General features: G+C 68.9%; 45 protein-coding genes and 4 pseudogenes. 21 read left to right on the top strand and 28 right to left on the bottom strand.

Annotated features, from left to right (window positions below; translation table 11 throughout):
• Positions 1–15: 15 nt before the first annotated feature.
• Positions 16–519: an O-acetyl-ADP-ribose deacetylase gene (locus ABZS54_RS14970; protein ID WP_355534860.1), complete on the top strand. Its 504-nt coding sequence runs from the start codon at positions 16–18 to the stop codon at positions 517–519.
• Here the strand turns inward: ABZS54_RS14970 and ABZS54_RS14965 are convergent.
• From ABZS54_RS14965 to ABZS54_RS14955, 3 genes and pseudogenes are all read right to left on the bottom strand, one after another.
• Positions 516–893: a hypothetical protein gene (locus tag ABZS54_RS14965; RefSeq protein ID WP_355534858.1), complete on the bottom strand. Its 378-nt coding sequence runs from the start codon at positions 891–893 to the stop codon at positions 516–518. The two genes, ABZS54_RS14970 and ABZS54_RS14965, sit on opposite strands and share 4 nt — an antisense overlap.
• 754 nt (positions 894–1,647) lie before the next feature.
• Positions 1,648–3,573: an RHS repeat-associated core domain-containing protein gene (locus ABZS54_RS14960; protein WP_355534856.1), complete on the bottom strand. Its 1,926-nt coding sequence runs from the start codon at positions 3,571–3,573 to the stop codon at positions 1,648–1,650.
• Between the two features lie 525 nt (positions 3,574–4,098).
• A pseudogene (locus tag ABZS54_RS14955) lies at positions 4,099–4,164 on the bottom strand (hypothetical protein); the annotation flags it as partial.
• A 265-nt stretch (positions 4,165–4,429) separates the two neighbouring features.
• Between ABZS54_RS14955 and ABZS54_RS14950 the strand changes: the two are divergent.
• Together ABZS54_RS14950 and ABZS54_RS14945 are read left to right on the top strand one after the other, a co-directional pair.
• Positions 4,430–4,900: a MerR family transcriptional regulator gene (locus ABZS54_RS14950; protein WP_355534854.1), complete on the top strand. Its 471-nt coding sequence runs from the start codon at positions 4,430–4,432 to the stop codon at positions 4,898–4,900.
• A gap of 67 nt (positions 4,901–4,967) precedes the next feature.
• Entirely contained in the window at positions 4,968–5,354 is a 387-nt protein-coding gene (locus ABZS54_RS14945) for a hypothetical protein (RefSeq protein ID WP_355534871.1), read from the top strand.
• 14 nt (positions 5,355–5,368) lie between these two features.
• On the opposite strand, the gene ABZS54_RS14940 is transcribed toward ABZS54_RS14945, so the two are convergent.
• Together ABZS54_RS14940 and ABZS54_RS14935 are read right to left on the bottom strand one after the other, a co-directional pair.
• Entirely contained in the window at positions 5,369–6,532 is a 1,164-nt protein-coding gene (locus ABZS54_RS14940) for a tetratricopeptide repeat protein (protein ID WP_355534852.1), read from the bottom strand.
• Between the two features lie 29 nt (positions 6,533–6,561).
• Positions 6,562–9,930, bottom strand: coding sequence for a CHAT domain-containing protein (locus tag ABZS54_RS14935; RefSeq protein ID WP_355534850.1), 3,369 nt, complete (start codon positions 9,928–9,930; stop codon positions 6,562–6,564).
• Positions 9,931–10,101: 171 nt separating this feature from the next.
• Here ABZS54_RS14935 and ABZS54_RS14930 point away from each other — a divergent pair, with 171 nt between their 5' ends.
• The 4 genes from ABZS54_RS14930 to ABZS54_RS14915 all read left to right on the top strand — a co-directional run bounded on the left by ABZS54_RS14930 (position 10,102) and on the right by ABZS54_RS14915 (position 12,707).
• Complete coding sequence (locus ABZS54_RS14930; RefSeq protein ID WP_355534849.1) at positions 10,102–10,509, top strand: hypothetical protein; 408 nt, start codon at positions 10,102–10,104, stop codon at positions 10,507–10,509.
• A complete protein-coding gene (locus ABZS54_RS14925) occupies positions 10,506–11,414 on the top strand; it encodes a hypothetical protein (RefSeq protein WP_355534847.1) in 909 nt (302 codons plus the stop codon). The genes ABZS54_RS14930 and ABZS54_RS14925 overlap by 4 nt, the downstream gene beginning before the upstream one ends.
• 640 nt (positions 11,415–12,054) lie before the next feature.
• Complete coding sequence (locus tag ABZS54_RS14920; RefSeq protein ID WP_355534845.1) at positions 12,055–12,354, top strand: hypothetical protein; 300 nt, start codon at positions 12,055–12,057, stop codon at positions 12,352–12,354.
• 11 nt (positions 12,355–12,365) lie between these two features.
• Positions 12,366–12,707, top strand: a complete 342-nt coding sequence (locus tag ABZS54_RS14915) for a hypothetical protein (protein ID WP_355534843.1) — start codon at positions 12,366–12,368, stop codon at positions 12,705–12,707.
• Positions 12,708–13,203: 496 nt separating this feature from the next.
• Here the strand turns inward: ABZS54_RS14915 and ABZS54_RS14910 are convergent, their stop codons facing one another.
• On the bottom strand, positions 13,204–14,022 hold the full coding sequence (locus ABZS54_RS14910; RefSeq protein WP_355534841.1) for a polysaccharide deacetylase family protein: 819 nt from the start codon (positions 14,020–14,022) through the stop codon (positions 13,204–13,206).
• A gap of 335 nt (positions 14,023–14,357) precedes the next feature.
• Between ABZS54_RS14910 and ABZS54_RS14905 the strand changes: the two are divergent.
• Positions 14,358–15,064: pseudogene (locus tag ABZS54_RS14905) on the top strand (response regulator transcription factor).
• Positions 15,065–15,117: 53 nt separating this feature from the next.
• Positions 15,118–17,355: a HAMP domain-containing sensor histidine kinase gene (locus tag ABZS54_RS14900; RefSeq protein ID WP_355534839.1), complete on the top strand. Its 2,238-nt coding sequence runs from the start codon at positions 15,118–15,120 to the stop codon at positions 17,353–17,355.
• Positions 17,356–17,428: 73 nt separating this feature from the next.
• Here the strand turns inward: ABZS54_RS14900 and thpR are convergent, their stop codons facing one another.
• From thpR to ABZS54_RS14885, 3 genes are all read right to left on the bottom strand, one after another.
• Positions 17,429–18,076, bottom strand: a complete 648-nt coding sequence (gene thpR / locus ABZS54_RS14895; RefSeq protein ID WP_355534837.1) for an RNA 2',3'-cyclic phosphodiesterase — start codon at positions 18,074–18,076, stop codon at positions 17,429–17,431.
• Positions 18,077–18,144: 68 nt separating this feature from the next.
• On the bottom strand, positions 18,145–18,270 hold the full coding sequence (locus ABZS54_RS14890) for a hypothetical protein (protein WP_355534835.1): 126 nt from the start codon (positions 18,268–18,270) through the stop codon (positions 18,145–18,147).
• Between the two features lie 164 nt (positions 18,271–18,434).
• Entirely contained in the window at positions 18,435–18,725 is a 291-nt protein-coding gene (locus tag ABZS54_RS14885) for a hypothetical protein (RefSeq protein WP_355534833.1), read from the bottom strand.
• Positions 18,726–19,751: 1,026 nt separating this feature from the next.
• Between ABZS54_RS14885 and ABZS54_RS14880 the strand changes: the two genes are divergently transcribed.
• From ABZS54_RS14880 to ABZS54_RS14870, 3 genes are all read left to right on the top strand, one after another.
• Complete coding sequence (locus ABZS54_RS14880) at positions 19,752–20,237, top strand: SHOCT domain-containing protein (RefSeq protein ID WP_355534831.1); 486 nt, start codon at positions 19,752–19,754, stop codon at positions 20,235–20,237.
• A 578-nt stretch (positions 20,238–20,815) separates the two neighbouring features.
• The gene (locus ABZS54_RS14875; protein WP_355534829.1) at positions 20,816–22,750 is read left to right on the top strand and encodes a serine/threonine-protein kinase; all 1,935 of its coding nucleotides are present in this window, start codon (positions 20,816–20,818) and stop codon (positions 22,748–22,750) included.
• A gap of 40 nt (positions 22,751–22,790) precedes the next feature.
• On the top strand, positions 22,791–23,669 hold the full coding sequence (locus tag ABZS54_RS14870; protein WP_355534827.1) for a hypothetical protein: 879 nt from the start codon (positions 22,791–22,793) through the stop codon (positions 23,667–23,669).
• Here ABZS54_RS14870 and ABZS54_RS14865 read toward each other — a convergent pair.
• Positions 23,650–27,060: a BTAD domain-containing putative transcriptional regulator gene (locus ABZS54_RS14865; RefSeq protein WP_355534825.1), complete on the bottom strand. Its 3,411-nt coding sequence runs from the start codon at positions 27,058–27,060 to the stop codon at positions 23,650–23,652. The two genes, ABZS54_RS14870 and ABZS54_RS14865, sit on opposite strands and share 20 nt — an antisense overlap.
• 456 nt (positions 27,061–27,516) lie before the next feature.
• Positions 27,517–28,242 (bottom strand): calcium-binding protein, encoded by a 726-nt coding sequence (locus tag ABZS54_RS14860; RefSeq protein ID WP_355534823.1) that lies wholly within the window; start codon positions 28,240–28,242, stop codon positions 27,517–27,519.
• Positions 28,243–29,658: 1,416 nt separating this feature from the next.
• Between ABZS54_RS14860 and ABZS54_RS14855 the strand changes: the two genes are divergently transcribed.
• A complete protein-coding gene (locus ABZS54_RS14855) occupies positions 29,659–30,030 on the top strand; it encodes a hypothetical protein (protein WP_355534822.1) in 372 nt (123 codons plus the stop codon).
• A 566-nt stretch (positions 30,031–30,596) separates the two neighbouring features.
• Here the strand turns inward: ABZS54_RS14855 and ABZS54_RS14850 are convergent.
• The 8 genes and pseudogenes from ABZS54_RS14850 to ABZS54_RS14815 all read right to left on the bottom strand — a co-directional run.
• Positions 30,597–30,779: pseudogene (locus ABZS54_RS14850) on the bottom strand (sigma-70 family RNA polymerase sigma factor); the annotation flags it as partial.
• 288 nt (positions 30,780–31,067) lie between these two features.
• Complete coding sequence (locus tag ABZS54_RS14845) at positions 31,068–31,886, bottom strand: N,N-dimethylformamidase beta subunit family domain-containing protein (RefSeq protein ID WP_355534870.1); 819 nt, start codon at positions 31,884–31,886, stop codon at positions 31,068–31,070.
• 626 nt (positions 31,887–32,512) lie between these two features.
• The gene (locus ABZS54_RS14840) at positions 32,513–34,030 is read right to left on the bottom strand and encodes a S1 RNA-binding domain-containing protein (protein ID WP_355534820.1); all 1,518 of its coding nucleotides are present in this window, start codon (positions 34,028–34,030) and stop codon (positions 32,513–32,515) included.
• Position 34,031: 1 nt separating this feature from the next.
• Positions 34,032–34,634 carry a recombinase family protein gene (locus ABZS54_RS14835; RefSeq protein ID WP_355534818.1) on the bottom strand — a complete coding sequence of 201 codons (603 nt, stop codon included), beginning with the start codon at positions 34,632–34,634 and terminating at the stop codon, positions 34,032–34,034.
• 125 nt (positions 34,635–34,759) lie between these two features.
• Positions 34,760–35,008 carry a hypothetical protein gene (locus tag ABZS54_RS14830; protein WP_355534816.1) on the bottom strand — a complete coding sequence of 83 codons (249 nt, stop codon included), beginning with the start codon at positions 35,006–35,008 and terminating at the stop codon, positions 34,760–34,762.
• A gap of 37 nt (positions 35,009–35,045) precedes the next feature.
• Positions 35,046–36,011 (bottom strand): TniQ family protein, encoded by a 966-nt coding sequence (locus tag ABZS54_RS14825; protein WP_355534814.1) that lies wholly within the window; start codon positions 36,009–36,011, stop codon positions 35,046–35,048.
• Positions 36,008–36,916, bottom strand: coding sequence for a TniB family NTP-binding protein (locus tag ABZS54_RS14820; protein WP_355534812.1), 909 nt, complete (start codon positions 36,914–36,916; stop codon positions 36,008–36,010). Before ABZS54_RS14820 ends, ABZS54_RS14825 begins: the two co-directional genes overlap by 4 nt.
• Positions 36,913–38,580 carry a DDE-type integrase/transposase/recombinase gene (locus ABZS54_RS14815; RefSeq protein ID WP_355534810.1) on the bottom strand — a complete coding sequence of 556 codons (1,668 nt, stop codon included), beginning with the start codon at positions 38,578–38,580 and terminating at the stop codon, positions 36,913–36,915. Before ABZS54_RS14815 ends, ABZS54_RS14820 begins: the two co-directional genes overlap by 4 nt.
• A 224-nt stretch (positions 38,581–38,804) precedes the next feature.
• On the opposite strand from ABZS54_RS14815, the gene ABZS54_RS14810 reads away from it, so the two are divergent.
• Entirely contained in the window at positions 38,805–39,572 is a 768-nt protein-coding gene (locus ABZS54_RS14810) for a recombinase family protein (RefSeq protein ID WP_355534808.1), read from the top strand.
• Positions 39,573–39,655: 83 nt separating this feature from the next.
• On the opposite strand, the gene ABZS54_RS14805 is transcribed toward ABZS54_RS14810, so the two are convergent.
• The 7 genes from ABZS54_RS14805 to ABZS54_RS14775 all read right to left on the bottom strand — a co-directional run bounded on the left by ABZS54_RS14805 (position 39,656) and on the right by ABZS54_RS14775 (position 47,704).
• Entirely contained in the window at positions 39,656–40,279 is a 624-nt protein-coding gene (locus ABZS54_RS14805; RefSeq protein ID WP_355534806.1) for an SMI1/KNR4 family protein, read from the bottom strand.
• 337 nt (positions 40,280–40,616) lie between these two features.
• Positions 40,617–41,309 carry a Tn3 family transposase gene (locus ABZS54_RS14800; RefSeq protein ID WP_355534804.1) on the bottom strand — a complete coding sequence of 231 codons (693 nt, stop codon included), beginning with the start codon at positions 41,307–41,309 and terminating at the stop codon, positions 40,617–40,619.
• A 1,195-nt stretch (positions 41,310–42,504) separates the two neighbouring features.
• The gene (locus tag ABZS54_RS14795) at positions 42,505–44,343 is read right to left on the bottom strand and encodes an ABC transporter ATP-binding protein (protein ID WP_355534802.1); all 1,839 of its coding nucleotides are present in this window, start codon (positions 44,341–44,343) and stop codon (positions 42,505–42,507) included.
• Entirely contained in the window at positions 44,327–46,069 is a 1,743-nt protein-coding gene (locus tag ABZS54_RS14790) for an ABC transporter ATP-binding protein (protein WP_355534800.1), read from the bottom strand. Before ABZS54_RS14790 ends, ABZS54_RS14795 begins: the two co-directional genes overlap by 17 nt.
• Positions 46,070–46,430: 361 nt before the next feature.
• Positions 46,431–46,913, bottom strand: a complete 483-nt coding sequence (locus ABZS54_RS14785) for a hypothetical protein (RefSeq protein WP_355534799.1) — start codon at positions 46,911–46,913, stop codon at positions 46,431–46,433.
• A 195-nt stretch (positions 46,914–47,108) separates the two neighbouring features.
• Entirely contained in the window at positions 47,109–47,525 is a 417-nt protein-coding gene (locus tag ABZS54_RS14780; protein WP_355534797.1) for a hypothetical protein, read from the bottom strand.
• Positions 47,525–47,704, bottom strand: coding sequence for a hypothetical protein (locus ABZS54_RS14775; RefSeq protein WP_355534795.1), 180 nt, complete (start codon positions 47,702–47,704; stop codon positions 47,525–47,527). Before ABZS54_RS14775 ends, ABZS54_RS14780 begins: the two co-directional genes overlap by 1 nt.
• Positions 47,705–47,809: 105 nt before the next feature.
• Here ABZS54_RS14775 and ABZS54_RS14770 point away from each other — a divergent pair, with 105 nt between their 5' ends.
• The 3 genes and pseudogenes from ABZS54_RS14770 to ABZS54_RS14760 all read left to right on the top strand — a co-directional run.
• Complete coding sequence (locus ABZS54_RS14770; RefSeq protein ID WP_355534793.1) at positions 47,810–49,717, top strand: cellulase family glycosylhydrolase; 1,908 nt, start codon at positions 47,810–47,812, stop codon at positions 49,715–49,717.
• A 461-nt stretch (positions 49,718–50,178) separates the two neighbouring features.
• The gene (locus ABZS54_RS14765; protein WP_355534791.1) at positions 50,179–50,301 is read left to right on the top strand and encodes a hypothetical protein; all 123 of its coding nucleotides are present in this window, start codon (positions 50,179–50,181) and stop codon (positions 50,299–50,301) included.
• 232 nt (positions 50,302–50,533) lie between these two features.
• Positions 50,534–50,950: pseudogene (locus tag ABZS54_RS14760) on the top strand (hypothetical protein); the annotation flags it as partial.
• 364 nt (positions 50,951–51,314) lie between these two features.
• Here the strand turns inward: ABZS54_RS14760 and ABZS54_RS14755 are convergent.
• Positions 51,315–52,943, bottom strand: coding sequence for a glycosyltransferase 87 family protein (locus ABZS54_RS14755; RefSeq protein WP_355534789.1), 1,629 nt, complete (start codon positions 52,941–52,943; stop codon positions 51,315–51,317).
• An 804-nt stretch (positions 52,944–53,747) separates the two neighbouring features.
• Between ABZS54_RS14755 and ABZS54_RS14750 the strand changes: the two genes are divergently transcribed.
• From ABZS54_RS14750 to ABZS54_RS14740, 3 genes are all read left to right on the top strand, one after another.
• Positions 53,748–54,158 carry a hypothetical protein gene (locus ABZS54_RS14750; protein WP_355534787.1) on the top strand — a complete coding sequence of 137 codons (411 nt, stop codon included), beginning with the start codon at positions 53,748–53,750 and terminating at the stop codon, positions 54,156–54,158.
• A gap of 23 nt (positions 54,159–54,181) precedes the next feature.
• Entirely contained in the window at positions 54,182–54,805 is a 624-nt protein-coding gene (locus tag ABZS54_RS14745) for a hypothetical protein (RefSeq protein WP_355534785.1), read from the top strand.
• Positions 54,806–55,494: 689 nt separating this feature from the next.
• Positions 55,495–55,686 (top strand): hypothetical protein, encoded by a 192-nt coding sequence (locus ABZS54_RS14740; RefSeq protein WP_355534783.1) that lies wholly within the window; start codon positions 55,495–55,497, stop codon positions 55,684–55,686.
• 48 nt (positions 55,687–55,734) lie between these two features.
• Here ABZS54_RS14740 and ABZS54_RS14735 read toward each other — a convergent pair whose 3' ends face one another.
• Positions 55,735–56,577, bottom strand: coding sequence for a bifunctional serine/threonine protein kinase/MFS transporter (locus tag ABZS54_RS14735; RefSeq protein ID WP_355534781.1), 843 nt, complete (start codon positions 56,575–56,577; stop codon positions 55,735–55,737).
• Positions 56,578–57,058: 481 nt separating this feature from the next.
• Between ABZS54_RS14735 and ABZS54_RS14730 the strand changes: the two genes are divergently transcribed.
• Positions 57,059–57,460 (top strand): tyrosine-type recombinase/integrase, encoded by a 402-nt coding sequence (locus ABZS54_RS14730; protein WP_355534779.1) that lies wholly within the window; start codon positions 57,059–57,061, stop codon positions 57,458–57,460.
• Positions 57,461–57,671 lie beyond the last annotated feature (211 nt).

The raw sequence follows: 57,671 nt of genomic DNA, 5'->3' as shown, positions 1-57,671 counted from the left end.
TGGCATCATCGGTGCATGACTGTGATCGAGGTCGTTCAGGGTGACATAACGCTCCAGGAGACGGACGCGATCGTCACTGCGGCGAACGAGTCGCTCATGGGCGGTGGCGGTGTGGACGGCGCGATTCACCGTGCGGCGGGTCGACGTCTGGCGGAGGCGGGTACCGCGATCGGTCCCTGTGAGCCGGGCGACGCGATGGCGACGCCGGCCTTCGACCTCAACCCGCCGGTGAAGCATGTGATCCATACCGTCGGTCCGGTATGGGAGGGCGGCGACTACGGCGAGGCCGAGGTGCTGGCCTCCTGTTACCGCCGTTGCCTTGAGGTCGCGGATGACCTAGGTGCAAAGAGTGTCGCGTTTCCCGCGATCGCCACCGGCGTCTACGGGTTCCCCGCAGAGGAGGCCGCGCAGATCGCTGTCGCCACCCTCAGGTCCTCGTCGACCGGCGTCGGACAGATCAGGCTCGTGGCCTTCGACCAGCAGGCGCATGACCTGCTGGTCGCTGCGCTCGCTTCCTAGTACCAACACCGTTCAATTAGGGCGAGGTTGGGTGTGTATGGGTCGGTTGTGAGTATGTTGATGCTGACCGTGGCCTTGTAGGTGGTCCGGTCGATGGCGGGTCCGCGTGCGTTGTTCTTGGAGATGGCCCGTATGACGAAGCGGTCTTTGCTACGGGCCCGTCCCTCGGGCAGGAGTTGGGCCAGGACTCGGTGCCCGCCCGCGGCCAGGACGATTTGGTCGCGGACGGCAGACAACGCGACGGTGAAGCCAGCTCTCTGGGGGTCGGTGCCCGGGAGGCTGTCGGTGGTATCCGTCATCCCGGTCTGCAGGGCCTGGTGGGTGACCAGCAGCACCCAGACCTCCTGCTCGATCCCGGCCCGGGGTACGGGCACGCGGGACCCGGCCGCCCGGGATCGTGGATTTTCGGCTCCGCGTTCTCGATCTCCCGGCGTTCGTGGTGGAGCCGGACGAATTCGGCGGCCGGCTCCAACGGATCGGTGAGGGTGGTCAACAATCGGTAGTGGCCGATGCCGGCCTCTCGGGACTTGGCCTGATCTCGGCATCGACAACCCACACGGTCAACGCGCCGATCCGCGCGAGGAACGAGCCATCGCCGCAGCGGGCCACCGGCGCTGGCACGCGTCCGGACTTGCATCGCACGCCCAGAACTGGTGCCGCCCAGATCCGTCTCCGACGAACCAGATCAACCGAGAAATCCGGTGTCCTGACATCTCAGCCATCTGGCCTCCGCAGGTTACAGCCATGCCCGCAGACCAGATCATTTGAACCGGGACAACCACTCAGTCACGGATTTTCAAATGAAGCTACGACTGCCGGATCGGAACTCAAGCGAAGTTGCGCAGGCCAAACCCCTCCAGGGGTCGTGTAGCCCAAAACCGCGACTCGAATCCGCACGCCATTTGGATACCAGCCGTCCCGGTCTCGAAAAGTACTCTCCATACGCTCCGGTTCAAGCAAGCCAACTTCCCCGTTTGGCATCTCAACCATCACACCAAATGGGCGATGGCGAACAACAATGCCTTCCATCACAGCACCCCTTGCGTATGAATTTGACACCGATTCTCTCCAACCCTCAATGGCCGCACGGCAGCTTCGGCGAACCCGTTGCTTCATCCCGGCGTGATTCTACTCCTGCGTCTTCGGATCCCAAGGAGTTCTCTTAAACTTGTTCAGTTCCTCGAACTTGCTTTTATGGATCACGTATTCCGTCTCACCATCCATGAAGTCAGGCTCTATGTCAGCGTTGTTTGCAAGCCAAGCCTTCTTCACCCTGACGCGAAAGGTCACTCCCTTACCGTGACTATCTCGATTCCCGTATCCCTCCATGAAAGATCGAACGCGATCGGGATTGCCGAAGTATGCACTTCCGTCCAAGTAGTCATCCCCAGCCGCAGTCATACCCTCTGGGAAATCTACGGGGTCGAACCCGTGATCCAACTCCTTGCTACCGATGTCATCCCTGGAAACTCTGTATATGAATACATAATCTTCATCTTCGCCTTCGTCGTCATCCTCATTCTCCTTTCCTGCGGCAGCCGCTTCCACCACCAAGGCAGCGAGTTTCCCGAGAGTTACCAACCTTCCAGCGGCTGGAACAGACTCCAGTGCCGCACCCCCACATTTGATGTTGAGCTTTTCGCATCCGAGAATCGGGATTACTGCAACAATGGCATTTCCTAATGCCGGTCTGTCGTCAAGGTCCTCTGTCCAGTTGGTACCCACATTCGGCTCGGGATCGACGTAGGAGGGGGTTTGGAAGCCGTTGCGCTCGTAGAAATTCGGCTCATGACACCCGGAGGCATTTCTACATCTGTACAGATTCCTCGCCTGGCAACCCGCATCGCATCCCGCCCCGTTACCACTGGACGTCGTCGAACCGGTCCCGACAGGGTTGCTACTCTTTTTTCTCGTGGTTTCTTGGGCTCGGTGCTGAGCCTTCGTCTGCCTCTTTCCCTCATTGCCAGCTGCTGCACCGATGGCTTCGCCTATGCCGAACAGTCCTGACGGATCGCTGACTGTCGCAGGGTTGTTTCCGGCGTAGGTGTAGCCGTGTATCTGCTGGTTGTCCGTGGGGTCCATCACGGGGTCGACGCTGATGAAGCGGCCGAGGGTGGGGTCGTATTCGCGGGCGCCGACGTGGGTGAGGCCGGTGGCGTCCATGGGCTTGCCGAGGAAGCCCTTGTCGTCGGGCCATTGGCCGCCTGCTTGGGTGGGTTGTGTGCCGCGGGGTTCGCCGAAGGGTTTGGATTGGCGGCGGGTGGCGGTGAGGGCGCCGGCGTCGAGGGTGCTGACCGGGGTGCCGTGGTGGTCGGATGCGGTGTAGGTGAGTGCCGCGTCGCCGTTGCGGACGACCGTGGCGCCGCCGGCTGTGGGGTAGTAGCGGGTGCCGACGACCGGGCCGGATCCGTTGGTGTTGGTGGTGAGTTCGTCGGTGCCGAGGTAGAGGGTGCTCTTGCCGGCTTCGCGGCGGATGATCCGGTTGCCGTCGGCGTCGTAGACGTACTCGCTCGTGCCGTTGGTGGTAGCGACCGACGCGAGCTTGTCCTCTTCGTTCCAGGTAAGGGTCTGCGGGTTGGCGTCCGCGCCCGGGCGGCCCTTGATGTTGCCCGCCTGGTCGTACGTCAGGCTCGTGGTGACCGGGGTTTGGGCGCCGGTCCTGACGGTGATCGAGTCCAGGCGGTGGGTGCGGTCCGTGGGCTGGGTGCCCGCGCGGTAGCCGTACTCCGTGGTGATGTTCTTGGTGGGGTCGTCGGTGGGGTCGTGTTCGACGAGTTTGGTGCGGTTGCCGACGGCGTCGTAGGTGAAGGTCTGCCAGTACGGGTCCGGGCCACCGTTCGTGTTCTTGGTGGGGGTCTGGGTGGTGCAGCCGCCGATGCCGGGGACGTTGGGGGCGGGCAGGGTGGTGGTGCCGGCGGTGTCGGTCCAGGCTTCCTTGAGGCGGCGGTGGTTGTCGTAGGCGAAGCACTGGGTGTCGGTCGAAGTGCCGTCGCGGACGGTTTTGATGGAGGTGACGTCGCCGGACGGTTTGTAGGTGTAGGAGGTGGCGTCCACGCTCGCGGTGGCGCCGGTCTCCTTGTCCCAGGCGGTGGACAGCAGGCGGCCCGTGGCGGGGTCGTAGTCGCTGGTGAAAGCGGCCTGGCGGGGGCTGTCGCCCAGAGTGGCGCGGATGTTGTGGCCGTAGACGTCGTAGTCGGCCCAGTTGAGGTAGTCGGCGGCTCCGCCGAGGGTGGTCGGCAGGCCGTGGGTGCTGTAGGCGGTGCGCAGTGTCTCGGCGGGGAGGCCGCCGTGGGCGGGGAGGGTGGTGGTCAGGGGCAGGCCCAGGACGGGTTCGTACCCGGTGCTCGTCTCGTAGGTTCCGGCGAGTTTGCCCTCGGCGGCGGGGATGGTGGTCCGGGTGCCGGTGGGGCGGTAGGTGCCGGGTTCGAAGCCGGTGATCTCGCTGGTGTACTTGGCGCCGGACTTGCCGCCGACGTAGCGGGGGGAGCCGTCCGCCTGGCCCTTGGCGTAGCGGTCGTAGGTCCACTCCGACAGGAGGTTGGTGTCGGTGACCGTGTCCTTGTAGGAGGCGGTTTTGCGGCCGAGCGTGTCGTAGGTGTAGGCGAGCTTCTGTCCGCGGGCGTCGGTGGTGCCGGTGACGCGGCCGACGAGGTCGTAGCGGGTGTCGGAGGGGCCCTTGTCGGGGTCTTCGACGTGGGTCTTGCGGCCGAGGAAGTCGTAGGTGTCGCGCGGGGCAGGCCGAGCGGGAGACGGGGTGCTGCTCGTTCTTCACCTTCGCCTTCGACCGGACGGACGTCAGGAGCGGCGCGGCGTCCGGCACGGTGTGGATGGACGTGGCCGTTCCTGCCGCGCAGGTGACGGTGCCGGATGCGTTGGTCGTCCGCGCCGAAGCGGCCCGGGCCGGTGCGGTGTGACCGCCGAGACCACGGCGAGCGGCTTGCGATCGGGGCAGCCGGCGGACGCGGCCGGAGTGAACCCGAAGACGCTGCGCTATTACGAGCGCCGCGGCCTGCTGCCCGAACCGGACCGCACGCTGGGCGGGCACCGGGTGTACCCTCCGGACACCGTGGCCCTGCTGCGGGTGATCAAGGCGGCCCAGCGGCTGGGGTTCTCGCTGAAGGAGGTCGCCGAACTGCTGGAGTCCGGCAGCCACCACCACGGCGCGCGAGGCCGCGAGCGCGACGGACTTCAGGCCAAGGCGACGGCGAAGCTCGCGGAGATCGACACGAGGATCGCCGACCTGAACGTCATCCGCACCGCCCTGGTCGAGGCCGTCGACGCCGGATGCGATGACTTGGCCGTGTGCGCGGCCAGCGACTGCTGCCCCCTGCCCTTCACGGAACTCGCCATCGAGGAGCGCCACGCCGGTCCCTGCTGCTGACCTCGACCCCTCCGCGTCTTCGGGCCAGGCAGCGGGCCGCCTGGCGTGGCTGGCCGGCGCGGCGTGCGTGGCGTGCTGCGCGCTGCCGGCGCTGATCGCCGCCGGACTGCTCGGCGGCGCCGCGGCCGGGGTCGCGGCGTGGATGCCGACCGCCGCGATCATCCTGGCCGTCGCGTCGGTCGCCGTGTTCGTCGCCGGTCACCTACGCGCCCGCCGGCGCAATCCGGGGCACGGCTGTGCGTTCGGGGCATGTGGTTGCGCGGATGGACGTGAGGCGGATGTTGGCGGGTTGATTTCCGGGACGGTCGTCCGGCTCCAGGTCGCTCACCTGCCCAGTGGCGGCGAGGCCAAGCCGGTCTGGCTGTGGTGGTCCAAGACCGACGCGACTGTCTCAGTGTTGCAGGTCAGGAGCATTTCCCGCTTTTCTGACCGCATGTCAGACGCCGCCTCATGAAAGCACGAGGTCGATCAGCAGGCCGGATTCTCCCGCAGCCAGTCGAGGCGTTCGACGGCTTTCCGGGTCAGGGGATGGTGCGAACCGAAGATACGGGTGTAGTCGTCACGGCAGCGGATGAGGAGTTGTGCGGCTTCGGCGCGCTCGCCGTTGTCGATCAGCACGTTGGCCAGGTTGTCGCGGGAGTGCACGGTTTCCGGGTGACCGTCCCCGTGCTTCCTGGACACGGCCGCGAGGACTTCGCGCAGCATCACTGCCGCCTCTGCGTACCGCTGCCGGGCATGCAGTAGGGCCGCGAGGTTGTTGTGGAAGGTGAGCACCTCCGGGTGGTCGGCGCCCTTGTCCCGGCGCTGGACGACGAGCACGTCGCGCATCACCACCTCGGCCTCGTCGAGATGGCCCAGCCGGCACAGCGCGGCGCCGAGGTTGGCCCGAGCGGAGATACCGAGGGAGCCGTCCTGCTCGTTGCGGTGCTCCAGGCGGGCGATGAGTTCGCGCAGAGCCGGTTCGGCCTCGTCCCAGCGGTGGCCTCTGGCCAGTGCCGCGGCATGGCGCCCAACGTCGGCCAGCACCACCGGATCGTCCGGCCCGAGCAGCAGGATTCTGCGGTCCAGCACGTCCCGGTGGAGCGCGATGGCCTCCGCCTCGCGGCGCAAGTCCTCCAGTACGGTCGCCAGACCACTCGCGGCGTCCAGGGTCTGCGGGTGGTTGGGGCCGAGTAGTTCGCCCCGACTGGTCCACACGCTGCGCCAGATCTCCTCCGCCTTCACGAAGTCGCCCATGTCCCGGACGAGGTCGGCCAGGTCTGCGGCGGTCGTCAGGGTGTCTTCATGGACGTAGCCGAGCGCCTGGGCCTGAAGGCGTACCAGATCCATGAACCGGTCACGGGCCTCTTCGCGGCGGCCCTCCATCTCCGCCAGCACCCGCGTGTACTGCCGGAAGGCCAGCAGAGTCTCGGGGTGGTCGGGCCCCAGGCGTTCATAGGCGGCGTTGGCCGCCATCCCGAAGAACTCGTGCGGCGGGATGCCGACCCGGACGATCTCCTCCTCCCGTCCGTCCTCTCCTTGCAACGTCACGACCAGGTCTGCCGCCGAGGGCAGCTTCTGCTCGGCCGGGGTCAGGGACAGCTCGTCCCGCCCCGCGTCGTCGTCCCGCTTCCTGCGCCATTTGAAGACCATGTCGCGGTCGGTTCCTTCCCGTAGCCTCGTCAGGCTCCCGAATGCACGTGCGCGGTCCACAGACTGGGGCTGCCCCGGAAATCGGTCCGGCACTGTCGGACCGCCCGGTGCAGCGCGAGGGCCGCTTGGTCGGCGTCGAGCCCCCGGGACCCGGCGGTTCTGTCACCGCGCAGGTGGCGGTAGAGGCTCCTGGCCACCCCTCCCGCCACCACGTCGTGCACCGGCCACAGGGTGCCGATCACGTGCGGGTAGCCGGCGATCTGGAAGGCCGAGGTGATGTGGATGGACTCGTCCGCGAGACGCTCGGAGCCCCGCGCCGTCTCGCAGGCGGACAGCACGGCGAGCCGGGCGTCCGGCAGTTCCAGACGGGAGATGTGCTGGACCGTCAGGGGATGTTCCTGGTGGTCGTGCACCAGGAGACGAGCGTGGGAGGGGTCGTCCGGGTCGCTCACCCCGTGGCAGGCGAAATGCACGTACGGATGCGCGGGCAGCGCGCGCAGCACGTTGGCGAACGTCGCCCGCGGGCCGGATATGACTTCGGTGGGCAGCAGCGCGCTCAGGTCCCTCGCCTCCCGGCGGACGCCGCCGAGTGCCCGCGTTCCGGGGGCATCGGATACAGCCACGGCGAGCAGAGCGCCGTCGGGCCGACGGTCCGACGCGCGCTGTCGCGCGTAGGCCAGTGCGCGGAGGGTCGGCGTGTACGAGGAGACCACCAGATCGAGGACTGTCCGGGGCCGGGGACCCGGTGACTCACCGTGGTGCCCAGCCGCGTGCAGCGGCAGCGCAGCCAGCGCACCGACCGGTGACCACCAAATTCGGGGCCAGTCGCCGTCGGCCGGCGCGTCGAGCAGCGCGAGCCGGCCGAGGACCGGTTCGGCGACGCGGTCCCAGATCCAAGCGAGCACCTCCTCGATGGCCTTCTGGGCGCTTCGCTCCCCGGTCGGCGAGGTCGCGGCGGTGAGCGCCTCGTCGAGCCGCGCCACCTTTTCCGCCACCGCCTCGGGGCTCACCCGTGGCAGCGGCACCAATTGCACATCTTCGGGCCGCAGGACCAGTGCGTCGCTGCGGTAGACACTGGAGTACGCCAAGACCACGGGACCGCGCTCGGCGCACGCCAGGACCTCGTCGTACGTCGGGGCGCCGAGGAACCCCTCGAAACCCGGCAGCGCTCGGATCTCGCCGACCAACCGCTCCCACCGGGCCGCGAGGGTGTGCCGCACATCGGAGTCGTGACCGGCACCCTCCCGCTCGGGAATCGCCGATTCCAACGCATCGATCGCATCGATACGGTCGCGCACCTGGACGAAGTGCTCGGCGGCTTTCGGGTGCGCGACGCGCAACCGATCCAGTTCGGTACGCGCGGCGATCGTCTGGCCGAGCAGGACACCGCGTCCCTGCTCCAGAAGCTGCACTGCGTGGTCCAGGCGCCCGAGTTGGACGGCGCACGCTGCGGCGTCGGCGGCCAGCCCCTGAACACCGGTGAGCCGGTACTCCTTGTCGTCGCGCCGCAGACGCCTGGTGATGCTGAACGGCAGCAGCGTAAGGGCCAGTTCGAACCCGGCGAGAGCCTCCTCCCAACGGCCCGCGTCACCGGCGGCGGCGCCCCAGTCGCAGGCGGCGCGGATGCGGGCCGCCGCCGGAAGGGCCTCGATCACAGCGACCTGCCGGTACGCGTCCTCGGCCACGCGGAGGACAGCAGGGTCTCCGTTCGCCTCGTGCAGCGTGCGGAGCGCGCAGGCGTACGACTGGAGGTAGCCGGCGGTGTGGGCGGTGCCGGTGGGCGATGCGTACACCGCACGGCCGAGCGTGGTCACCGCGCGGTTCAGCATTGCCTCGTCCTCGGTTGCCTTCGCCCGGGTGAGCTGCGAGAGCCCCAGGTTGTGCAGGTAACTTGCGTGCTCCGGTTCGCCGTAGGCCGTCTCCGCCACGGCGCGGGTGAGGACGGCGATGGACTCGTCCAGGTGGGCCGGGCCGCCCTCGGCCCGGTAGCGCTCGTGCAGTGCGTTGCCGAGGTGGTTGAGCCGCATGGCGAGGTCGGCGCTGTCCTGAGGGGTCCGGTTGAGGACCTGCCGGGCCGCTTCCACGGCCTCGGAAGCGGCGGCGGCGTCCCCCGTCCGGTCGTACCAGGTCTGGAGGATGATGCCGAGGTTGGCAAGCTTGGTATCGGAGTCCAAGGGCGACCGGGGGAAGCGCACAGCCGGCCGGGCCAGTTCGGCGGCCTCGCGCAGGGAGGTGAGATCGCCGGTCTGGTGGTAGCGCTCGCGAAGGGCGAGGGCCAGGTTCGCGACGCGGCCGAAGTGGTCCGGCTCGTCGGGAGACGGCTCCGTGACGGCTTCGCGCAGGTGGCGCACGGCCTCGTCCAGCAGCGTCGCGTCGCCGGTACGCTCGCCGAGTCGGTGCAGGGCGTTGCCGAGGCTGTTCAACCGGGGCAGGCGTGACCGATCGGCCCGGCTCGTGGTCCGCACGCACTCGCGCAGCAGCTCGACCGACTCGTGCAGCAGGCCGGTCCCTTCGGTGCCCTCGGCTGCCAGCCGCAGTGCGACTCCCAGCACGGCCAGGCCACGCGCGTGCTCGGGATGCCCTGCCGGTGCCGCGGCGTGGGCTACCCGGGCCGCGGCGACCATCGCCTCGATGTCGGCCGCCGCCGAGGTCAGCTCGGCCTTCCTACGCAGCGCCTCGGCGAGATTCAGCAGTGCCGGTGCCCGCCGGGGCGAGCTGGGAGGCGTCGCCGCCAGGACCGCACGCAGGAGCTCGACGGCTTCGTACGGGGCGGACGTTGTTCCGAGGATCTCGAAGGCACGGCCGAGGGCCGCCGCCAGATTGTTCCGGACGGCGGCGATGTCCGCCGCGTTGTGCGGTTCCTCATCGAGCAGCAGGCTCAGGCCGTGGCGCAGCAACCGCACCGCCTCCGCCATTTCGGCCGCGCTGCCCGTCTCCTCGGCGCGCTCCGACAGCAACATGCCGAGCCTGTCGACGATCAGAGGCTGTTGCTCCGTACCGTCCGGAGGCATCTCGAACGCCTGCCGCAGTGCCGCGATCGCCGTGTCCCTGTCCGCGCGGTTCCGGTCGAGGTCGAAGCGGTCCGCGAACATACATCCCAGGAGACGAAGGTCCTGATCGCAAGGAGCCCTCCCGGCCGCCGGCAGATGCCACAGGCCGATCGACTCGTCCAGGTCGGGCCGTTGCCGGAAAGACAACCAGCGCATTACGAGGGTGGTGCGCAACGCCCTCAGCCACCAGGTCCGTACGTTCTCGGCGGCGGGCACCCCGCCCAGCGCCGCCCGGCACATCTCGACGGCGGCGTCCAGCGGAGCGCGCTCGCCGGTGCGGTCGAACCGCCCGATCAGCGCGGCCACCCGCTCGATGGACTCTTCGGCCCTTTTGTGCCTGTCCGACATCATCGTTCCCCGTGTCCCTGTGGGCTCTCGACCGTGGTCAGCGGCGGGAACTCGAAATTCGATTTTACCCAAGTAGCCCACCCTGCACGCTCGTTATGCTGAGAGCGCGGACGGCTGATCCATGGAGGTGCGGCGGTGAGCGGACTCGGTGACGGGGGAGGCGGAGTCGACATGGCAACCGGCGGGTCGGGTCACGAACGCCTGGCGGCGCTCTGCCTCCGGCTCACGTCCTCACCGGGTATGCCGGACCTTGGCGCAGAGGGGGATCGCCTGGTCGAGCGCCTCATCTCCCAGCTGCGCAACGGTCGTTCCCCCGAGGTCCTCGAGGACGCTTTCAACGAACTGGAGTCCCGTCTCCTCGCCGCCGGTTACAGCGCGGGCCTCGGCTCCTACCGTACGGAAACCCCGCCCGTCTACCAGAGCTTCCCCGGCTCCGGATCCGGCCATCCCTGGCTCTACGTCCTCGCCTGCCCTCGCCGCCACTGCGCCCGCGTCGAGGCACCGGCGTCCGAGGGCGGCGAAGCGCCGGCCTGCCGCATCTTCGGCGGACCGCTGCGCGAGGTCGGGCTGCGCCCGTGAGTGCGTTCCTCGACGCGCTCAGCGGAAAACTCGCCGAACGCTGGGTGGCGCTCCTGGCGATTCCCGGCCTGGTGTACCTCGTGTCTTTGGCCACGGCGGTCATCCTGGGCCAGAGCCACTGGCACGACTTCGGGCGGCTGCGGACGCGGCTGGACTCCCTGGCGGACGCCCCCGGCGCCCACAGCGCGGGCGCCCTCGCGGTGGCTGCGGTCGCCGTGCTGGCCGGGGCCGCGATGACCGGTACCGTCACGCAGGCCGTCGGAGTCCTGATCGAGAAGGTCTGGCTCATGGACGCGCGCGGACCGCTGACCCGCCGCCTGACCGAGCGCCGAATGCGGCGTTGGCGGGCAGCTGACGCCGGGTACCGCGCGACGCTGGTCGCCGCGGGCCGCGCCCGAATCGGCGGCACGGCCGATGTCGCGGCCCTCACGGAACAGGCGGAACAGCGCTACGCCCTCCGCAACCGGATCTCTCTGGTCCCACCCCGGCACCCGTTCTGGACCGGTGACAGGATCACCAGCCCGGACCGCCGCGTCTGGCGCGCCTATCGCCTTGACCTGACCCTCTCCTGGCCTCACATGTGGCTCCTCGCGCCCGACGCCACCCGAGCCGAGTTGACCACCGCCCGCACGGCCTTGAGCGCGGCGGCCCGCCTCACGGCGTGGGGCCTGGCGTACCTTCTGCTGTCCGTGTGGTGGTGGCCGACGGCACTGGTCGGCGCGGCCGTGGTGGCGACAGGCGTGACACGCGGTCGCACGGCGGCTTCCTCGTTCGCGGAGCTGGCCGAGGCACTGGCAGACCTACACGGCAGGGACCTGGCGGTAGCGGTGGGAGTGGAGTGCGAGGGGCGCCTCACCCCGACAGTGGGGGAAAGGGTGACGCGGCTGCTGAGCAAGCCGGACTGACGGAGTGCCCACCGTCGAGACCGGTCACACATTCATCCGCCGTCACGGACCCGTCTACTGACGTGGGCGCCCAGCAGCGTCACCCCCAAGTACTGGGCAGGTATGGCTCTTTGACGCCTGGTCCAGTCTCTCCGGGAGAGGATCACCGGATGCTTGACGATTGTCCTCACGGCTCAACGCGTGGGGGCAGGCCGCCTGCTTCTTCGAGCCGAAGGACGGTGCGCGGATAGCCGCGCACGTCGCGAAGACGTGATGTGTGCCGGTCGAGGGTGAAGACGCGGGATGAAGCGCCTCGTGGATTCCGGCCACAAGAGAGGCGGCTACCGCGACGCCGGATTCCGGACCCGGGCACCCCTTCGGGATCTACGGCTCGGACACGACGTCGTCATCGCGACCCCACCATCGCCCACCCAACACATACACACACGTGATCCCCGCAACCCAGAACCCCGCAGCCGCCACGATCAGCAATGCGATCGGCGCCTCGCCCCGCAGGCGCCCGGCGACCACGCCGTTCGCCTGGGTCTGTGCGCGCACGATCCGGGTGCGGGCTCGTGGTGGATGACTGTTCCTCTCCCAGCGTGTGATGAAACGATGACAACCCCTTTGAGTAGGGATTTCAGAGGCTCTACTGGACGACATGAACAGCGAGACCAACCCTTCCACCCGCCGTCGGCGCACGGTCCGGCTCACCGTGGGAATCGCCCTCGTCACTGCGGCGGGGGCCTTCGGGCTCACCGCCTGCGACGACTCGGACAAGAAGAGCGAGGCCACCGACGGCCGGTCCGCTTCGGCCCCCTCGGCCACCGCTCCCTCCGCCACAGCCCGCGGCGGCCAGGAACCGTCCGGCGCCGGGAACAAGAACGTAAGGCTCGCCAAGCTGCTGTGGATGGGTGACTCCATCGGCGAAGTCGAGGCTCCCGCGCTCGGGCGGCAATGAAGGCCAACGGCATGGAGTTCGAGTCGATGGCGGCCGCCGGTGGCGGCGGTGTCATCGGCGAGGTGGCCGAACCCACCTGGGAACAGCTGCCGAAGGAACTCGGCTCCTTCAAGCCGAACGTCGTCGTTTACCAGATCACGACCTACGACTGGGGCAAGGCAGAGGAACAACACGCCAGTTACGAACGGCTGGTCAAGATGGTGACCGACGCGGGCGCCGAACTCGTCATCGTGTCAGCGCCGCCGTTCAAGATCGACGACTTCTACAAGCCGCACGAGGCCGAGATCAAGTCCGCTCCGAAGTCGGCCAGGGACGTGGCGGACAAGCATCCGGACAAGGTGCGCTTCCCTTGACGCCGCGGCCCTGTGGGGCACCGACGGCGCCGCTGCCAAGGCGCAGCGGAGCAACGACGGCATCCACTCCTGCCAGCAGGCTTCGGCCGCGTTCGCTCACTGGTTGGGCAAGGAACTCGGCAAGCAGTACTCCTTCACACCGGCGGCAGTGGACCGCTGGGCCACCGGGTCGTGGACCGGCGACAAGGTGTACGCACGACTCGGCTGCAAGTAGTCGACCCCGGGCGATGCGCTCGCCTCGCCGGGCACAGTGATCGAGGGGCGGAACGGGCCCGGGCTCGTTCCGCCCCGCGTCTTTCGGAGACATACCCCATGCCTGCGCAGACTTTCCCTCGGCGTGCCCATCGGCGGGTTCCCACGCCGGCACAGCGGGGCGGCCTCTGTGGACATCACCCAACTCACCGTCGGTGACTGAATGTTGCGTGCCGAGCCGACGGACGGGCCGGCCGGCCGGCCGGCCCGTCCGTCGGCCTGTCCGTCGGTCGGCGAAGCAGGTTCACGATTGCGGGAAGCCGTAGTGGTAACCCTGTTCGTCGAAACACGTCAGGAGCTTTTCGAGAGCCTGGAAGGATTGTTCGCGATTGCCGCCCCCGTCGTGCATCAAAATGGTGGGGCCCTTGCTCAGTTGTTGTTGGATGCGGGTGACGATGGAGTCGACTCCGGGGCGCTGGTAGTCGCTCGGGTCGACGTTCCAACCGAGGGGGCGCATGCCGTGATCGGCGGCGACCTGGCGGCTTTCCGGGGTGAACGCGCCGCCGGGTGCGCGGTAGTACCAGATCCGTCGGCCTCCCGACGCCTGGTCGATCATGTTCTTGGCGTCGAGGATCTCCTGCGTCTGGTAGTCGACGGGCTTCTTGTCCATGGCGGTGTCGTGATGCACCGAGTGGTTGCACAGACGGTGGCCGGCGTCGACGATCCTGCCCAGCAGTTCGGGGTTGGCCTTGGCGGCGGGCCCCAGGACGCAGAACACGGCCTTGGCCTTGTGCTTCTCGAGCAGCTCCAGGAAGCGGGGCGTCCACACGGCGTCCGGGCCGTCGTCGAGGGTGAGGTTGACCGTCCTGCCGCCGTCCTCCGAGTGCCGCGATATCGAGGGATCGACCGTGCCGCCCTCTTTCGGGCGCGGGGCGGTCGAGGGTTTGGCACCGGCGGCGCCCGGCAGCGGGCGAGCCGCCTTGTAGGTGCCGGCGACAGGTCGGTTCGCCGATGTGTCGGATGCTCCACCGCAACCCGTGAGGGTCGCTGCGGTCAGGACGAGGGCCATTGCCGTGCCCGCACCCCTCGCCACGCCGCCGCGACGTATTCCACCAATCGTCATGGGTATTCCTGTCTCGATATCCCGGGTCTTGGTTCGACTGCTCGTCGAGCCAAACACGTTCGGGTATCGAAACCGGAGGCTGTCATCGTCTCGTCACATATCGCGCACAGACCCGTCATCACGGGACCATACGATGGCCAACGAGGCTCTGAGCTGTGCGAACAGGCGTCAACACACCCGCCGACCGGTACGGGACGGGATCGGTGCCGCGAAATCCGTCGTAAGTCGAAGAGCACCACAGGCTGCCGTTCCTGCCTCACCACAACGTCTTCGAACGGCCCGGACACAGTCCCCTATAATCCGTCGTGACGACTCAGCAGGGAATTTTCACCACCATGCCACGCGTATTGCTTATCGAAGACGATCCCGCGGTCCGAAGAGGCGTCGGTATCGCACTGCGACGGCGCGGCCACGAGGTCGCCGTCGCAGCCACCGGGGAGGCCGGGCTCGCCACCCTGGAGGACTTCCGCCCCGATCTCGTCCTGCTGGATCTGATGTTGCCGGGCATCAACGGCCGGGAGGTGTGCCGCCGGATCCGGGAGCGGCACCAACTCCCGATCATCATCCTGACCGCTCGCGGCACGACATCGACGTCGTGGGCGGCCTGGAGGCCGGCGCGGACGACTACGTCGTCAAGCCGGCCGGCGGCGAGGTCTTGGGCGCCCGGATCAAGGCCGCCCTGCGCCGCGCCGTTCCCGCCGACACCGAAGACGGCACCGCCGAGAATCCGATGGCGCCCCGGGTCGACCGGTACGGCGATCTGACGATCGACCGGGCCGCGCTCATCGTGTCCAAAAACGGAACCGACCTCACGCTCGCGCCCTCCGAACTCAAGCTGCTGTTGTACCTGTCCGCCTCCTCCGGGCGCGTGTACAGCCGCGACATCCTCCTCGAACGCGTCTGGGAGCACAGCTTCGCCGGGGACGCCCGGCTGGTCGACGCGTGCGTGCTGCGCCTGCGCGGGAAGGTCGAGGACGACCCGCGCCGCCCCCGCTACGTGCAGACGGTCCGCGGATTCGGTTACCGCTTCGGTCCGCTGTGACCGCGTCCGCCGCGCGGCCCGCGCCCGGATCAGCGCGAGCTGTCGGACGCCGGTTGTCGCTGCGGGGTCTTCGCCCCCGGCTGGTCGTCGCCTTTCTCCTGGTCGCCGCGTTCAGCGCGCTGATCACCTCCGCACTGACGTTCGACAAAGCCCGCGACGCGATCCTCGACCGCACCGAGAACGCCGCGACCGACGAACTGCGCGCCCAACTCGACTCGCGCGCACCCGATCTGGCGTATCCGCCCAGCACCGAGGACCTGCGGCAGCTGACCGCCCTGCTCGACCGCGCGGGCACCCCCCGCGACTGGCGCACCCACGTCTCGTACCAGGACGGCCCACTCGTCCCCGCCGAGGCGCCCGGTGATCCCGGCGCAATCACCGCGGCCCTGCGATCAGCGGTGTTGCGGGAGAACGGCGCGGTAACCCAGCGCGTCGCACGGCCCGACGGCCCGTGGCTGGTCGTCGGGATGCCGATCCTGCACGCGGGGCACGACGACATCCCCACCCGGATCGTGGTGTACGCCGAAATGTCCCTGCGCGGCGAGCAGGCCGACATCCACGCGCTGGTCACCGCGGCCCGCTACGGCGCGATCCCCGCCGTCGGGCTCGCCCTCGTCCCGGCACTCGTCGCCGCCGCGCACGTGCTTCGCCCGGTACGGCGGCTGCGCGCGGGAGCCCACCGCATCGCCGAGGGCGAACTCGACACCCGCATCCGCGTCCGCGGCACCGGCGAACTCGCGGACCTGACCGCGACGTTCAACACCATGGCCGACACCATCGAACGCGACGCCGCCGAACGGCGCCGCCTGGAAGCCGGCGCCCGGCGGTTCGCGGCCGACGTCTCCCACGAACTGCGCACCCCCCTCGCGGCGATGGTCGCCGTCACCGAGGTCCTCGACGAGGACACCACCCATCTGGACCCCGACACCTCCGAGGCACTCCGACTGGTGGCCGAGGAGACCCGCAAACTCGCCCGCATGGTCGACGACCTCATGGAGATCTCCCGCTTCGACGCAGGCGCCGCAGTCCTGCACACCGACGAGGTCGACGTCTCCACCGCGGTACGCCGAACCCTACGGGCCCGGGGCTGGACCGACCGGGTCGAGACCGAACTCCCCGACGGGATCCGCGTCGTCCTCGACCCTCGACGCTTCGACGTCGCCCTCGCCAACCTGATCGGCAACGCACTGCGGCACGGTGGCAGCCCCGTCCGGGTCGTACTGCGCCGCGCCGACGACCGGGTCGCGCTCGACGTCGTCGACCATGGCCCCGGCATCGATCCGGCCGTGCTCGCGCACATCTTCGACCGCTTCTACAAAGCCGACTCGGCCCGGACCCGATCCGACGGCAGCGGCCTGGGACTCGCCATCGCCAGCGAGAACATCCGCCTGCACGGCGGCACCCTACGAGCGGCCACCACCGCGAACGAGGGCACCGTGTTCACCATCGAACTCCCCCTCGTGCCGCCGGCCGCCGTGCCGGACCCCGGGCACCTGGGCGACATCGGTGCACCCGGAACCGATCACGACGGCGAGCCCGCGTCGTCGGGCGAGGTCGGACACCAACGTCCGGAGGATCACCACCGTGGTCGCCGCCGTCATGGCCGCCGTCGTGGCCGTCCTCGTCGCCGAATGCGGCATCTCCGCCACGAAGCCACACGGAGTCGGTCCCCCGGCCAGGGGTGTTCCCCAGGTCGGCACCGTCCCCGACCGGGCTCGCCTGTTCTTCGTGTCTTTGGACGGTGTCCAAGCGGTCTCCCGACCCGCCGACGCCTCCCTCGACCCCGGCCAAGCGGTCGCACTGCTGCTGAAGGGACCGACCCAGGCCGAACAGCGGCGGGGACTCTCGACCGCCCTGGCGGATGTGGCGGGCCGGGTCGGCGTCGACACCGGAGACGGGAGCGTCACGCTCACGCTGCCCCTCGACGCCGGCCGAGTCCCGGTGGACGCCATCCACCAACTCACCTGCACTGCGGCCAACGCCCGCGTCCCGGGCGGCCGATCCGTCACCGACGTCGACATCAACTTCCGCGAGCTCGGCAATCCGGGCCTGTGGGGCCCCTTGCACTGCCAGCGTCTTCCGCACCATCGGTCCGCGCCGCAAGCACACTCGGGCGACAACGCAACGCGCGACGCTGGTGGCGTGTCCGGTGGGTCCGGCGAGTTGTCCCATGGCCACGATCGGGCGTCTTTGGTCCACGGCGCGGTGCGAACTGCCCGGGATTCGGGTCGGCGGGCCACGAGTTGCACGACTGTGACCAGGAGAGCCGGGGTTCACCTGGTACGCAATGACGGCGACTCCCGCGACTGGGTGATGCGGTGGTCCCTGCTGTTGCCTCTGGGGTTCGGCCGGCTCAGGCGGCGCTCACTTCGAACTGGACTCCTCGGCACCATCCCGGGTTCGCGCGCGGACGTGCGATGAGGGCCTGCCCACCAACGGCCACGTCGCCACGTCGTGGTACTGGGCCGGGCCGTTGCCGATGACGCTCCGCACCAGGTGCAGCCGAGCCGCGGTCCATTCCACCCCGTCGAATCCGGCGAGATCGGCCGCCGGGGCGGTGAGCGCACCGCCTCGGGGGCGCCGCCCGCCCGCCCCGCGTGGTTGGGCGACGCGGGCCAGAGTCACGTGACCGTGCCACGGCCGGTCCTCGATCGGGATATGGCATTTGTCGGCCGCGCGCCGTACGGCCACGGCCAGGGCAGCCATCGCCCGCCGATCGCCCCGGATCCCGATCCACAGGGTGCGATCGCCGAAACGGCCGCTGCCGGTGAGCGCAAGGTTCCGCGGCGGATGGCGCGCGGCGACGCGGGCGAGCCGGGTCTCCAAGTCGATCCGGGTCTTCGGCTCCACCGCGCCGAGAAAGGCGAGAGTGAGGTGCCAACCTCGGGGCCCGGTCCAGCGCAGCCCGTCGTACCGGGAGCGGATCGGGTCGACGGCACGGCGCAGTTCCGCCACCGCTTCGGGGGGCGGCACGAGCGCCACGAACAAGCGCATGGAGCCGTTTTCGCTCACCCATCCATCAGAACACGGCTGCGGCACGACCGCGAACAACCCCATCCCGCCCGGTACACCTGTCCTTGTCAGTGGCGGAAGAGCACGACCGTGCGGCCGTTGGGGGATTCGGTGTCGGTGTCGTCGAGGATGTTCGTGATTCCGGTCAGGGCGGGGCTGTCGGCGCTGGTGACGCCCAGGATCAGGACAGTCAAGGGGCATGCCGCCGTCGAACCGGAAGCCCAGCGCATGCGTGAGGCCTAACGCCGACGGGGCGCGGGCCCGCGCCGGCCGGCCGGCAGCACTTCGCCCCGCCGGGTGACACCCGGCGGGGCGAAGCAAGGAACCAGCGTTCGTGGTGCGTTCGCCGTGCAGTTCCCTACACGAAGTACGGGTCCGGCGGCACGGCGTATGTCGGCGGATTGTGCATCGCCGAGCCGGTCGACACGACATACGGATCCGGCGGCACGGCGTACGTCGGCGGATTGTGCATCGCCGAGCCGGTCGACACGACATACGGATCCGGCGGCACGGCGTACGTCGGCGGATTGTGCATCGCCGAGCCGGCCGTGGTGTTGTCGTCGCTTCCGGCCGCGTGTGCTGCCGGGGCTCCGAGCACGGCGAGGGCCAGGACGCCCGACAGGGCGGCGGTGATCGTGCGTATTCGCATGACTCTCCCAGAGGTACAAGGTCCGCGAGCGTCCAGGCGTGCCTGGTCGCTCGAGGTGCGGTTGCGTAAGGGGCGGGCGAAATGCTCTCCGGTGCCGGTGCACCACGGTCCCTCGCCGCTCGTCACCAAGGGTCCGGCACACGCCTTGCATCGTTCTTGCGTGGCCGTGCGTCGCGTGCTCCCGCCCCGCGCAGCCTCGGGCGGACACGGCGGCGCGAAGGTGGTTGCGGATTCCGCCGGTATCCCGTTCGTCGGCGACAGCTGACGTCCGGGCCGGCGGGAGGTTCCTGGCCTCCGGCGGGCCCGCCGAGGTGCTAGTCAGTCGCAAGTCCACCGCAAGGGGGCGCAGGAGAGTTGGCTCGACCGGGGGTTCGTGCACCGGTACGGGGCCCGCACGCCGAAGCCCGGAACGACGCAGGCGACGTCCGCATCTTCCGTTTTTCGCGCTTCCACCGGCCTGAACTCATCAGCGCCGAAGGGACTGTTCGTGACACTACGGTTGGGGCTCGCGGTCGTCGTCGGCGGCAGCATCGACGGCCTGGTCGGCAAGGCCGAATCGATCACCGCAGCCCTCAGGATGCGCCTGCCCGCCGGCGTGAGCCGCCGGTACGAGCGCCTCACCGGGCTGCCGGAGGGCTTCCTCGCCTTCGCCGACGCCATCTGCAGCTTCACTCCCAAGGACGGACACGGCATGACCGTCGCGGCCACCGAGGCCGTCTTACTGCGGGAATGCCTCGCGGAAGGACGACAGCGTCCGCCGCAGCGCGGTCGGCGGACCTGCGCTACGCCGAGGTGGAGGGGCCGCGCAGCGCGAAGGTCGTCTCGTGAACGACTACGTGGCCAGGGTCCATCAGGCCGCGGAGAAGCATGCGTACGCGTTCCCCGGTGTCGCCACTTCAATGGCGCCGTCTTGATGACGCCGTCGACGAAGCTCTTCTCTCCCGGTCTCGTCTCCCGTGTCCTGTGGACGGGATTTCGGCGTCCTTCGCCGGCCCGCAAACTACGCTGTTCAGGGGGTCCGGAATCATGAAATCCTATCTGCGCGCCGGTATCGGTGGCCTTTTGCTCCTCACGTCGCTGGCAGTCGCCGCGTACAGTTTCTATCAAGTGATACGCACCGGTAATTGTTCGTCGGGTGGGGTCTACGTGTCGAAGCGTGAATGCCCTGCGGGAACCACTCAATGGGAAGTCGCGCTGCCGATAGCTGCGACCACGGGAGGCCTGAGCTTCTTTCTGCTCGGGGCAGGCATCCGGGGTGGCGCCCACGAGCCGTTCGCGCCCGACGACGAGATCGCCGAACCTCGCCCCGCCCGCCCGTACACCGTGCCGGCCCGGAAGGCCGCGGGCATGTTCCGCCTCCTGTCGCTCCACCGGGCCTCCGCGGGCGAGTCTCCGGCACCGGCCGGCGATCCACTCGTGCGGCTCGAACGGCTGCGGGCGCTGCTGGCCTCGGGTGCCCTGACGCCTGCGGAATTCGAGCACGCCAAAGCGAGGATCCTGGGCGAGCTCTGACGGGCTCCCCCTGCCGCGGCCGGACCGTGGTGCCATCACCGACTATCGGCGGTTCGGCCCTCCCACCGCACCCGGAAAGACGGACGTCGCAATGTTGACTGCACCCGGAACATGCCCCCTACGCGATTATTTCCGAATCGCGACCGGAACGCAGCAATAAGGGCCGATACAAGAATGCAACAATAAGCGCCGATCAGGGCAGGCCCCGGACCCGGACCGACGGGCGCCTTCGGAGATGAAGACATTTCTGCGTACCAACGAGGTGGACGTACCCGAGTGCCCCGCGGGCGCCTCGGCATGGAGTGGATCATGCAGGGCGCGGTTTTCACCGGCGCCCGCGCCCTGTGGTGTTCCGGAGCGGATGCAAGTGAGCCGCAAGACCGAGAGCGAACCATGCGCACGGAGGGCGACTCACGCACATCCGACAGAACAAGGACGGAAGAAATGCTGAATCCGACGGTCGTCGGTGCCCACCGTGGCGGCGTGCCCCAAGGGGCGCCTGTTCACGACCCGCACGCGTGGGGCTCCCAGGTGCCCGAGGGGCTCCTTGCCGGCCTCGCCGCGGACAGACGTGTCGCATGAGCGGGCCGCAGGTCTTCCCCGCGACCGACGGATCCGGTGCGGGCCCGTGGATGATTCCCGGATACACGCCGTCGAGGGAGCTGGGTTCGGGCGCGAGTGGCCGGGTGATGCTCGCTCGGCATGACGGGACCGGGTCGCCGGTGGCGATCAAGTTCCTCTCGGAACGGCTGCGTGGCGACAGCACGTTCCTCGCCGGGTTCCGTGCCGAGGCCAAGCTGCTGGGCGCCCTTCGGTCCCCCCATGTGGTCGAGTTCTACGAGTACGTGGAGACGTCCTTCGGAGCGGCGATCGTCATGGAGCTGGTGGACGGTATTCCGCTCCGCGCACTGCTCAGGCAGGAGGGCGCCACCGAGCCCGAGGCGGCACTCGCCGTGCTCAAGGGATCGCTGCTCGGCCTTGCCGCCGCCCATGCGGCGGGGGTGGTGCACCGGGACTACAAGCCCGACAACGTCCTGATCGCTGCTGACGGGACGTCCAAGCTGGTTGACTTCGGCATCGCGGTGCCCAGTGGGGAAGCCGGGGAATCGGCCGGTACCCCCATGTACATGGCGCCCGAGCAGTGGACCGGCCGGCCGGCAAGTCCCGCGACGGATGTCTACGCGGCGACCGCCACGTTCTTCGAGTGCCTCACCGGCGCCAAGCCGTACGCCGGCGAGACGGTCAAGGAACTGGCGATCCAGCACATGGGGGCGCCCGTCCCGGACGCACTCGCCCCCGAGCGGGTGCGCCCGTTGATCCGCCGCGGTCTCGCCAAGACGCCCGGGCAACGTCCGGCAAACGCTGCGGACTTCGTAGCCGAACTCGAAGCCGTGGCGATAGCCGCTTACGGCGAGGACTGGGAGGAACGGGGGCAGCGCAAACTCGCCGCACTGGCGGCCCTGCTGCCCCTGCTGTTCCCCTGGGCGAACCCCGGCGGCGCCTCGGGCACCACGACGCTGGCCACCACCGACCTCGGCCCCGGCCCCGGCCCCGATCCCGGCCTCAGCTCAAGTGCCACCTCCAGCCCCGGATCCGGCCCCGAACGGGGCAAACGCAGTCGGCCGCCGCTGAACCGCAAGGGAAAGGCCCTGGTCGGGGTGGCTGCCGGCGCGCTGCTGCTCGGTGGGATCACGGTGACCGCGGTGGCCGTGAGCAGCGGCCACCCGGCCAACGAACCGGTGGCGATGTCCGGCCCTTCGACGCCCGGTTCCCCGTCCGGCAGTGCTTCCGCGAGCACGGCCGCGAGCGACGAGCCGTCGACGACCGGAGCGCCCAGTGTGTCCGCTTCGGCACCAAAGGCGACTGACGAGCCGTCAGCCGGGGGCGAGGCGCCGCCGGGCACGGCCGGCCCCGCGGGCCAGAACGACCTCCCCGGTGGTTCGTCGAGTGGCGGGGGAGGCGGCGACTCATCCGGTTCCGGCTCCACCGGGGGTGGCACCTCGGGCGGGTCGTCGGGCGGGTCGGGCGGATCGTCGGGCGGGTCGGGCGGATCGTCGGGCGGGTCGGGCGGGTCGTCCAGCGGGGGCACCAGCACCTCGGGGGGAACGGGCAGCGGCAGTACCTCTGGCGGGGGCACCACCGTGCCGCCCGCCACCCCGGCGCCGGAACTCCATGTCGTCTCCGTGAAGATCGACGCGAGCGGTCCGCTGGGCTCCCGGTGCGCCCTGGTGGCTTCCGTGACCGTACTGACCGACGGGGCCGCCGACGGAACGCTCAACCTGACCTGGTTCACCGGTTCCTCCGCCAGGGCGGTCGGGACGGTGGTCGCCACCGACGCGGTCGCCCTTCCCGAGGGGCGGACACAGGTCTCCGGCAGGTACACCCACACGTTCATCACCCCGGAACGCTCGCCCTACCTCGGAGTCAAGGTCTCGACCAGACCGGCCGCCGGTTCCGGCAACGGTGCCTTCGTGACCGTCTCAGCGCCCTCCGGCTGCAACCCGCCCCGCTGAGAGTTCGGGGATCCACGCCGTACGAAGGAGAGGATGCCGGATGACAACACCTCAGGAAACACCTCAGGACAGCCCCGAGGAGAGCACCGTGCGCCTTCCCCACGCGGACGAGGTCGGCACCGTACGACTGACGCCCGCTGCCCTCGCCGCCACACTCCACGCCCCGGAACCCGTCGCACCGGGGGCAACCGTGCGTCGTCCGCACGCGGACGAAATCGGCACCGTACGACTGACGCCCGCTGCCCTCGCCGCTACACTCCACGCCCCGGAACCCGTCGCACCGGGGGCAACCGTGCGCCTTCCCCACGCGGACGAAATCGGCACCGTACGACTGACGCCCGCTGCCCTCGCCGCCACACTCCACGCCCCGGAACCCGTCGCACCGGGGTCGGCGGAGGCGCCCCGCTTCGGCCCCGGAGTGCCCACCCTGACGGACACCACCGACAGCCGGGTGGCGAGCGTCTGGCACGGCACCGTATCCCCAGGCCCGAGGCCGCAGGATGTCCCACGCCGACGTAGACCGCGCAGGGGCGTCCTCGGCGGCTGGCTGTTGCCGGCGGTCGTGCTGATCGCGGTGCTGGCCTACCTCGCCTGGCAGCGGTACGCACCCGCGCTCGCCGTGACCGGAGCCACCGTCCACACCGATGCCGCGGGTCCCGCCTGCAACGGCACCGCCACGGTCATCGGCACCCTGCACACCAATGGCCGTGAAGGCACGGTGAACTACCGCTGGAAGCGCAGCGACGGCACGGTTTCCGGCATTCTCCGGCAGCAGGTCGCCCAGGATGTGCACCGGACGGACGTCGTCCTGCACTGGACCTTCGACGGCCACGGGACCGTGCGGGCAACCGCCACCCTGGAGATCCTGTCGCCCGACCCGGCAGACGCGTCGGCCACCTTCACCTACGCCTGCCCATGAGGTCGCCGATCGACCGGAGGAGACCGGCGGCCCCGCAGCGCTCAGCGATGGGGTACGCCTGGCGCAAGGCGGACTCGGCCTCCTGGGAGGGGCCGTGGACCGCCAGGGAGTACAGGGCGCGGGCATGTTCAAGACGGGCGAGGCCGGGCGCGAGCAGCGTCACCGCCTCCCGGAGTTCGGGCACCCCCTGGGCGCCGCGCAGCTCGCCCAGCATCCGCAAGGACCGACCCACCATGCTCGGCGCGCCCCATCGGCGGGCCAGCGCGAGTTGCTCCCTGGCGAGGGTCTCCGCCTCGGCCCGTTCGCCGACACCCGCCAGCGCCTGGACGCGCAGCGGCGCCCACGGCCGCCAGGCGTGGTTGACCACGGACGGCCGCAGCTGCCGGGCGGCGTCCAAGCTGGTGAGCGCCTCGTCATGACGCCCTTCCGCGATGAGCACCCTGGCCTGCGTCTCCCTGGTGAGGAGGGCGCCCTCGGTATTCCTGGCCAAGGCGCGCATCCGATCCAGGCACGCGCGGGCACCGTCGGTATCGCCCAGATCCAGCAGAACTCCCGTCAAGAAGTCCCAGCCTCGTGAGGCACCGGGTGCGAGGCCCCAGGCCTGGTGCTGCTCCACGGAGATCGTGAGGGACTTCAGCGCCCCTCGGAGATCTCCCTGGTCCCACTGTGTGAAACCCCGCCACATGTGGGTCGAGAGGACGGAGAACAGCGAGCCGCGCTCGTCGGCGCGGGCCAGTGCCGCGCCCCACAGCGCTCCGACCTCCTCGTCCGCCAGGTGCAGGACGATGACGGCGGCGTACCAGAGCAGCTCTTCCCCGGCGTCCAGCAGGACACGGTCGGCGACGGCGAAGCGGGCGAGCGCGACGGCCCCGCTGCGTTCACTCCCGTCCTGGGCGGCTTCCCAGGACAGGTAGGCGGCGAGCATCCGGGCGCCGGACCCGTCGCCGTCGATGACGGGGTCCTGCGGACTGCGCCACGGCTGCCGGTCCAGGCCGTGCATGTAGGCGCTCATCCGCTCCAGCGCCAGCAGGCCCTGCCGTTCGTCCTTCAGTTCGGGGGGCAGCCGGGCCGCAGCACGCTGGGCGAACTCGGTCGCCTGACCCTGCCTGCCGGCGAAGACCAGGATCCGGGAGAGGAGAAGCGCCGCGGCGGCCCGGCGCGGCGGGTCGGTCAGCGTCTCGTAGGCCTGACGCAGGTGTTCCACCGCGGCGGGACCGTTGCCGAGGGTCTCGGCGCGGCCGAGTTCGAGGAGCACCTCGGGCTGCCGGGTGGGGCCGGGCGGCTCCCGCAGAGCGCGGGTGAGGTAGGTGGCGGCGGCGTCGGCGGCACCGCGGCCCGCGGCTTCCCGGGCGGCCGCGCACAGCATGTCGACGACCCAGGGGTCGCCGCGGTGTGGGGTGAGCAGCAGGTGGGCCGCCGTCTGCTCGGGGGGTGAGGCCGCAGCGTGCAGGATGCGGGCGGCCCGCTCGTGACGCAATTGTCTTTCGCCGGGCGGCAGGTCCCGGTAGACGGCGTCTCCCACGAGGGGGTGAACGAAGCCGAACGGGTAGTGGTCGCGGATGATTTCGGCGCGGACCAGGGGCGCGATGGCGTCCGCTGCCTCGTTCTCGGACACTTCCATGACGGCGGCGACGTCGGGCAGTGTCGCGCCGTCGCCGAGGACGGCGACCGTCTGGGCCGCGGCTGTCGCGTCGGCGGGTAGCCGGGCGAGGCGGCTGAGGACCAGCTGGGAGACGGCCCTGGATCCCACGGAGGTGACGGTTCCGGCCTGGGCGGCCTCGGGCCGGATGCCGCGTGACTGGAGCGCCCGCACCAACTGGCGCAGGAGCAGGGGGTTGCCGGATGTGGCCCGGTGGCAGGCGTCGGCGAACGTCGCGTCAGGAGGCTCGCCCAGCGCGTCGCGAACCACATCGGCGACGCCCGCCGGCGTGAGCGGAGTGGGATGGATCCGCAGAGCGGCGGCGTTGTCGGCGAGTTCGGCCAGCAGCTCCCCGTCATGGTGCGGTTCGCCTGTACGCAGGGTGACGGCGATGAGGATGGGGAGTCCTTCGAGGCGGCCCGCGAGATGGGCCAGAAAGCGGAGCGAGCCGGTGTCGCACCACTGCAGGTCGTCGATGGCCAGGAGGAGGGGGCGTTCGGCGGCGAGCCTGAGGGTCAGCTGGTGGAGGCCGTTCAGGACCGCGTAGCTGTCGGGCTGGTGGCCGTGGTCGGCTGCGTCGGGGTCGAAGACCGCGGTGGACGCGGCGGCGGCTCCGGTCATCAGTTCGCCGCCGCGCCTGACGACCAGGCGTTCGAGGAGTTGGCGCACGGCGCCGTATCCGTAGTCCTTCTCACGCTGGCTGCCGCGTGCGGTCAGCGTCAGCACCTCATGTTCGGCGGCCAGCCGGCGAACCTCGGCGAGCAGGCGGCTCTTGCCGATACCGGCGGGGCCCTCCACGAGGACTATGCCGGCCCTGCCCTTCAGCGCACCGGCCAGACAGTCGCCCAGTTCGATCAGCTGCCGGTCCCGGTCCACCAGGACGTCCGCGCCCTGGGAAGCCGGTCGGGCTGCACCGGCCGGCCGTATTCGCGTCCCCTCCGGGGCCGCAGCCGGTGCCTCTTGGTGCGCGAATCCGGCAGGTGCAGGCCGGTCGAGCGCGGGTGACTGTGCGAGAACGTCCGCTTCGAGGGTGCGCAGAGCGAAGCCGGGATCGGTCCCGAGTTCCTCGGCAAGGACCTGTCTGGCGCGCCGCAACGCGCTCAGCGCGTCGCCCTGCCGGTGCGAACGATAGAGGGCGAGGGCGAGCAGACGCCAGCGTCCCTCGCGCAGGGGGTCCTGTCCGATCAGTGCCTCGATCTCCGGCACGAGGACCGCGTCCTCACCACGCTCAAGACGTGCGGCGAGCAGCCGCTCACGAGCCACCTCACGCAACTCCGCCAGCCGTGCGATCTCCCCCCGGGCCCACAGCTCTGCCGAGTACTCGGCGAACGCCGGTCCTCGCCACAGCGCCAGTCCGCCCTCGAGAACCGGCACCACCTCGGCCGGGTCGGTGATCGTGGCGGCATGCCCCAGTGACTGTTCGAAGCGCCACGCGTCGACTGCTTCGTCCGGTATCCGCAAGACGTAGCCGGAGCCCTCACTGACGATGAAGCCGCTGCGGGACCTGGCCTCCCGTCCGGGTTCGAGCCGGCGTCGCAGATGCGAGACGTACGCGTGCAGTGCGCCTTGCGCCCTTGGCGGCGGCGACCCGCCCCACACCCCGTCGACCAGCCGGTCACTGGTGATGATCCCGCCCCGTGCCACCAGCAAGAGGGCCAGCACAGCGCGCTGTCGAAGCCCTCCCAGGTCCACGACCTGGTCCTGGAACGTGGCTCTCACCTCGCCCAACACGCTGATATGCAGCCCGCTCATCATCGCCCCCTGTCGTGATCCACACATAGTGACACGCCACAGGAGCCAACGGCTGCGCTCGCTTCAAGCACGGGGCAGCGAGCTGCCAGAGGTCGTTCTCTCCCAGTGTCCGCTGTCAAAACGCGCTGTTCGGCATGAGGTGTCGGATCGCGCCGGGATGCGGTGTTCTCGCTGGTGAGGCGGCGGACGGTGCGGCCGGGGATCAGGGCGATACGGATGACGGCTTCGGAGCGGCCGGGCAGACCCTCGTCGTCACGGGAGGAGACATCGGTGGAGGATGTGCGCGGCCGGCGAACCGGCCGGCCGTAGACCCGCTCGACCGCCCGCCACTTCGGGCTCGGCATGGATCCCCGGGTCCCGCGGTCACCCACGGCGATCTCCCTGCGGCATCAGCGCCGACCAGTGCGCCGAACGCACAGCGCCCTACGCCGGTGGACGGCAAGACGGCCTCTGCGGCTAATCGAGGTTGACGACGTCTTCGACCGACTGGACCGCCGAGGTGGTGGCGTCGCCGGCGAACGCGAACCGGTAGGAGCCGTTGGCGGACACCTTGACCGTGGTGTTGAGGACGCCCCCTGAACCGGTCATCACCGTCTTGAGAGTGACGAATCCGGTGCTCCCCGTCTTGTGGAACTGGAGCTTCACGGGCTGGTTTGCATAGCCTGCGTCCGCGCCGGTCTCCCAGTCCGCGCGGACGAGCTTGCCGGAGACGTTGATCGTCTGGCCCACGTGCGCCGGCTCGGGAGCGGCGTCGGCCGAGAGCTTCGCCTGCCTCAGCACCTGGACGGTGGAGTACTGGTACGAGTAGCCCAACTGATGGTTGTTGCCCCACACGAAGGTCGCGACCTTCCACGTTCCGGCGAGGGAGTTGCTGTACAGAGCCTTGTCGGTGTCCCGGGCCGGGGTGATGCCGATCGTCGATGTGCAGTGCCCCAAGGCGCCGGGGGAGAAGCACACGCCCGGGTTCGAATCCGAGAGTGTGGCGTCCCGGTGCGCGTAGTCGGTGGCGCCATGCCAGAGGAAGACGATCCCGGCGCCGATCCCGGAGTCGTTGGTGCCGAGCACGGCGGCGCTGATGGTCTTCGTGGCGGTGCCGACCGCGATGGGCTGACCACCGTTGACCGTGACGGCCATGATCGTCGTGGGGCTGACGGGACTGGCCTGCGCCGGTGCGGCACCCAAGGCGCAAAAGGTCAGAATTCCCGACAAAGCAGCGGTGAAAGCGCGGACGCGCATGATTCTCCGTAAGTTGTTAGGCGGCCCGCTCCGAGTGCCGAGCAGGACCCAGTGGATCTGGGACGGATGCTGCCAAGGACGGACGCCGCGTATCCCACCCACCAGTGCGTTCGCAAACGGTGAACGCGGCCTTTGGCTCCCGCAACAACCATCCGCTGCCCGTCTTGCGGCTCGATTGCGCCGGCCCCGCATGCCGGCGGTCGTGGTCCGGGCGGGCGGCTACGAGTCGGACCGGAGGCCGGTCACCGGTCCGAAACGGTCGCCCTGCCGCGGTGAATCCGGAACGCACCGCGGTGCAACGGACGTTTCAAGCCGGCTCAAGCGGCCTACAAGTTGCCCGGCGCTGTCGGAGGACCAGAACACCGGCCCCTCGGCCCTGCGGCCGCACCAGGAGGGGGTGGGCTTCGGCCTGCGTCGCCGCAGGAGACACCTGCGGTCCCGGCGACGCGCCCCGGTCCGAGATGGGCCTCTGATCACCGCCGCACACACGACAAGGTGGCGGTACCTGGAGACAGGACTCTCCGACGGCGCGACCCTGGCCGTGGACGGCCGCGAGCCCCGTCACCGGAGCCGACGAGGGCCGGCTTCTGACTCGGCCCACCCTGTTGGACCACGTCCCGCCCGGGACGAGCGGCCCACCGAGGCCTCCTGCGTCCTGACTGGCGACACGCCCCAACCCCTGACCGCCCTCCTTAACCGGGAACACCCCGACGGCACCGAACTCACCCGCGCCACCCTGCTCCGCACCCGCATGACCCACCCAAGGGCCGCTGAGCACCGCACGAGCCACGAGTGCGTGATAGGCACACCCGGGACCCGTCCGGGTGAATTCGCCCGCCTCGACGCTTCCGACCGTGGGCGGGAGCTTGAGGGGCGTTGGTCAACCATTACCTCGGTCGCGTTCCACACCGGGTCGTCGTCCTCGTCGAACCCAGCGCGGGCCCGTGCTTCTCCGACGCCGGGAAGTCCTCCCGCCACAGGACCCGGCGCAGGCCGAAGGTGTTCACCCCCAGGGGTTCCCGGAGTTGGGCCTTGGCGAGATACGTGGTGCGACTCCCATAGCGGGTACCCCCTGTGTCCGCGCCGTCACGACCGGTCCACGCCAATCAACCACCCGAATGCCCCGGCCCGCCCGGGATTCGCGAAGCCGCGCGATCACGGCGCGGCGGAACGCGTCGTCCGAAGGAACGCTCCGGCTCCGGTCGCGTCGGTTCTTCCGTGAACCACCCCTACGCCGACGCCTGGTCAGCCAGGAACTCAGGCGACACAGCCGGACCGTCGCCCGGACACCAACAAGGAAAAGATTGGCTGACAATCCTGCTCATGCTGACGTAACGTCAAATCAGTTCCTAAGATGGTCACATGGCAGATCAAGATGACGATCATCCGAACGTTTACAACCAGGTCTCAGGAGGAAACTTCTACGGCCCAGTATCTCAGTTCCGGGACGTCAACGGGAACATGATATTCAACTGGGCCCAGGCACCCAGAAGCCCTGAAGAGATGGCCTTCCGCGAGCAGTACATGACAGAGATGCGAAGGCAATGGGCCGCTCAGAGAGCCCAGAGGGCCGGAGACAGGGCAGCAAAGGGGTGCGGATGCATCGGTCCTCTGGTCATCATTCTGGGGATCATCATATTTTACAAGACCTCACACGATGTGATTAGCACCATCTTCTTTTCGCTTCTGGCGATTCCCTGCATCACCGGTCTGCTCAAAGTGTTCAATAAGTAGCATCACTGCAACCGGTGGTTGACTGATGAGTTCGCGTAATCAACTGCCGCGAGTTCTCGGGTGTGACGGGCGTGTTGGTGGCTTTGAGTGATCGCCGGGGGATATCGACTCCAAGGGCCGAGAACGTCGGCGATGACGGGTGCGGGCGTCTCAAGGACGTGTTGGCGGATGGCGACGACCCAGCCGGTCAGCATGGGATACCGAGGGCGGTGACGAGTTCACCGAGTATGGCGGGGTGCATGGGTTGTCCGGCGCCGTTGGCCGGGGAATAGCCACAGGGACCCGGGCTCGTCGCGGTGTGCGTGTTGCTCCGTTCCGCGATGTGGTCGAGCAGCAGGTCGGCGACGGGTTGTGGGACCGGCAAGGGTGGATCTCCCAGGCGGAGGAAGTGGAACACGTCGTCGCCGTCGCGGATGACATCGTCGACGGTGAGTCGGGCAATGCAGCTGAGCGGTTGCGCGTAGAGCGACAGGACGAGTGCGACGATCCGGCTTCGCAGGGGCGCGTCCTGATCGGTGAGGAGCCAGCGGACCAGGTCCAGCCGCGAGCAGGCTCTGTATCAGTGCCAGACAGACGTTCGTCGCGATCCGGTAGAGCCAGGTACGCAGGGAACTGCGAGTCTCGTCGTACTGCTCCCACGCCCGCCACGCCCTCAGGTACGTGTCCTGGACCAAGTCCTCGGCGTCGTGAGCCGAACCCAACATCCGGTAGCAGTACGCCAACAACTCCGAACGGAACGGTTCGACCAGGCGATCGAAGCCTTCTGCCTAGGCTGTCACGCCCACACCCTCTCCGCTGCTGTCGAGAGCACGATACCCGCGGAACGATGACATGCTCATGCCGGCCGGCCACCGGATCGGACTCCCTTGCCCGGGTGTCACCCAAGAGCTCTTCTCTCATGCCCGTTGCGGCGCGGGGTGCTTCGGCTGCGAGCCGACGATCGGCACCTTGGACTTCGCAGGGATCAGGGCGGTTGGCCGCCGCGAGGGTGTCGGGGCGCAGGCAGAACTGCGCGACGTGCGCGAGTCGACTACGGGTCAGAGCCGAACACCAGTTCCCCTCCCGGCCGGGGTGCCGTCCGCTCCCGTCGCCGCGCACCTCCCGTCCGGATCCCGGCGCAGCGCGGCGCCGTCGCATTCGTAGCCCACCAGGGCGTGTTCGGCGCCGAGGAGGTCGCCGTCGTGCAGCCCGGTCCCCGCGAGGATCGGGTGATCGGCGTGTTGGACGGCGAAGCCCAGCGCGGCGCGGCGTCCGTTCCAGTGGCCGCCCGCGTTGCGGTAGCTGACTCCGGTGAGGTCGTTCTCGGGTGCGGTTTCCCACCAGTGGTCGGGGCCTCCCCGCAGCCCGTCGACGTCCGCGTCCACCGCAGCGCCGGGCGGGTACTTGGCGCAGCGCAGGGTCGTGCCGTCCGCGGTGACCGTGATCCGCCACCAGCAGGTGTTCGCGCCGAAGAAGGCGATGTTGCCGCCTCGGTCGCGGAAGGCGGTGACGTGTCGGCGGGTGGGCGCGCTCCAGTGTTCGTCGTGGCCGACGGACAGCAACAGGCGGTAGCCGTGCAGGGGTTGGTCCGAGTCGTGCAGGTCGAGGTCGGTGCAGTAGTCGACCTGGAAGCCGGCGCCTTCGAGCCAGGCGATGAAGGGTGCGTCCCTGTGCGCGAACGTCTGGCGTGGGGTTCGCGGATCGTGTGCGTCCGGGTGTCCCTTGACCGGGCCGCCGATGCCGCCGCCGGGTCGGCGCAGGGTGACGATCCTGGTGCCGGCGGGCGGTGTGACGCCGGCGTCGTAGCGCGAGCGGTACAGGCTGCCGCCGCCGCTCTCGTTGTAGGCGTGGTAGGTGAACAGCGGCACCTTGTACAGGATGCGGGCCCGGGAGGGCGTGCGGGGGTGACCACGAACAGGATGCGCGATTGTCGCGCGTCGGCCGTTTCGGCCCGGTCGGGTGCCGGGTGCGGCGGAGCGTCGGCGTCCGGGCGCAGCAGCGCCAGGTACACCCCCGAGGGCCAGTCGGCGGGGACGCGGAAGTCGTACCGGGGCCAGTGCCAGTCCTGTTCCGGTCGCCCCGCGGGGGCGAAGCAGCCGTTCGCCGCCAGGCGTCCCATGTGACGCAGCCCCGCGCCGCAGCGGTAGAGGTCCGCTCGGAATCGGCGGGCCCGGGTCGAGACGGCCCTGCGCTCGTATAGCTGCGACGAAGTGGCGAGTAGCTTTCTGTAATCATTGACTACATTCTGTAGCTGAGGCGGAGTGCCTGGGTCGGCTCGCCGCGTTTCATAGGTGCGCCTGTGAAACAGGGTCCCGGGCCCGAGTCGACCTGCCCGTTCCCTGTTTCATGAGTCGTTGCAGACGGCTCGACAATTGAAACGCACCCATGAAACAGTTCGGGGTGTGAGCGACGATTTCACGCGTGTCGGATTCCGTAGTCGTCTGCGCTGATGTCCGCAGTCCTCTGCACGCCCGCTGTGGGGATGATCGAGTCGACTCCCTCGTCAGGAATGACGGTGCCCCTCTGGGGCGAAGGCCAGTGCCTGCTTGCGTGACAGTGCGATCCGGCGCCGGGTGGGGTCGACTTCGAGGATCTTGACGGTGAGTGCTTCGCCGACCTGGACGACGTCTTCGGGCCTTTCCACGTGCGCGTCGGCCAGTTCGGCGTTGTGGACCAGTCCCTCGAAACCGTCCTCGGAGTCCTCGACGCGGACGAAGGCGCCGAACGGGACGAGCTTCGTGACGGGGCCGGTGACGATCTGACCGACCTGCCGCGCGAGATCCAGCATCGGATCCGCCTGCAGCGCCTTCAGCGATAGCGGCACACGCTCTCGCACCATGTCGACGTCGAGGATCTCGGCGGTGATCTCCTGACCGACAGTAACGACGTCGGAGGGGTAGTCGATGTGCCGCCAGGACAGTTCGGGAATGTTGATCATCGCGGTGAAGCCGCCGATGTCCACGAACGTGACACCGAAGCTGGCGATCTCGGTCACCGTCCCGGTGATGACCTGGCCTCGGTACAGAGTCTTGAGGATGGCCCAGTGGCGGTCGCTCTGGGTCGGCTCAGTCCTCCAGCGGGCTCGCAGGACGCCGTCGCTGTCGGGTAGGACGGCGGTGAACAGAGGCTGGCGTTCGTCGGTATACACGGACAGAGCAGCTGCGGCGCGGGCGCCGGTGATCTTCGCTGAGAGCCCCGCGAACTGGGTCTCGTCGGCGGTGGTGCTCGTGATCTGACCGTCTGCGTCCTCCCAGACGAGCTCGATCAGGCCCTCTTCGGGGAGACCCGCGAGGACGGCGGCAACGTCGGTGGACAGGTCCGGCCAGACGGCCAGCTGAGCGCGGGGGGTCAGTCGAGCGCGGACTTCGTCGAGGGTGCCGTCGTCGAGCCGGTGCCAGCGAGTGGCGTTGTCGGCGTAGATCTCCTTCAGGATCGCTGCCTGGCACACGGCCACGCACCAGCGCAGCCGGGCCCAGAAGACGTCGTCGGCGGGACGCTGTTCGCCCGGCTCGTCGTAGTCAGCGTCGTAGGGGGAGGCGTCCAGACGTTCCGGGAACAGGCCGAGTGCGCGGGTGCGGGCCAGTGCTTCCTCGCAGGGCTCGCTGCTGCCGATGTAGACGTACTGGTCCCATCCGACGTGGATGGTGAACCTGTCTTCCACTTCCAGGCGGCACCAGGCGCCGTTGTCGCGGAGCATCGCCCGGACCAGTTCCAGGCCGAGGGCGAGCGAGACCTGCGCGCCGTCGTGGAAGCCTGCGAGATCGGATGGGAAGAGTCCGGCCAGTCCATGCCCTTCGATGGCCGGCTCCGCGCCGAAGTCGACAAGGCCGGGTGCGATCTGCGGCTCTCGGACAGCCAAGCGGTCGATGCCAGCGTGTTCGGCAAATGCGGCCACCGCCTGCAGGTAGGCCGATTCGACAGGTCCGTGATCGCTGACCGCCTCGGCGGTGCCGATGTAGCTGCCGTGTTCATCGCGGTCGGCGGGATCGTACTTGGTGATCCGGTAGACGAAAGGGAGCACGTCACTGCCCGCCGGATGTTGACGGTGCCACGGAGGTCTGGTGGCGTTCCAGGACGCGGTAGACCGTGGCCCTGCTGACGGAGAAGAGTTCAGCAAGGTCGGCGATGGTGTGCTCGCCGCTACGGTGTTCTTTGACCAGGTGGGCCTGCTGCCGGGTTGTCAGCTTGGGCTGCTTGCCGCGCAGCTTCCCCTTGGCCTTCGCCACGGCCATACCCTCACGGGTCCTCATCCGCAGGAGGTCGACCTCGAACTCGGCGAACGTGGCGAGGATGTTGAAGAACATCTTGCCCATCGGGTCACCCGGGTCGTAGAGCGCGCCGCCGAGGGAGAGCTTGACGCCGCGGGCGGTGAGCGAGTCGCCGATATCGCGGGCGTCAGGGACCGAGCGGGCGAGCCGGTCCAGTTTCGGGACGACCAGGGTGTCGCCGGCGCGTACGGCGGCGAGTGCCTGGGCCAAGCCGGGCCTGTCGCGGTTGGTGCCGGTGAGCCCGTGGTCGAGATAGATGCGGTCCTCGGCGACGCCGAGGCCGAGGAGGATGCCGCGCTGGGCGGTGAGGTCCTGTTCGTCGAGCGAACACCTGGCGTAGCCGATGGACTCGTTCACGGACCCGAGTGTACGGATAGCCCCCGCTCACCGTACAGATCACCGGACGCCCTAAATGAGACGCGATCATGGCAGGTCATTCTCGCCGACTTTCCAAGGTCAGGCGTGTTCGGTGGGGGTTCCCCTTACGAACACGCCGTCGGGCGCGCTGTTCCACTTCCATGAAAGGGGAACAGGGGTCGAATGAGGTCGAGGCGGCCCAGTTCGCGGGCGCCGGGGAGGAACTCGGCTGGGATGCCCTCCTCGTACAGGGAGGCGCGTTCCTTCTCGAAACCGTCCAGGGTGTGGCAGCCGCCGGTGAGCAGGCCGAGAAGCTGTCGCGCGGTGGCTGGGTCCGTGCGGGCCGAGGCGAGCGCCTCCTCCCACGCGGACATGAAGTCCTGCCAGGCGTTGCGGAACGGAGAGGGCTCATCACCGTCGTAGACGTGGCAGCGGGGGCTGGAGCGCGGAGCCGAGGCGTCCGTGGGCGGTGATCGAACCGTCGGCAGCCGGCTGGAACGCGGCAGCGGCGGCGTCCCACATCGACTCCCGGACGTCTTCTCTCAGCTGCTCGAAGGGACGCCAGACGTTCAGGCCAGCACGTTCCTCATGGCCGGTGGCCTGCCAGATCTGCCGCAACATCGCCTTTCCGCGGGTGCCTTGAGTGCTCGCGGCGAGGCTGACCTCGTCCAGGAGCGAGCGCAGGAGACGGAACCACACCCCGGCATGCACACTCCTGCCGGGCAAGGCGACGCGGCCGGTCGTGAGGGCCTGGTGGGTGCAGCGGTCCAGGGCGGCGCGGGGCTCCTCCAGCGGCTCCCTGTGCACTTCCCTGCCTAGGACCAGCGCGGCCCGTACTTCGGAGAGATCCAGAAGGCGGCAGTCATGTTCGACGCGACTGGTCATCAGCGCCAGCCGCCACATCAGGGAGATGCCCCGGTCCGGGTCGGCAACGCAGTCCGGGCAGGCTCGCAGAGCGCCTGGATAGGGAAGAAGCCACGGCCCCGCCCATTCCGGCTTGAAGCGCAGTACATGATGCGTTCCGGCCTTGCGGGCAAAGAGGACCGAGTTGTCCCGAACATAGGAGTCGAAGACCGGCTGCGCGTCCTGGACGTGCACGGGCAGCGTGTCGAACAGCCAGGGCACCCAGCCGACCAGGGTCATCGACCGCAGCCGCGCGAGGTCCACCCCGGTCTTCTCCGCGAGCGCCACGAGCATCGCCATCGGCGGGTCGACGTCGAGGTCGGGAGGCAGCGTCGAGCCGACGACACCCAGGTTGTGCCGCAGCAGGTCGTGCACCGGCATCTCGTACAGCTCCGCGAGCCGCCCCAGCCACGAGGAAAGTGCTTCCAGCGGTCCGGGCGGCGGGTGCAGCGGCCAGCGCCGCGGCGGGCTCACGTCAGCTCACGCTCGAACAGGCGGCGCCGTTCGGTCGGTCCCTCGTACGGGGCAAGCAGCAGGGTGCGCTGGTTGATGGCCTCCTCGCCGGACTCGATCGCCGCGACGGCGGCGTCGGTGAGCAAATGGGCCAGTTCGCCGATCGTGCCCTCGCTGCGGGTGAACACGTAGCCGGCCATCTCGGCGGACGCGATCAGCGAGGGCCTGCGCAGCGGGAACGAGGCGGCGAAGCTGGCCAGCAGCGAGCAGGCATCCGTGTCGTTCGCCCAGCGGGGCAGGGTGAGCGGCGCGAACCGGTTCTCCAACTGGTCGTCCGCGCGGATGGCCAGAAAGGCGTCCCGGGTGCCGACGCCTACCAGCGGGATACGCAGCTCGTTGCCGAGGTAGCGCAGCAGGTTCAAGAACTCCCGGCGCCTTTCGCCGCTGCCGCCGAGGAGGTTGTGCAGCTCGTCGATCACCAGCATCCGCAGCCCGGCCGACCGCAGCAGCCGGAGCACCGCCTGTTCCAGGTCGGCCAGTCGGTAGCGGGAGCGCAACGGGGCGCCGAGCGCGGCCAGCAGTGCGGTGTAGAAGCGGATGACCCTGGGCTCGGAAGGCATCTGCACTGCCAGGACCGGGATCTCCTCGCGGTCCGGATGCGAGATCGATGGGTGGGACCGGAGGAACTTCTCCACGATCATCGACTTGCCGTTGTTGGTCGGCCCGATCAGCAGCAGGTTCGGCATGCGCTGCTTCGACGGCCAGGTCAGCAGGGTCTCCAGCCGCTCCAGGGCCTCGGTGGCGCGGGGATAGCCGATCCACCGGTCAGCCCGTACGTAGCGCAGCCGTTCCGCGTCCGGCAACTGCGTGATCTGCTGCGCGGCCGGGCACAGGTGTGCCAGGTCCACCGGATCGTCCTCGCTCACCACTGCTCGATCACCTCGAACGGCGGGGCGAGGGGCTTCTCGGCCTGCCCCGGGTCCGGGGTGGGCGGATTGACCCGCGCCGTCGTCGGCTGCGGCCGGGGCGTCGTGGCCCTCCGGCGCTGTGTGTCGCGGCGGGCCTTGCGAGTGGTGGCCGCGGCGGCGTCGGTGATCTCGCGCATCCGCGCCACCATGGCGAACAGCGCGTTCTCGTCGACCTCGGCGCGGCCGGCTTCGCGCAGCCGCGCGGTCGCGGCTTTCTGCTCCCACACGCTGATCGGTGGCCGCGACAGCGTCCGGTAGGGCACTTCCACATACGCGGTGCCGTCCGGGTCCAGGACCCATATCCGGCTGATGTCGCGGGGATCGCGGCGCAGCACGAACCGGCTGAGCCGCTCGCGGCAAGCGATCCACGGTTTGAGCGCGTCGCTGTAGTACTGCACATGGTCGATCACGAATCCCGAGCGCGACAGGGCCCTGCGGACCACCGGCAGGAAATCGACCGGGAACGCCGCCTCGTTCGTCACGGTCACCGGCCGCGGCGCCACGGCGGCCCTTTCGGCCCAGACCCCGGACGGAGTTCGGCCGAGCCCCTCGTGCACTTGGCCGTGGTAGCAGGCCACCGCCAGGGCCAACCATCTCTGTAGCTCTCCCATGGTCAGCGCGGCCTTGCAGCCGCTGTCGTAGGCGCCGCGCTCGGCGATGTTGGAGAACGTGGTGCCCGGCAGTTCGTGCACTTCTCGCATCAACGTGCCGATCAGCCGCTCGATGATCCCGCCGAAGTGCGGCTGGCCGGGCGGCCGGTAACGCAAAGCGATGCCGTGCTGGTCGCAGCCGCGGCGCAGGGCCTCGCTCTTGAACTCCACGGCGTTGTCGACGTACAGCTCGCGCGGTTTGCCGCTCATCGGCCACACCGCCTCCACGCCCAGACGTTCCAGCCACGGCCGCTTGTCCGTCGCCATGTGTGCCAGGCACAGTCCGACCGAGGTCGCCGATGGTGCCTCCAGCGTTACGACCAGGCCCACCACGCACCGGCTGGCCACGTCGATCGCGATCGTCAGATACGGCCGGCCGATCGTCAGCCGGTGCCGTTCGTCGACCACGATCACGTCCACCGGCGTGTGATCGATCTGGACCTGCTCCAGCAGCCCGGTGACCGCGGGCGACACACCCCCGGCCGACCGCAGTGGACGAACCGCCTCGCTTCCCTCCCGGGCTGCGGCCGACGACACCGGGTCCAGCTGTTCGATCCGGCGCTGCACCGTCCCTCTCGACGGGGCTCGCAGACCACGAGCCCGGCACTGCCGCGTGATCTCCTTGCAGACTGCCGCCACCGAGCGGCGCTGCCGGGTCAAGTACCGGGCGCGCAGCACCTCCAGGACGATCGTCTCGGCATCGCCGGACAGACGTCCTCCGCCCCGGCCTCCGCTGGAGCGGCCCGGCAGCAGGTCCGACACCACGCCCTCGCCCGCACGCCACCGCCCCAGCAGTACGTACACCTGGCGCCGGGAGATCCGCAGCGTCGCGGCGGCCTCGTCCGCATCGGCAAGGCCCACCTTGTCCTTCACGGCGAGCGGACCGATCACCTCGGCCTGCCGCACTGCGGCACCCCATATCTCGGTCGGCGCGGTCAGTACCCCGCGCTCGGCCACCGGCTGCTCTGCCATCCGGAAGCCTCCTCGTCGCGCACACGACTACGGCCAAATCGACCGTAGCGCAGACGACTTCGACGTGTCCGACGAGTTCACAGTCCCCTGCACACCACGGTGAACCCCCAGCTCACCCGTGCACACGACTACGAAAATTCACAACGCGCGTGGAAGCCCACGACTGCCCGATGTCCTCCTGTGCGGCGCCGGCTGGCTCGCCGTGCCGCACCGGCAAGGGCCGAGTGGCAATCCAGTACCACACCGCCCGGTTCCGCCTCGTGCCCCAACTCGCCAAGGCCCTTGCGGTGGCGACCCCGGCCGTCCGCCGCCCCGGTTCGGTATGGACCGAACTGCCCCGCCCGGCGGGCACGGGCACCGAGCCGGTGGGACACATCCGCCTGGGGTACGCGCGAGCGTCCACCGCCCGGCAGTCGCTCGACTCCCAACTCGACGCGCTCGCCGAGGCGGGCGTCACTCGGGTGATCTCGGAGAAGATCTCCACCCGTGCCACCAGACGACCCGAGTTGGAGAAGGCCGTGGGCCTCGCCCGCGAGCTGCGCGCATCCGGGGCCCGGGTCACCCTCGTGGTCCACGAGCACAAACGGCTCGGCCGCGGCATCGACCTCGCGGCCCTGGCGGAGGACCTGAAGGCGAGCGACGTCGGGTTGGAGTTCCTGACCGGTGAACTCCAGGGCTCGCACGACCCGTCCGGCGTGGTGTTCACGGTGTTGGCGGCGCTGTCCGGGATGGAGCGCGAGTACATCCGCGACCGCACCCTCGAAGGCCAGGAGTCCGCCCGCAAGCGGGGCAAGACCATCGGCGGGGCCGGCGTCGCCGACGACCACATGCTGTCCATGGCCGTGCACCTGCGCGACCAGGAGATGAGCCTGCGCGACATCGCCTTCCGACTCGTCATCACCACCGGCAAGAAGAAGGGCCGACACCCGTCACCGGCCACCGTCATGCGAATGCTGCGCGAGCACGACGAGAAGGCGGCTGCAGCCCCGTAACCGGACCTACTTTGCTCGCACAGCGTTATTTATCGCTTCGTCGTTCCTTCGGGAGAACAGGTCCGCTTCGGACGGTTTCCGGGTCAGTCGTGCTCCCATGTGATGGAGGAGTTGCCGTCGGGGTCGGTCCAGGTGAGTGGGCGTTCGCCCCGGAACGGTGTGCCGTGTTCGAGGGAGTCGGCCAATCGGTCGAACAGGTCGGCGAGATCCGTCGCCCAGACCGTGCATTCGCCGTAGGAGCACTCGAAGACGGTGCCCCACAGCGGACCCGGGTGGTGGTCGACGTAGATCTCGCCGCCGTGGATCGCGCGCGCGAAGGGCACCCACGACGCGATGTGCCCGTCGGGGAAGTCTTCACGAAAGCCGTCCACGTAGTGCTCCGGCACGAAGACCTCCTCGAAGTCCTGCGCTTGCTCCTCCACGAACGCGTAGCCCCGGGTCGTGTCGTCGATGCCGTGGAGGCGATACCCGACCAGGAAAGAACCGTGGAACACCCCGGTCTCCTCCGGATCGCGGACGCCGTCGTGGCGCTCCCACAACGCCGCCAGCTGCGGATGGAGGGCGAATCCAAGCCTGTCCCGCAGCCTTTCCACGGTCCCGGGTACGGCGGGGCCGCGCAACGCGGCGTGATCGAGCGGCGAGAACACGGCCAGAGCCGGTTCGAACCGATCCCACACCCGTTCGAATGCCGTTGTCGTGTCGTCCATCCACGCACCCTACGAACCCACTCCGACAGGCAACCTCCGGCCGGGGGCGGCCATCACCTGGACGCGGGGCCGGGTCGACCGGTGCGTCCCGAGTCGGGTGTCCGCCGCCGTCGAATGTCCTGTGGCCCGGTGAGCTGTCGACTGTTCCCCGGCCGACCGACACCGGTGACAAGGGATCCTCGCCAAGGAAAGCTTGAAGTCCCCAACGTGATGGAATGGGTGCGACGGCGCCGCAGCCGGGGTCCACACGTCATCCATCGTGGTCGGCCGTGCGGGCTGTGCCCCGATATCCGGCGGTCCGGACCGCCGTCGCCGCTCGATCGAGGCCCCGGTGGGGTCAGTCCCGCGCGGGTGCCGCTTCCTTGGCCGGTGCGCGCTGGGCGGGCACCGCGTCCCGCGGCTCGTCGGCCAGGTCCAAGCGCGTGTTCATGTCGAGTTCGAACCTTCCGTACGGATTCACATGGCTCCAGAAGAGTGGCGAAAGGGCTCGGCGGTCGGCCTCGTCCAGGGTGTCCGCCCACTTCGGCTCGGCCAGGACCCGCTGGATCAGCAGGGTGTTCACGTGGACCAATGCGGCCTGGATGAGGTGCAGCGCGAGCATGGAGACTTCCTGGCTCTCCTTGTCGGAGCCGGTCAGGTCGCCGTCCTTGCCGTAGAACAGGTCCTGGTTCGCGGAGTTCCAGTTCTCCACGACCTGCAACCCCTCGTGGATCTCCTGCCTCAGTTCGACGTCGGCCAGGTAGTCGCACACGAACGAGGTACGCACCGCGCGGCCCAACTCCTCGATCGCGCGGTAGGTGAGGTGCTTGGGGCCGCCCCGGGTGAAGCGCCGCAACACCTGCTCGGCCTCCGCCGTACCAAGCCGCAGGGCGGTGGTGTACTTCACGATTCGGTCGTACTGCTGCCGGATCAGGTCCCAGTCGATCGTGCGGGTGGACAGCACCGGCGCCAGGGTGGGCCACTTCTCGTCCTCGCCGGCCGCGGGCCGGTACAGCTTCGCCGACCCGATGTTCTTGAGCCTGGGCAGCAATTTGAAGTCGAGCGCGCCGTGACCAGGGCACCGCGCATCGAAGCCGGGAGCGGGTATGGCGATTCGTGTGGTCGGGTAGCCGATGCCCGCCTTCGGGGACGAGATCGGCTCGAGGCTTCCTCCACGTCTGGTCGAGGGGCCGGACAGCCCCGCCCGTCACGCGGGGAGCGTGCCGGCCGTGGGCGTGAGGGCCACGGACGGGGCCGTCCGGGTAGGTTCCGTGTGGGTTGTGGGGGCAGGGTCAGCCCAGTTGTCGGGCGTTCCGGCCGGTGAGGCGTTCGTAGGCGGGGTTTTTCTCGGGGTAGACGACCTGGATGTCGATGGGAACGGCGGTCCCGGGATCGACGCTGTGTCCGCCGCCGTCGGGAGAGCCGCTTTGGTCTCGCGGTGAATGTCGCTTCGCGGGCTGGTACTGGGCGGCGACGACCGGGCAACACGTCGGTTCCGAGTCCTGGTTGGAGCTGGACCAACTCCTGCTCATGGACTTCGGCCCGAAGGCACGACGGCCGTCGGCCGACGGCCGACGGCCGACGGCGCACCCAAACCCCGGAAGACCCGGCACCGAGCGCCCTCCACGTTTCAGAAACCTTCGACCGTGCACCGCCACGACGTCGGATTAGCCGTCGAACGCGAGCGCACCCTCACCGCCCGGAACGCACAGACAGGGGCCCGTCGCTCGAACTGCCGTGTCGTGTCGGCCGGCATTCGGCGGAGGGCCTGACGATCTCCGGGTAGCTCCTGTCACTCGCACCGGCGACGGCCGCCTCGTCGGCGAGATCGCGAGCGCCGGGCGCCCGGCCTGGGGGTGTCCACCGGAATCGCGGTGGGGAGATACAGCCGCCAGGGGTCGGCACGGGAACCGCGAACGTCGGTGGCACGGGCGCATTCGCGCCCGGCGCCACCATGACAACGGGTTCGGTTCGCCGGACCAGGACGGCCGACCGAATCGCGGGTCACCCCTCGACCGGGAGGGGGTGATCTCGACTGCTCCCGGCCGGGCAACGGCGTCATGCGTCCGTGGACGGTTCCTCGTCGAGAACGAGGACGAAGCATTCGTCCGGGGAGAGGGCGCCGGGGTCGGGGTCGACACCGTCCCGTGTGACGGCCCGGGCGTCGTAGTTCCTGCACAGAGCGTCCAGAGCGTCGCAAAACGAGTTCCGGCGACAGGCCCAGCCACGTGACGAGTTCGTCGAGATCAGGCATCCTCCTTCGGGTGTTCCCTGGTGCGATAGCCCGCGCGGTAGGAGGACTCCTGGATGCCGTACAGCTCGGCGTACGGGCCGCCCCGGGCGAGCAGTTCCTCGTGTGTGCCGTGCTCGGCCACCCGGGCACCGTCCAGGACCACGATGAGGTCGGCCATGCGCACCGTGGAGAACCGGTGCGAGACCAGGAGGGTGATCCGCCCGATCGAGGCGTTTTCCGGGGCGTGGGCCGCCTCGGAGTATCGCTCGAACAACGTGTGCTCGGTCTCGGCGTCCAGCGCGGACGTCGGTTCGTCCAGGATCAGCAGCACGGGAGCGTCCCTCATGAATCCACGGGCGAGTGCGATCTTCTGCCACTGGCCGTGCGAGAGATCGGTGCCCTGGTCCCAGGTCGGCCCGAGCTGGGTGTCCAGGCCGTAGTCCAGCTTCGCCACCACGTCGCCGGCCCCCGCGCGGTCGACGGCCGTTCGGACCGCCGACCGGTCCTCGCTCCTGGGCAGATCGCCCACGCCCACCGACTGCCACGCCGGGTACTCGAACCGGAAGAAGTCCTGGAGGGCACCGGTCAACCGCTCCCGCCAGTCGGCCGTACGGATCCGGAGCATGTCGGTCCCGTCGACCGTGATGCGCCCCTCGGAGGGGGTGTAGAAGCCGCAGAGGAGTTTGACCAGAGTCGACTTGCCGGCCCCGTTCTCTCCGACGATGGCGATCGCCTTCCCCGCCGGGAGGTCGAGGGTAACTCCGTCCAGGACCAGCCGCTCGGTTCCGGGGTACCGGAAGGAGACCCCCTCGAATCGGATGCCGTTGGTCAGTCGCTTGGGGGCGGGCAGGTCGGCCGAGGCCAGTGCTGCCCGGGCGTAGTCCTCCAGCCAGGCCAGTCGGCGCGAGACGTCCAGCCAGATGGCGCGGAAGAACTGCGTCTGCGTGACCGTGTGGTCGATGTAATGCGACAGACGGCCTCCCGCCGCCAGCACCAGTGTCACGTCGCCGGCCGCCGAGACACCTCCCCGCGCGGTGTACGCCACGCCGGCGATGAAGGCCGCGCCGAACAGGGCCTGGGCGGCCGACTGCCAGGCCGCCGAGGTCCATCTCGCCCGGGCCAGGGGCACATATCGTCGCCGCCAGGACTGTCGATAGTTCTCGCGCAGCCAGCCCTGCACGCCGGCGACGCGGATCTCCTTGCCGGCGTCCGCCGAGGTCCCGAGCGAGAACAGGTGCCGGGCACGTCTCTCGTGCCGGGCTCCGGCCTCCTCGGCGGTCTTCTCCACGCCGGAGCGCCAGTGGGACACCAACACTCCCGGAACGGCGAAGACGCCGAGCAGGCCGAGCATCGGATCGACCGATACCAATAGCGCGAGGGTGAAGGCCAGTCGGATGAGCGCACCGAGGCCGGAGAACAGCTGTTGGTAGAGCATGCTCAGCGCGGCGGCGTGATCGCGCAGCACGGACAGCCGGTCCAGATAGTCGGTGCGTTCGTGGTGCTCGGTCGTGGCGATCGAGGACTGCAGCCGGGCGACATGCGATTCGACCACAACTGCGGCCCGGTCCGCGAAACGGCGGTTGGCCCGGTCACTGACGACGTTCAGCAGCCAGTCGGCGGTGGCCAGCACACCCACGAACGCCACGGCGAGCGCGACCCTGTTGTCGTCGCCAGTGGTCACGCCGTGGACGAGAACCGCCAGCCCCACGGCGAACAGCGCGTCCGGGGCTGCGGCGGCGACGCTGCTGACGAACGCCACCACGATCAGGCCGGGACTGGCCCGGTATCCCATCCGCAGGGAGCGAAAGAGGGCCGTCGCGGAGGACGGCAGACGGTCAGCGGCCGACGACATCGGGCTCCTCCGGAACGAATCGGGACGCCTGCAGGTCGAACATCTGGCGGTAGCGCCCGTCCATTGCCATGAGTTCGTCGTGCGTACCCAGTTCCGCGACCCGGCCCGCCTCCAGGACACAGATGCGGTCCGCGTGTCGCACCGTGGAGAACCGGTGCGAGATCAGCAGCGTCGTGCACTCGCGGGTCGCCCCGAGGATCCGGTCGAAGATCTCGGCCTCGCCTCTGACGTCCAATTGCGCGGTGGGCTCGTCCAGGACGACGACGCCCGCGCCCTGTCGTACGGCGCACAGCGCGCGCGCGACCGCCACCCGCTGCCACTGGCCGCCGGACAGCTCCGTGCCGTCGTCGTACCCGCGGGCCAGAATCGTGTCCGGATCCGCGACCCCGGCGGCACCCGCGTCGCGCAACGCCGCCTCGATCGTCTCGTCCGGGGCGCCCAGCGGCGCCACGTTCACCCGCAGTGGCATCTCGTAGTGGACGAAGTCCTGGAACACCGCGGTCACCCGACGCCGCCACGACCGCACGTCCAGTTCCCGCAGATCGACGCCGTCGGCCTCGACGGCCCCCCGCGTCGGTTCGTACAGCCCGCACACCAGCTTGGCCAGCGTGGTTTTGCCCGCCCCGTTCAGGCCGACCACCGCCATCGACGTACCGGCCTCGATGGTCAGGTCGAGCCCGTCGAGCACGGGCCGATCCGCCCCCGGGTATGTGAACCCGACCTGCCGGAAACGCAGGGCCGTGCGCGGCAGCGCGTCCGCGCTCCGCTCGCCCGTGGTCAGTCGCCCAGCCTCGGCCATCTCCGTCTCCAACGCGAGCACCGCCGCCACCGAGTGTGCGGCCGGCGGCAGCGCCCAGCTGAGACCGCCGAAGGCCAGCCCGCTCACACCCGCGGTGGCCTGGGCGAACAGGACCACTTCCCCGATGCCGACACTGCCGGCGACGGCGTCGTGGGCCAGCGACCACAACAGCACGCCGTTGGCCGCCACCAGCACGAGGATCGTCCAGCCGAGCGGCTTGCGCCGCAGCTGCGTTGCCTGCCAACGCAGGTCGACCAGCCGTCGCCGACTGCGGGTGAATCGGGCCACCGTCCACTCGCTCAGCCCGAACAGCCGCAGTTCCTTCGCCGCCGATGAGTCCACGGCCTGCCGATACGCGTATTCGGCGCGCCGCTGCGCGTCCAGGACCTCACCGTCGTCGCGGTCCCCCCAGACGCTGCTCTCTCTCAGCAGCCAATGCGTCGACGCCCAGGCACCGCCCACCAGCAGCGGGGCCCACCAGGCGTAGGCGGCGAGGACGGCGGCCTGGCCGAGACCGGCCACCGCCTCCACCAGTCCTCCGGCGATGATGCCCAGCGACACGTGCATGGGAGGCCCGGCGATGCCCAGGTCGAAGTCCCTCGCGTCGGTGAGCCTGTCCGTCAGTTCCCGCGATTCCAGATGGGTGACGCCGGCCGGTCCCGTCGTGGCGACCAGCAGTCGATCGTGCAACCAACAGGACAGCCGTTCACCGAGGTTGGCACCCACCTGGGCGTGCAGGGGTCCCAGCAGTTGGACCGTCACGAACACCAGACCCGCGGCGATCAAGGGTCCTTGCAGCGACCTGTCCTCGTTGACGGCCGTCACCGTCGCTCCGACGGTGACCGTGAACAGGGCGGGCAGTACGCCCCGCGCCACGATCAGCGCCCACCACGCCACGGTGATGCCAAGGGAAGCGCGGGGTAACACGGAGAAGAACTTCCATTCCTCTCGGCTCCGGATGCAATCGGCCAAGGACCTGGACGACGGATCCGCGGATGGGGCGTCGGGCTGTTTCGGGAGCACGAAAGAGACTTTCCTGTCACGGGGTTGAGGGGCCTGAGCATTGTCTACGACGACTCGCCGAGCAGTCGATCCCAGAGGAAGGTCTCGCCGATGAGGAGGCCGGGCACGCCTTTGATGAAGATCCGGTAGCGCCCGGATGTCTCGGTGGTTGTGCCACCGTCCCACCCGTCGTGGCACAGGACTCGTCAAGGGCCCAATATTGACGAGGCGGCCCCGCCGGCCGTCAGGTCGCCGGGGTCGTCGTGAACACTGGTCGGCTTCACGCTCACGTTGTCGCGGGGCACTCGTGCTGATGGGGCGGGGGTCCCACGACGTTGAGGATCGGGTGTTCTCCGTCCGGGATTTCGAAGACGAAGGTGACGCCGGAGGACGTGGCCTCGATGGCGCATTGATTGCCGAAGGTGAGGGGTGTGTAAGGCTGCCAGGCGCAACCGACGCGGTCGAGAGAAGCGATCACATCGGCGTACTCCGGTTGGCCGGGGAACCTCTCCCGGCCGACCAGGCCGGCAGGGAGGCCAATGACTTCACGCCAGGTCTGGAGGCAGATCAGAGTGATCTTCTGGCAGCGGCAGACACTGAGTTCAAGGTCGCCGTAAGCGAACAGGCGCGGCCATGACCGCCGTTTCCCGACGACCACTTCCCAGGGCTCACCGAGCGCCGCGGTGACCTGGTCCCAAGCCGCGCCGTTCTCAACCGGCCCAAGGTGGCCCGACCGGGCGAGTTCCGCAAGAACGTCGAGTAGCTCCATGTGGTGGAGCCTGTCATCTGCGGCGATGGGCCGTCCAACGACTTCGGGTAGGCCTGTGACAAGGCACCTGGGACCAGGCCACAATCCAGCACATGGATGATCCGTTCACACTCCTTCGGCAGGCCGTCGACCTCCTGCCCGAGGATGCCGTCGCAGAGCCTGGGCCAGGTAGGTGCGAGGCATTTCGGACGGCCGTCAGCCACTGTCAGCGCTCGGGGCAAGTCGGCCGGCGTCCCGGCGGAAGTCGGGCATGCCCAGGTGGACGGTGGACGGCTGGGCTGCACGCTCGCGAATGGCGGCCTGCTCGACGCGGTAGACCGGTACGCCGGCCCGACAACAGCCGCCGGTCGGCGTCGAGCATGTCGTCCCTGCTCGGGTTCGGCGGTCCCCACCCGGCGTGCGCTCGGTCAGGCCGAGGCAGTACGTCATCGAGGTCTGCGTCCAAGGCGGGTACGCGTACCGGTTCGTCGGCGTGTTGGCGTCGCTGGTGATGTTGAACTTGGCCGCGTTCGGGATGCACTCGGGGAACGCCGGCCCGGTGTTGCAGGTGACGCCGGGCGGCAGCGCAGGCGCGGGGGTGCCGACGGTGCCGTGGTAGCCCCCGTCGACCATCAGGCCGAGCTGCGCGGGCGCGAGCAGTCGCCGAACGTGTCGCCGACGACGCCCGTACCGAACACGACCTCAACGACGCGTATGACCGCGCGATCGAGTACGCGCTCCTCGACCACCGCGTTCCCGTTGCGTGGTACGCGGGGGCTGGGGTTTTGATGCGTGGTGGCGTACATTGCCACCGAACCGACTGCATTACCCGTCGGTAACTGCCAAGTCGGGTGGATGTGTGGCGTGCCCAGGGGCTGCCTCACCGCCCCCGGGGGACCCGAAGGACGAGCGAACTCGTGAAGATACGTACGCTCCGCGCGCTGTTAGCCGGCATCCTGCCGATCGTCGCGCTTGCCGCGCCCGTGAACGCTGCCGCGACGCCGAGTCAGCGCGCGACCGGGGCTGCGTCGGCCGCGGTACCGCTCGCCGACACGTGGCAGGGCCCACTGAGCACACGCGGGCGCTACATCGTCGATGCCGACGGCAACCGCTTCAAGCTCAAGTCGGCCAACTGGCACGGCGCGCAGGGCTCGTGGACCGGGTCGGGAGATATCAACGACCCGGCGAACCACAACGCGCGCGAAAAGTCCGACCAGATGCCGCTTGGCCTGGACCGGACGTCGATCGCGAAGATCCTCGCCGACTTCCACACACTCGGCGTGAACAGCTTCCGCCTGCCGTTCTCCAACGAGATGCTGCACGACCAGCGTCCGGTGTCGGACGCCGCCGTCGCAGCCAACCCGCAGTTGCGCGGCAAGACCCCACTGCAGGTCTTCGACGCGGTCATCGCGGCGTCCACCGCAGAGGGCTTCGCCGTCGTCCTCAACAACCACACGAACACGTCGCGGTTCTGCTGCGCCTTGGACGGCAACGAGCGCTGGAACACCAGCCAGTCGACTGCGCAGTGGGAGACCGACTGGCTGTTCATGGCCGAGCGGTACAAGGACAACAAGCGCGTGGTCGGCGCGGACCTGTACAACGAGGTACGGCGCACGGTCACCGACGACGCCAACTGGGGCTGGGGCGACAGCCACGACTGGTACGCGGCGTCCCAGCACGTGGCCGACCGCATCCTCACCGAGGCCAACCCCGACCTGCTGATAGTCGTCGAGGGCATCAACTGGCAGGGCATCCCGCTCGATGGGTTCTCGCACGGGCGACCGACGCTGGAGCCGGCCCGCACGCTGTCGAACACGCTGGTCGCGTCCAACAAGGTCGTGTACTCGGCGCACTTCTACGGATATACCGGGCCCAACCACACCGGCGCCACCGGCCCGGGGGAAACACACGACTGGCGCTACCGCGAACTCAGCCGTGACGACCTGTTCGCGACCTTGAACCGCCAGGCGTTCTACGTGGCGGCGGACACCGGGCAGCACTACACCGCACCGGTGTGGATCAGCGAGTTCGGAATCGGCGCGGACGACACGAACTCGCAGTCCCGTGCCTGGTTCGGCAACTTCGTCGACTACCTGATCGCCAACGACACGGACTTCGCGTACTGGCCGGCCGTCGGCTTCGCCGGGCAAAACCCGTGGAACCTGCTGGACTACGACACCGCCGGCCACCGCTCGGGGATCCTGGACGGCGGGGACTGGCGCGCGGCGGACTGGCAGCGCCTGATCACCGCGCCCGGCAAGACCGGGCCCGTCCCGGCCACCGACACCTGGGACATGCTCGACCTCGACCACAGCGACCAGGTCGAGTCGTTGCGGGTGCGGGCGCTGCCGGACTGGGACTCGGGCGCGCGCAAGGGCGTGTGTCCGGACGGGCAGCGGCTGATCGGCGTGTCCCACAAGGACGGCCGGGGCCTGTGCACGGACGCGGGTGGGGCGGGGCTCGCCGCGACCCCCGTACCCCTGACGGTGGTGCACGACGAGCGTTACGTCCAGCAGGGCGACTGGGCGGGCGGCTACACCAAGTACCAGTGCGGGCCGAACCAGTTCATGATCGGGTACAGCGTGCGCGGGCAGGCCGTGTCCGGTGTGCTGTGCGCGACGGCGAACCGGGCACTGCCGACGACCGGGCGGACCGTGTGGTTCGACCGAGGCGACAACCGTCCGGCCGGCAACCCCGGCGGCGAGTTCGCGTACGGGAACTACAAGGGCCAGTGCAAAACGGACGAGTACGTCGCCGGCATCGCCTTCACCGGGGCATGGCTCGAAGGCAAGAAGCCGGACGCACTGCTCTGCCGCGCGCTGTAAAAGGACCCTGGAGCCACCAGCTGACGTGACGGCACGCCAAGGCCCGGTTCGGTGATCTTCAACCGCCGAACCGGGCCGCCTTCTTGATCCATGGCGCAAGGGCAAGTCAGCGGAAGCCTGTGATCGTGCACGCGCACGTTCGCCGTCGGGCACCAGCCCGGGATGCGCCGCACGCCGGTCGTGTCGGCGCACGCGCCGAGGGGGTCCCGAGCGACGCGGGGGGCGTCGACGACCGCGGCGTCGGGGAAGTGAACCTTGACGTGTACCGCCACGTCGCGGACGGAGATCGCGACGCCGGTACCAGGTTGAGGGTCTGCCCGGCCGTGCCCGGTGCGGTCAGGCAGCGCACGACGGCCGCGGCGGCGGCCCGAGGACGATGAAGTCGCGGACCTGTAAGCCGCCGTTGTTACGGCCGCGAACCCGAGAAGGCAGCGCAAAGGCTCCTGGCCGAGCTGTCGGCCATGCATCCCGACCTCGTCGACACCCACCCCTGGCGCTGGAGTTCGACCCGCTTTCAGCAGTACACCGAATTCCCGTGGACCCCTGGAGGCGCCCTGGACGCGCTCCACGACTCAGCCGAGTGACATTGCCGGTCCTTCATCCTCAGCTCGACGGGCCTGACCACGGCCCTGTGACGGCCGGCGGCGCCGCGGCCTACAACTGCGATCGCCCAACGGAGGCGGAGACGCCGGCATCCACTACGCAGTGCGCGGCAGAGCCGCCCCGCGCGCCGACGCCCTCGTGTACGCCCGCCGTTGCCCGGGCACGCTCGCATCCGGCCGACGAGCGGGGGCATCGATTCGCCTTGGTCAGTCGATGCCTGCTCGTCTCTGCAGAGTCCGAATTCAGTTGTCGGTTCGCGGAGTTCGGGCGCATTCTGGGTCCATGGACACCAGCGAGGTCGTCGCAAAGTGGTCACGGGACGGATTCGTCGTACTGCCGGGGTTCCTCTCGGTCGAGGATCTGGCATCCGCACTGAGCGGTCTCGAAGCGCTTCACCCCTCGGCCGCAGCCTTTCACGACGGAGTCGATCCCCGCCGCCGGCGCTACGTCGACGACGAGTTTGCGGGGATCGACACGTTCCCCTTCGTCTGCCCGGAACTGAGTCTGTTGGCGGTGCACCCGCGCCTGACGAGCCTGGCCGCCGCGCTCACGGGTCACGACGACCTGCGGATGTACTCGGCGGAGGTGTGGGCGAAGTACACCGGCGCCGCCGACTACGAGCAGGACCTGCACCGGGACTACCTCTCAACCACACCGTCCTGGTGCCCACCGACACTCCCGGATGCCGCCAGGTGGAGATGTTCGTCTATCTGTGCGACGTGCCGGAGGATCTGGGCCCGCCGCACCTGGTCTCCCACGAGCACACCCGGCACCTGCCGGCCAGTCCCAACTGGTGCCCTCGCTCCGGCTCCGATCCGAGCCTCGGCCCCGACGACGGCCCGCGCGCGTTTGTCGCCGTCGACGACAGCCACCGCGCGGGACGTTTGTTTGCGTCGTTCACCCCCGCCTTGCCGGGTCATCCGCATGACCTCGGACGGGTCGCCCCTTGGAACCGCGAGCGGTTCCAAGGGGCGTGGCTTCATCGGTCATCTCACTACATGCGGAGTTTGCTGCTCTCGTGCGAGACCAGCCGTCCGTCCGCGCCATAGGCCAAGAGCAGGGCGTGGTCGGTGTTGGTCGCGGCTATGGAGAAGCCGCGGGCGCCATCTATGCGACGGTCCTCTATCGGTCCCTCCGGACGGTTCGCGTTGGGGACTCCCCCCGCAGGAGCGTGAACCGGTTCACTGCCGGGTCCGGGCTGCGGCAGCAGCGGCACCGCGAGTGGTTTCGTGCCCTCGACGGGGACGAACACCAGGCGTTTGATTTCCGGGCCGACCTGACCCTGGATCGTGACCATTCCGTCCGGACCGCCTTTCGAGACGCTGAAATTGAGTTGAGTACCGCCCACCGGGTCCACGGCGCTGAAACAGCCGTATCCGCCGACGGCGCCGTCGCGCCTCGGTATCGCGTCGTACGAGATGCAGCCGTCCGTCGGCGGCCCCCACAGCGACGTGTCGTGGTGGTCCGGCGTCTCGAAGCGCACGACGACCGGCGACTCCCGAACGAGAAACATCGCGCCGCCCGCGGCCACCGCGAGAACGGCCGTATACGCCATGGCCGTGCGCGGTCGTACCACCAGCCGCACACCCGGCAGAAGACCGACCGTCGTGGGTGCCCGGTCCCGAAGCGGCGCGAGACCCCAGGTGCACACCGCGAGAGCCGCGAGCAGCCGTACGTTCTCCCGGACGAAGCCACCCGGGAGCCACCCGCCCACGCTGATCGTCATGGCCACGAGCAGTGCCACGCCCCACGGCACGCGAGTCCTGCGGGGCCCGGCGACCAGCAGGAGACCCGCCAGGACGAGCCACACCTGGTGGTGTGTCCACGACACCGGTGACGCCACCACCGTCGCGCACCCCACGACCACCACGCCCTGCGCCGACCGGCCCTCGCGATGGCACTGACGCGCAGCGACCAACGCCACGGCGCAGGCCAGCGCGGACAGCACGAGCCACGCCGCCGTTCGCTCGGGCGGCACCACCCCGACCCGTATGAGTGCGCCGTTGAGCGACTGGTTCCCGGTCGCGGCAAGGTTCCCGATGCGCGAGGTGCTGAAGATCGCGTCCGTCCAGAAAGTCGTGGACAGACCTGGCCACAACAAGTGCGCCAGACCCGTGCACGCCGCAAACGACGTACCCGCTCGTACCGCGTCGCGGCGCCGGCCGGTGATCCACAGGTAGGGCACGAACAGCAGTGGGGTCAGTTTCATCGCCGCCGCGACACCGATCAACACCCCTCGTACCGGACGCGGCGTCAGGTCGAGCGCGTCCACGAAGGCCAACACGACCAGGAACACGCTGACTTGACCGAAACGCAGATTGCTCTGCAAGGGCGCGGACCACACCAGCACCGCAGCGCCCGCGAGTGTCATCGTCAGGTACCGGCGTCGTCCCACGACCTTGTGACGTACGACGAGCGCGGCCACGATCGCGATCACCGCGACGAGCGTGGCCCCGGTCCACACCGCCCGTGCGACCGACTCCGACATCCAGCCCAACGGCCAGAAGGCCGCGAGCGCGAACGGCGGGTACGTGAACGGGTCGCCGTTCTCCGCCGCGTACTCGTACAGAGGCCTCCCGTCGCCCACCGCGCGCACCGCGCCGATGTACACGTGCAAGTCCATCTGCCGGTCCCACGACGGCAGATGCCACGCCGACCACCACGACCAGGCCGCCGCACCCACGAAACATAACGTCGCCGCGACCAACGCAAACACCTGCGTCGAACCCGACCACCGAGAACGCACACCGACCAACCGACCTACCCCGTCACCGTTCATGACATGGATTGTCTAACCTCGCTCCCCCGTCCCGCACGGAGGGGCGCTTCGCCAAGTCGGTTTGCCTGCAAGGGACATGCAAGCGCGGCCCACCCTGTCGAGCCGGCACCCGGGACAGGACGACGCCGAGCTGCGGTGAGCGACTGGTGGCGGCACGGACCCGACCGTCGAGCGACACACCGACGCGCTCATCGCCCGCCTCGATGAGGCCAACGACATGGTCGAAGACCGGACATCGCGCTTCGCCAAGACCTTCCGTCACATCCCTTTTCTCCTGTCCGTCCCGCCAAGACGATGGTGACGCAGCATCACCACGAATCGAGAAGAATTCTGACACCGAGGACAAACGAACATTACTTCGCTACGGAAAGCTACTAAATCCATGCCGGGACCATCTTCATTGAGACACCTCATCGATATTTGCCCATGACGTCTAAAAGTGATCCAGCAAATAGGACATCAGGGTCCAGAGACTATTTTTGTCATCAACCGAATATTGCCGGAAAGCCATTGGATTCTCAAATCCAAACGTGACGGTGGTCATATTGTGGGTCGCATTTTCTCCCTGTAGCTTTTTTCTGCAAATAACTTCTTCGACCGGGCATTCAGGCCCGGAAGAGATGCGAATAAGGATTCGGAGCTTTCCAGATGCGCAAGACTTTAACTTCGGCCGCCGCTCTCGTAGCAGGGCTTCTCCTGGTCTTCGGAAACACAACAACTGCGCAGGCCGACACCACCGACTGGCAAAACCTCAGCGATCTATACAACCCCCTTGCAAGCGACTTCTGGAAGGGGGGCACCGGCGACGTAGCCGGATGGAACGTACAGGGCTGCGCGCGTGTGGCAAACTACAGCGAACCTTGGGGGTCGGCACACGGCTGGTTCTTCTCGATTCGCGAATCCGGCACGACAAATCGCCAGTGGGCAAGCGGTGACATCCGCGGCACTGGCGAATATTGCCAGACGATTGGTTCCGGCGTATACAACAACTACGTCCGGGTGACCGCACACGGATATACCCACCTGACTGGCGTACAGGGCCGCGCCACTTCCTGGTAGAACTTGCGTTTTTTGGAGTTTTCATGGAGTTGAGTGATGGGCAAATGCCCGTCACTCAACTCCATGATCTATTGACCAAACAATCACCCACGGAAGTCTCGGTGGTCAAAATTAGGACACGGAAACGCACCTTCCGATATGCAGTCACATTGCTTTTCATGTTGATATGTTCAGCCTGTTCGACGAACAGCCCCGGCACCCCAGAGCGCGAACAGGCGACCGCATCCCAAAAGCAGGAGATAGGCGCCGGGGAGTGGAACGGCTCCGTTTGGAAGGCTTACGAAACTCGAGGCCAATCTGAATCCACCTGCTTGAGTGTCGAATATAATACGGAGCGCAGCGCACCTGCTTGCGGCCTCGAATACTGGGCAGGCAATCCAATGAATGTGGCAATCCAGAGATTCAAAAAAGGGGATATCGTAGCTTACGGTGTCGTGGATGCAACGATCGGAAACGTGACCGTGGTTCGAAAGGGGGGGAATGTATCCAACGAGCGTACAATCAAATCGCCAAACTCCAACAAAAGTTACGCGGTGGTCTTCGGCGGAGTTGATTCGGAGATCGAAAATGTGAGCTGCCGATCAACAGGCGGTTCAGAATGTAATCTGGGCTCCAAATTCGCAGATTTTAATTCGACCACCGACTGATAAAGTGCATGAAATTATTTCGGGACTGCCTGTGGCTCATGACTGGCGAGCTTCTCAGCAGGCTCAGGGCGGTCGCAAGCCGGCGCCCGGAATGCAGCGTCCGAGGGCATCGCGCCGGCGCTCAAGGTGGACGGCTTCACCTCGGCCGAGAGCGCGTATTTCCTCGAGGTCACCGACCGACAGGCCCGCACCTCCTGAAGAAGGCCCGCCGACGCCTGCGCCTGACACTCGCATCCGAGCAGTCACCTCCGACCTGATGCGCGCCCCCAGGTTGCTGGGCGCCCGAACACAAGCTCGTTGCCGTGCTCGGGGCGGTGTCGATGTCGATGTCGAATCGACACCGTGTCGGCCGCTCCACGGATACGAGGCCGACACAGCGCTGGACGACGTGGGTGCGTGGCAGTGAGGCAACATCCCCGCCCGTGCGAGGCCGACCGCCCGGCGCGCCTGGGAATGATTCCCACGTGCGGGGCCGACTACGGTATCTACCGGTTGCGTACGACACAGCCATCGACCTGGCGGGCAATACCCCCGAGACCGCCTACCTGACACGCCGCCGCGACCAACTGCGACAGCGCCCACCAAACCCGAGCGACACCCCGCGTGCAGCAGCGGCGGAAGAGGGACACTGGAGACACAGCGGAACCGCACCCGGCACCGCCGGGTGCGGTGGGCCGCAGGAGGTTTCCATGCCTGACACCGAGGTGCGCGGCAAGCACCGGCTTTATGACGACCACCACGGAATGCACTCGCCCCCGCGCGTTGTGGTGCGGGGAAGCGACATGCGCCTGTCCGATGAAGACGCCACATCGGAGCAGACCGCCCACGCCTACGAGACGTCGCAGGCCGAGGGTGACCGCGCCGAGGACGAAGACGACTGATCGATCGGATCGGCAGGCCCGGCCGGATCGGCAGGAGGCCGCACGCCCTCATCGGTCTCCCGGCGGGGCCGGGAGACCGATGAGGGCGCCCACCGCGATCACCGCCACGGCGGTCCGGATCCCGCCCACCGAGACCAGCACCGCCAGGCCGGCCCCCGGAGCCGACTGGAGTGCGGTGGACGCCGGTCGGGAGGCGTCCTGCTCGACGTCCGCGACGCCCGACGCCGCGGCGACCCACATCGTGGTGAACACGATGCCGGCGCCCAGCCCGAAGGCGACGATGCCGGGCAGCAGTCCGGCGTACGACGAGTCGTCCGTCATCCCCGCCGCCGGCACCGCGACCCCCAGCGCGGCGACCGTGAACCCGACCATCCGACCGGGCGCGTCACCCAGCTCCTCTTCGCACCACGTACGCACCAGCGCCGGGGTCGGGCGCCGCTTGGGGTCCTTGTGCAGGCAGGCGACGACCAGTCGGCGCAGGGGCGGGGCGAGGACGGACACTTCCGGGTCGTCCGCAGCAATGCGGTGGGCAACGCCCCACTCGTTCTCGGCGGCGAACGCCTCGCGGCCGGTGGCGAGGAAGTACAGGGTGGAGCCGAGGGCGAAGACGTCGGAGGCCGTGTCCACGGTGCGGCCCATGGCCTGTTCGGGCGACATGTACAGCGGGGTGCCGATCCGAGTGGAGTGGCTGCGGTAGGTCACGGATTGCGTCAGGGATTTGACGATGCCGAAGTCGATGACCTTCGGACCGCTCTCGTCCAGCAGGATGTTGCCGGGCTTGAGGTCCCGGTGCACCACGTTCGCGGCGTGGATGTCGGTGGGGGCGTGGGCGATTCCCCAGGCCGGCAGCATGACCTGGGCGGCCGGCAGCGGCCCGTGGTCGACGACCATGTCCCGCAGGACGGCATCAGCTGACTCGCCCCCGCCTCACCGAGATGTGTCAGGCTCGAATGGCGGTATTCGTGCAGGTCCCAGCTCCCGGCCACGTGGACGGTCTTCTCGTCCCCGGACAGTGAGAGCACGCGTTTCGCAAAGCTCGGCCGTTGCTACTGGGGCCCCGGCAGGAGGCGTAAGCGTACGAGAGCTCGGTCACCATCGGGGGCAGGGAGCCGATCACCGTGAAGCTCCGCGACAGGCCCCACGAGTGGTCGCAGTGCGAGAGCTTGCCGTTCCGGCTGTGGTGGGTGAGCCGGAGCGGCCGCACGCCGCCCAGGTCGGCGCCGGTTGCGGGTTCGGGGGCCGACCAGTCCAGTTCGACGACACCAACGCAGTTCTCGGCGGCATCGAAGTCGGTGATCTGTGAGGCGGTCCACTCACCCAGTGCATCCGCATACACCACGACGCCGTCGCCTACGGCGACCGGTCTGGGCGGTTGAGAAACTCCCTCGACACCTGGCTGACCGAACGCCGCACATGGCCACAGGCCGACGAACCCGCACTCTTCCTCAGCCGACGCGGGCAGCGGCTGACCGTACGCGCCGTCCACGACATCCTCACCACCATCGCCGACGCCGCAGGCATCCCCATCGGCCGCGACGCCGACTTCACCCCCCACGTCCTCCGCCACACCGCCGGCACCACCATGACCCGCGCGGGCACCGACATCGTCACCGTCGCCGAACTCCTCGGCCACTCCGTCGAAACCGCCCGCCGCTACTCCCTGCCTTCCCGACAAGACCGCCAGGCCGCCAGGCCGCCATCGAACGCCTCACCACCGACTCCTGAGCCGCAGGGCGATGCCCACGAGCAGGCTCAAGACCTCAAGATCAACTGACGGCGGCTTTTGGGCTTACCTGGGTTGGACCCCCTTTGGACGCTGGATCCGATGCGCGCCGCCCCAGGCGATCTTGTTCGTCAATCGGTCGATAGGTGGACACCCCGACGATCAGTCAGGGACTATCAAGGACTCGGTGTACACCCTGAGCAAAGGGAGTATCCGATGACCGACGTGGCGATTACGACGACCGGGTCGAGTCCGGTGGAGG

Origin of the sequence: Embleya sp. NPDC005575 (assembly GCF_040605455.1) — a bacterium.
GTDB lineage: Bacteria > Actinomycetota > Actinomycetes > Streptomycetales > Streptomycetaceae > Embleya.
Note: the sequence above shows the minus strand (reverse complement) of the source record. Positions and strands in the feature narration are given on the sequence as shown.

Excerpts from the sequence above, each read along its gene's own strand:
- ABZS54_RS14785 (WP_355534799.1), bottom strand. The coding sequence starts at position 46,913 with ATGGAGCTACTCGACGTTCTTGCGGAACTCGCCCGGTCGGGCCACCTT.
- ABZS54_RS14780 (WP_355534797.1), bottom strand. The coding sequence starts at position 47,525 with ATGGTCGACGGGGGCTACCACGGCACCGTCGGCACCCCCGCGCCTGCG.
- ABZS54_RS14745 (WP_355534785.1), top strand. The coding sequence starts at position 54,182 with ATGGAGTTGAGTGATGGGCAAATGCCCGTCACTCAACTCCATGATCTA.
- ABZS54_RS14880 (WP_355534831.1), top strand. The coding sequence starts at position 19,752 with ATGAAATCCTATCTGCGCGCCGGTATCGGTGGCCTTTTGCTCCTCACG.
- ABZS54_RS14885 (WP_355534833.1), bottom strand. The coding sequence starts at position 18,725 with ATGCGAATACGCACGATCACCGCCGCCCTGTCGGGCGTCCTGGCCCTC.
- ABZS54_RS14740 (WP_355534783.1), top strand. The coding sequence starts at position 55,495 with ATGCCTGACACCGAGGTGCGCGGCAAGCACCGGCTTTATGACGACCAC.
- ABZS54_RS14970 (WP_355534860.1), top strand. The coding sequence starts at position 16 with ATGACTGTGATCGAGGTCGTTCAGGGTGACATAACGCTCCAGGAGACG.
- ABZS54_RS14920 (WP_355534845.1), top strand. The coding sequence starts at position 12,055 with ATGAACAGCGAGACCAACCCTTCCACCCGCCGTCGGCGCACGGTCCGG.
- ABZS54_RS14865 (WP_355534825.1), bottom strand. The coding sequence starts at position 27,060 with ATGAGCGGGCTGCATATCAGCGTGTTGGGCGAGGTGAGAGCCACGTTC.
- ABZS54_RS14940 (WP_355534852.1), bottom strand. The coding sequence starts at position 6,532 with ATGGTCTTCAAATGGCGCAGGAAGCGGGACGACGACGCGGGGCGGGAC.
- ABZS54_RS14915 (WP_355534843.1), top strand. The coding sequence starts at position 12,366 with ATGGAGTTCGAGTCGATGGCGGCCGCCGGTGGCGGCGGTGTCATCGGC.
- ABZS54_RS14935 (WP_355534850.1), bottom strand. The coding sequence starts at position 9,930 with ATGTCGGACAGGCACAAAAGGGCCGAAGAGTCCATCGAGCGGGTGGCC.
- ABZS54_RS14855 (WP_355534822.1), top strand. The coding sequence starts at position 29,659 with ATGGCAGATCAAGATGACGATCATCCGAACGTTTACAACCAGGTCTCA.
- ABZS54_RS14930 (WP_355534849.1), top strand. The coding sequence starts at position 10,102 with ATGGCAACCGGCGGGTCGGGTCACGAACGCCTGGCGGCGCTCTGCCTC.
- ABZS54_RS14910 (WP_355534841.1), bottom strand. The coding sequence starts at position 14,022 with ATGACGATTGGTGGAATACGTCGCGGCGGCGTGGCGAGGGGTGCGGGC.
- ABZS54_RS14735 (WP_355534781.1), bottom strand. The coding sequence starts at position 56,577 with ATGGTCGTCGACCACGGGCCGCTGCCGGCCGCCCAGGTCATGCTGCCG.
- ABZS54_RS14750 (WP_355534787.1), top strand. The coding sequence starts at position 53,748 with ATGCGCAAGACTTTAACTTCGGCCGCCGCTCTCGTAGCAGGGCTTCTC.
- ABZS54_RS14805 (WP_355534806.1), bottom strand. The coding sequence starts at position 40,279 with ATGGACGACACGACAACGGCATTCGAACGGGTGTGGGATCGGTTCGAA.
- ABZS54_RS14870 (WP_355534827.1), top strand. The coding sequence starts at position 22,791 with ATGACAACACCTCAGGAAACACCTCAGGACAGCCCCGAGGAGAGCACC.
- ABZS54_RS14755 (WP_355534789.1), bottom strand. The coding sequence starts at position 52,943 with ATGGACTTGCACGTGTACATCGGCGCGGTGCGCGCGGTGGGCGACGGG.
- ABZS54_RS14765 (WP_355534791.1), top strand. The coding sequence starts at position 50,179 with ATGCATCCCGACCTCGTCGACACCCACCCCTGGCGCTGGAGTTCGACC.
- ABZS54_RS14815 (WP_355534810.1), bottom strand. The coding sequence starts at position 38,580 with ATGGCAGAGCAGCCGGTGGCCGAGCGCGGGGTACTGACCGCGCCGACC.
- ABZS54_RS14795 (WP_355534802.1), bottom strand. The coding sequence starts at position 44,343 with ATGTCGTCGGCCGCTGACCGTCTGCCGTCCTCCGCGACGGCCCTCTTT.
- ABZS54_RS14830 (WP_355534816.1), bottom strand. The coding sequence starts at position 35,008 with ATGTCCGCGTGGGAGGAGGCGCTCGCCTCGGCCCGCACGGACCCAGCC.
- ABZS54_RS14875 (WP_355534829.1), top strand. The coding sequence starts at position 20,816 with ATGAGCGGGCCGCAGGTCTTCCCCGCGACCGACGGATCCGGTGCGGGC.